This window comes from Paraburkholderia sp. A1RI-2L (assembly GCF_048957375.1).
GTDB lineage: Bacteria > Pseudomonadota > Gammaproteobacteria > Burkholderiales > Burkholderiaceae > Paraburkholderia.
The window spans coordinates 343,544-401,214 of the sequence record NZ_JARBTA010000004.1 but is presented as its reverse complement, the minus strand read 5'-3'; the positions used below and the strand labels follow the sequence as shown (position 1 = coordinate 401,214).

Here is a 57,671-nt window from a genome sequence, read left to right as displayed (position 1 = left end):
CCATCGCGCAGCGCTCGCCCGGCGTGATCGCGATCGTTGGCAAGACCCCCGCCGGCGCAGACGGCGGCGATGCGGCATTCGACATGCCGACCGTCGTGGACACGGCGTCAGACGTGTCGCAGCACTTCGCCAAGGTCAACCCCGACGGCAGCGTGGCCGACACGACACTGTCGACCTCGCTCAAGCTCGCGATGCTGCAAAGTCCGACGCCCTCGAAGGTGTATGGCGTCAAGGTCAACGGCAACGACTACGCCGGCGCGCTGGCGTCGCTCGAAGCCGCGGACGATGTCGACTTCGTCTGCCTCGCGAACGAAACCGATGTCGGCGTGCCCGCCGCCGGCGGCAATCCGCCGACCAACCTGCTCGCGCTCAAGGCGCACGTCGAGACCATGTCGTCGCAAGGCCAGAAACGGCTCGGCGTGGCGATGGTCAACCCGGCGACCGCTAAGTCGCCCACTTACGTTCACGACGTCGACGCCACGGCCACGCCGCTGAAGAGCGACGTGAGCCGCATGGTGCTGGTGGCCGCGCGCGGCGCGACGGTCGACGTCGCCTCGGCGGCCACTGGCGCGATCGCCGGCTACGCGCCGCAGGTCTCGATGGTGCTCAAGCAGGTGCGCGGCGTGAGCGTGCCGACCGCCAGCCAGTACGGGCCGAGCGAGATCAAGGCGCTCTCGGAGGCCGGCATCGTGCCGATCATCCAGCCCTCGCTGATCGTCGGCGGCGGCTTTTACTTCGGCGAGGGCCGCTGCTACACCACCGACGCGAGCCTGCTCTACATCGACATCGTGCGGGTGCTCGATGACATCGATTTCCGGCTCAAGGCGGGCCTGATCGGCCTGATCGGCGATTCGCGCATTACCAAGGCAGGCCTCACGCAGGTCAAGGTGCGCATCGATGCGATCCTCGGGCCGCTGCTCAATGCCGCCGTGATCGACGACTACTCGACCACGATCCCGGTGCTCAACATCCTGATGACGCCCGAGTCGGCCTGGAGCGCGACGGACAGCGCGCTGGTCGTGACCGCGCGCGCGAACCGGACCGTCGACGTGTTCGTGTCGATCACCTATGGCCCGGCAGTGCACCAGCTGCGCGTCACGCTGGCGCCGAGCTTCTGACCGACCGCTTCGTTTCCCGCGCTGCCTACCGAAGAGGAGCCCAACATGCCTGACTGGAACACCCGGCTGGCCGTGTCCTATACGGCAAACAACCAGACCAGAACGATCACGCCGATCGACTCGTTCACCCCCACCTTCACGCTGACTGCGGAGCCGCTGCATTCGATCGAGCACACGCACATCGGCGTGATCTACTCGCCGCAGTCGATGACGTTCACGATGACCGTGAAGGCCATCGGCACGGTCGCTGCCGAGCTGACCGCGCTGGCGATCAAGCGCACGCCGTTCGACGTCACGCTGCAAGAGTCGATGAACGGCAACGACTGGGCGTACGCGTCGGTGGTCATGAGCAACTGCGTCATCACGAGCGCGGTGCCGTCCACCGCGACCGTCTCGGGCGCGCCCACGGCAACGTTCACCGGCTTCTGTCTCAGCGCCGCCGAGACCGACAAGAGCAACACCACCGCCACGCTGCCCTAGCCCCGCCCGGAGTAACCGACCATGCCTGATGGACACAGCGGACACGACACGCAGGATCCGACCTCGGGAACCCTCGTGCACGACGGCCATTCGGTCGGCTGGTCGCTCGGTTCCGAAGCAGACGAAACGAGCGGCAGCGGCCCGCCGGAGGTCCATTACCACTTCCCGGTGGAGATCGAGGTCCGCAACACGGTGGCGGCCATCGACGAGGACCGCCTGATTCACGCCACGCTGGAACGGCTCGCCCGCGAGCTGACCGGCTGATACCCGCTTCTCTGCGCGTATGCGGATCAACGTCAACATTCCGGTGCGTTTGTCGGTGGATCTCGACGCGATCGAGCATCGCCCGGCCGACCTCGACGCCGCGCTCGCGGCGGCGATGGCGCGCGCCATGCGGCGTTCGTCGGCGGCGACGGCGCGCTCCGGCGACCCTTCGGCCATCGTCGTGCACGACCCGACCTTCTCGTGGCGTGGCGCGAACCTGCGCAGCGTCCCGGCCGAAACGCGCCAGGACACCGAGGCGCGCCTCGCGCGCGTGATCCAGCGCTCGGCGCGCACGCAGGCGAGCACCCCGACCACGGGCAGGACGGCAACGACCGGCACGAGCCTGCGCCGGCGGCCGTGGCGCGGCTGGCAAACGCTGACGAGCATCAACTTTCACGCCAAGGTCGGCGAGTACCTCGCGTTCCTCGATACCTCCATCCACGACCGCCACACCGACTACGCCACCGTTTATGCGGACTACGAGGAGCAGTTGAAATGGGTCTCGCTGTGGGTCGTGCGGGTCGACCGGCCGTACCGGCGCGACGATCTCTCGGCGGAATTGTCCGCACGCGCGCTGGAGCTGAGCCGTGCGCACCCCGGACGCGAAGACGGGTTCTGGGTGATCAACCTGTCGGAGCGGGACCGGCGGCGCGTGATCGAACTCGATCAAGACAATCTCGTTGCGGGCGCCACATCCGACCTGAGCGGCAACAGCCGCTACCTCAGGATCTACGGCGGCGAGGTCTACCTGATGCCCGGCGCGCAGGTCATCTTCACGATGATGGTCCTGCCGACCATCTCGCTGGAGACCTATGCGCGGCCCGGCACGCCGGTCGACGTCGCGGTCCGTAACCGAGAGCTGGAGTTCCTCGTCTACCAGGACGGGTTTCGCGATGCGCTGGGCGTGTCGTGGCCCGATTTCATCGCCGCGATGGGCGACGAAACGACGACGCTGCACGTGTCGCCGGTCGAGGTCACCGCGCCGGTGCTCCCGACGACGCTGCAGCAACTCGTCGAAACGCGCGACCCACTGCCGTCTGCAGGCCCGCTCGTCTACCCCAGGCGGGACCTGCGCCTGCTCAATCAGGACACGCTGGACACGCTGCCGGATGCCGTGCGCACAATCGTCGCGCCGTTGACGACCCCGGCCACGCTGGCGCTCGATGCGGACAGCCGCTGGGGCCGCTGGCGGGTCGGCTGGCGCGGCGCGCTGCTGTCCGCGACCTTCGCGCTGAGCGAGGACCAGCAGTTCGCGGCCAGTCACCGTGCGCGTGCCGAGCAGATCGCCGATGCCATCGTTACGCTGCTCGGCAGTTATCCGCGCGGCGATTCGCTGGCTGAAATCCCGTGGTGGAGCCGGCTCGACGCGCTCTGCACCAGCGACCCCGGAGCCCGCGCCAACGGGGCCGGCAGGCTCACGATGTTCGACCTCTGGATGGAGGCGCTGCAGCGGCGTGACGGCGGCCGGTGGTTCGACGCGCTGCTGGACAAGATGGCGAGCACGCGCGGCGACGCCGCCCTGCACTTCATCCAGGCGGCCACGGCGTCGGCGCGCTACAACGCCCATCCGCGCATCAGCCAGATGCGCAGCGACTACAACAACGCGACGCGCGCAGCGCTCAAGAACGCCTACTTCCCGGACAGCGGCGCGATGTGGCTGTTCCACGACGCCGACCGGCGCGTGGCGCACAACGGCGTGGTCGCCGACGCTTACGCCGACTATGCGTCGCACGCGCGCGTGAAGCATCTGCGCGAAGAACGGCGGGCCGAGTTCGACGCTGCCCTGGAGACCGCGGCCAATCAGCTGCTCGGGGACATCATGGCCGGCCGGGTCGCCAGGGACTTCAACAACCAGGAGTTCGCGAACGAAGCGATCAACCGGGCGGTGGCCGCGATCCACCTCTCGAACGACGACTTCGAAACCGTCACCCAGATCACGTCGCTGCGCGTGACCGCGATCGAGTTTGTCGTCGACCGCGGCATCGAGCGCTACAACGTGACCTTCAACATGGTCCAGAAGATCGAAGGCGAATCGAGCTGGACCGATCTTGCCGGCACGAGCCGCACGACCACGGAACTCGACTTCGAGTGGCTCCTGTTCGGCTGGGATCTGGGCCGCATGGGCGACCGGCTGGAGACGGTCGGGCTCGTGATCGGCGGCATTGCGGTGATTGCCGTCGCGTGGGAAGCCGGCATCGTCACCGCGCTGGTCGAGGCGGCCGGCGGCACGGGGGCCGTGCTGACCTCGGTATTCGTCTCGGAGATCCTCTATCTCGCGACTGCGAAGCACTACAGTCTCGAAGGCTTCGTGATGGCCGCGATCGACGGCTACCTGTTCGCGCTGACCTTCCGCTTCGCGGGCATCGGCGGGCGCGCGATCGCGCTGCGCATCGGACGCGCGACGATGTCGGACATCGTCGGCGGCTGGGTCGCGGAACGGCTCTTCGTGGGCATCGTCGGCGGCTCGCTCGGCGGCGGCGCGGTCGTGTTCTCGCATGGGCTCGCCGACACGCTGCTGCGCAACGGGCCGGGCCCGAGCCTTGGCCAGTATGTGCGCGGCATGACGATGGGCGCCGTGTTCGGGCTGTTCGGCGAGTTCGTGATCGGCCCGGCGCTGCAGGGCGCGTTCCGGGTCGGCGGGCAAACCGTGCTGAACACCGCCGACGAAGCCATCGGGGTCATCCGCCGATCGGGCGTCTCGCCCGCCCGCTATGCGGCCGAGATCTCGCAGGCGCTGTCCGCGATCCGCGAACGTCTCGCGACCTTTCTCGAAGCATCGAGCGTGCAGACGATCATCACCGGCCTGCGCGAGCGCATGGCGACGCTCGGCGAAGGGCTGAGCCTCGGCGCCATCGGGCGGCGCTTCGAGTTCTCGATGTTCCGCCGGGTCTTCGAGCTCGCCGACATCGGCATGGGCCCAGTCGAGACCGACGGGCTCGAACGGCTGTTGTCGACGACCGAGGCCGGCGCGGCACGCATGTCGCAAGAAGAACTGCTGGCGTTCCTGAACCGGGTGGCAGTCGACCGCGGCCGCGCGCAGAAACTGCTGAACGCGCTCGGGCGGCTTACCGATGAACGCGCGGGCGCGCTGATCGGCGGCGGGCAGCTCGATGGCCTGGCGTCGTCGCCCAATCTGCTGCACCACCTGACGACCGGGGACATCAACCGCATCTGGGATGTGCTGGCCGGGCCGTCGTTCCGGCTTTCGGCGGCCGATTGCGAAGCCTTCCTCGGCCGGCTCGCGCCCTTTACCGACGAACAGCAGATCTCGGCGCTGGAAATGCTTCGTCGTCCGGAGCAACTCGTGACGCCCGAGGGCGTCGCGCAGGCGCTCGAAAAAGGCGGCTTGAATGCGGGCGTCGGCGAGGGACTCGACCGCCTGTACGGCGCGCTGGAGTCGGCGGCAGCCGATACGCTGATGCGCGCGATCCCGGCTGCCGACGCGCCCGGCTACCTGCGCTGGCTCGGTGCGCAGCGGCAGGAAGTCGTGAATCGGATCGCGCAGGACGGCTTTCTCGAGCCGCTGGCGAGCGCGCCGAATGTGCTCGATTTCATCGGCCGCAACGGGTTCGACTCATTCCGCACGCTCGCGGCCGCGCACGGCCCGTTCGGCACGACGATTGCCGATGCAGTGGCCGGCCTCGACGCCTTCGCCGGAGCGCTGCGCGCGTTCTCGCAGGACCAGCAGGATCTCGCAATCGCCACACTGCTGCGCGCCGGCAACCGCGTTCCGCCCGACTCGCTGCTGTTCGTATTGCAGCAGCATCTGACGCTCGACACGGAACTCCAGCGCGCGCTCGACAACGTGTACGTCGAGCGCTCGGGCATGACCGTCCAGGAATTCCAGCGGCTCACGGGCGCGCGCTTCGACTCCGCGCTGCGCGGGCTGTATCGCGACGACTTGCCGTACTGGAACGAACTGGGACACGCCGAGGCCATCATCGGCCATGACGAAGTGATGGAGATGCTGCGCCAGCGTGCCAATCGCACGCCTTTCCGCGCCTTCGTGGGCCGCTACCCGGGCAACGAAGGCGCGGCGATCGACGCGCTCGGCCGGCTCCTCGCGCGCGTGCGCGCGCTGAGCGGCGGCAGCCTGCAGCGCTTCGAGATGACCGACCTGATCCAGTCGCTCCAGTCGGTGACGACACGCGGACCGACGCCGATCGCCGAAATCGACCAGATCGCCGCCGATATCGGCCAGTCCGGATTTCCGACCCGCACGGTCGGCACCGGTCCGAGGGCCACCACCTTCCCGTCCGCAGCGGAGGAAGCGCGCGCGTATGTCCGGCTGCTGGGCGACAACGTCTCGCCGGCCCAGGCGCAAACGATGCTGACGCTGCCAACCGATGTCAATGTCGCTACAGTCGAAGTCGCGGGTGAAGGCGTGAAAGGCCCGGACGTCATGCTCACGACAGTTACGGGGGAAACTATCGGGCGCGAGTCGGTGGCCACCGAGATTCCAGCCGTCGATCCCGCCAATCCGCTGCTCACGCTGGAAAAGAGCCTGGGCTCGTCGAGTTTGAGAAAGAAGGTCGTCCAATACAGCCCCGGCGGCGTTTATGGCGGTCGCACGGAGATACGCTGGCTGCGCCGGGAGATCGATGTCCGCATCGATCCGTCCGCGGACGGCTTCTCCTTCGACAACCTGCTCGCGCAAATGCAGGCGGACGGCTCGCTGGCGCCCTTTCTGGATCGTGTGACAGTGAAGGCCGTGGGCTCGGAGAGCATCGCCCGGGTGCGCTTCTACAATTCGCAAGGCGCGCTGATCCATAGCTGGACGCCATAGGCTGATTGGACAAGGCAAAACAAACCATGCTTGCAATCGATCTGATACTGGATTTTTCATCGACAGTCGAAGTGGCCGGCGGCCCGACCGGGACGCTGCGCCGCCTGATCGAGCGCTGGTCGCCGGAAGTCTTTCTTCCGATGGAGTGCCACGCGTTCGTCTCCGGACAAGCGTACGACTGGTTGCCGGCCGGGCCGGCGATCGACCGAGCGCCGTGGCCGGGCGAGACCGCGACCACGTCGCCGGTCACGCAACTCGACGGGCGTGCGGCCATGAAGGCGAGCGTCGTGGACGATCTTCCCGCCGGCGACGACTATCTGGTCCAGCTCATAGGCGGCTTGCGCTACGTCGCGCCGGAGTTGTCTCCAGCGCCGGCGTGGTACGGGCGGGTCGCCGCCGATGGAGCGGCACGCCCGACGCCGACGCTGCTCACCCTCGCGTACATCGATTTCCATTGGTCCAGCAACTGGCGCGAGATCCGCCTCTGCTTGCCGATGCTCGGCTATCCGCTCAGCGGCCAGCTCCCGCGCTTCGACAGCGAAGGCCGGCCATTCGGACAGCAGCCGGCGCAACTCGTGGAGCGCAACCGGCGCAGCGTGATCGAAGCGTTCGCGCACTGCGCGAGCGCCATCGGTTTGCAGCCGGGCGAAGCGTCGTGGTCGGTGGAAACCGAGGAAGGCACGCCGGCGCCCGTGCACGACGCGATCGCCGCGTTACTGCAAGAAGCAACCACCGGGAGGAAATAGATGGCCTCCAGCTACCAGAACTACGCGAACATCCCGTCGGCCATCATCTCGGACGGCATCCTGCCGATTCCGATCTGGGCCGTCACGACGATGAAGCTCACGGAGACCTACCACCTGCCGCCGATCGGTTCCACCGGCGCGCGGGCGATCGTGGGCGTGCACGACGACACCATCGACCTGACTGGCGTGCTGGTCGGCATGGAGCGTTTCGCGTGGAAGCTCGCGCTCGAAACGCTGGCCGAGTCGAGCAAGCGCGGCACGGCGCTCGGCTCGTTCACCGGCGGCAAGGTGTCGGGCCTGATCCTGATCACCGCGATGACGATCCGCACCGACATGCAGATCCAGTCGCTGTCCTTCACGGCGAGCACGACGAAGCGCGAAGCGCTCGACGTGTCGATCCAGCTGGCCTACATGCCGCTGCCCGGCGCGCTCGGCAAGCTGCTCGATCTCGCGAGCGTCGGCGTGGGCGCGCTGATGGACGCAGGAGGGAACTGACGATGCCCGCGCCGCCCATCCCCGTCGACCGCTACCTGACGCCCGCCGACCCGCCAGCCGCCCCCGACGGCTTCGCGACGCTCGCGCAGAAGATCATGACCGGCATTCCGCAGCCCATCACGCTCGACGCCGACTTCACCGCCGTGCTCGCGGTGCCCACCGGCCTCGCCGGCGAGTGGCAGCAGGCGGACCCGGCCGCGGTGGTGTCGGTTAGCACCGTGCAGACGGATCCATGCGATCCGGCGGCCAATCCTGCTGTGAGTGCGCCGGTCTGCAACGTCGAGCGCTCGACGGCGCGGCTGCTGATCCAGCGCGGCGGCACGAATGTCGCATCGATCCCGCTCACGGCCGGCGCGACGTTCAGCGTACCCGCCGACGGCGGCGACGCAGCGGGCCGTCTCGAAGTATCGGTGCTGTCATGGGATCTGCGCGCGGGCTCGATGATCGGCCCCGGCGACTACGGCTCGACACTCACGCTCGCATGGCGCCGCAACGATACGGGCGTGCAGACCTTCGGGCCGGTGCCGCTCAATCCCTTCCTGCGCCTGCGTCTGCCGCCGCACATCACGATGCGCTCGGTGGTCAGCCTGAACCTCGCGCAGGCGCTCTACGACCGGCTGCGCATCACGATCCCGAGGGTCTTGCGATGAGCCTCCCGACGCTGACTTCGAACCAGGTGATGATCGGCAACGCGGCCGGCTGGGCGCTGACCTTCCACAAGGAGGATAGCGACGGCGCGATCCAGCCTGCGCTATGGACCGTGTGCTCCGCCGACTACGAGGCGCGGCTGAGCGCAACGCTGCCCGCCGGGCTCGAAGCCGGCGCCTGCTCGATCACCGTCGAAGGCATGACCGACGCAGACTACGCCAAGATCGCCCAGACCGGCGCGGCGTCGCAGCCGACGGTCGCGCAGCTCTATCTGTACTGGATCGACGCGAACGCGAGCCCGCTCGGCTATCTCGCCAACCTCGGCGGCCTGACCGACACGCTCGGGCGCTTCGATCCCGAGTCGATGAAGTCGTCGCTGGTCTCGGTGCTGCGGATCGTCAAGGTGTCGCGTGCGGTGGGAGTGCGCCGCTACGAGGCAACCATAGAGTGCAAGGAGCGGGTCTATCAAAACCTGTCGACCGTACAGATCGCGGAGCCGGTGAAAGCGAACAAGCTCAGCGAGGCGGTCACGACGATCGGCAAGCAAACGCACGTCGACATCCAGCTGCAGGGCTTCGGCAAAGACGGCTCGATGCCGACGGCCAGCGGCAACCCAAGCGGCAATGCAAGCGGCAATTCGGCGACGAGTCCCGGCGACGAACAGATCTCGATCGATTCGGGCGGCACCTATGCCAAAGCGCTCAAGGACCTCGCGACACGGATGGAACAAGCGAGCGGCAAGTATGGGCGCGGCTTGATGGTGATCCGCGACGGAAAATTATATTTCGGCATCCGTAGCTTCCCGCTCGCCCCGAACGATAAATCGAAGCCGCTGACGCTAGGCAACGGGCTGCTCAACGCCGAGCCGCTCGCTGCCGTTCAGGCCAATCCGGACGCCTCATCCGACTCGACAAAACCCGCCGCCGCCGCGGACGCAACCCCACCCGCGCCCACCCTTACCCCAACGCGCCGCCAGTTCAGGCTCACGCTCAAGGGCCGACCCGACATCAAACCGGGCGACATGGCGACCTTCGACAGCCCCCCCGAGGAGTTGGTGACCCAGCCGGGCTTTCTGAATTCGCTGCTCGGCGGCGCATTCGCCGGCTCGCTTCTTCCCGGGATGAGCACGGACCCGGACTCCATCACCAATCCGATCAATCTTTACGTGACCTCGGTGATGCACCAGCTCGGACGGGCGTCGGGGTTCGTGACGACCGTCACGGGCGTCGAGATCAAGGACACGTCGCAGCCGTGGGATACGGCCTCCGGCGCGGGTACGCATGCGCCCGGCCGCGCGACGGGCACCACGGGCGACCGCGCGGATGGCGCCGCGTCGGCGGCCTCCGCGATTCGCCAGGTGGTGCGCGAAGGCGCCGAAACGCCGCGCAGCGTCGACATTGGCGAGGTGCGCGGCTTTCATCCTTCCGGCGGTGCCACGACCGAGCCGCCGGGCCAGACCGAGCGCGTTTTTCGCGGCCTCGTGGGGCCGGACGGGCGCGCCAATCAGGCCCGGCGCCTCGACATCCAGCGCGACACGCCCGCGCCGCTCGAAGGCGTGAGCTACGCGTCGCCGTTCGCGTGGGGCAAATGCGGGCTGGTGCTGCCGCGCTACCCCGGCATGCGCGTGGTGCTCGCCCATCGCAACGGCCGCGCCGAAGATCCCGTTGAAATCGGCGCATTGTGGACATCGGGGCACGGGCCAGCATCTCAGCCGGGCGACTACTGGCTGACCCTGCCCGCCGGCGTCGACCCGGGAAGCCGCAGCCAGGTGGACGACACGAAGACGCCCGCCGAGTACGCCGGCAAGGTCACGAACGACCTGATCGACGCAGACGGCAACCGCATCATCGAGGTCGGCGAGCTCACGGTGCGAGTGGGCAGCGACCATCTCGGGAACGCCGGCAAGCGGCCCGATCGGCCAGAGCAAAAAAACCAGGGGGCGGTGACGATCGAGCACACCAGCGGGCAATCGTCGATCGTCATGGCGCAAGACGGCAGCGTGACCATCACCGCGAAGAACATCACCATCGACGCCGGGGACGGGACCATCACGATGAAAGCGAACAGCGTCGATGTCCAGGTGAAGTCCAACATGAACGTTCATTGAGGAGCACCGCCATGCCAGGCGTGCTGACAACTTCGAGCAACGTGACCTGTGGCCACGCGGGCAACGTATCGACATCGAGCTCCACGAAGCTGCAGGTGAATGGCGCGGCCGTTTTGCTTCAAAGCGGCATTGCAGGCCAGTCGATCGCGGGATGCTCGACGCCGCCCGCTTCCGATGCGTCCGGCCCGACCGCGAAACCGTGCACGACGGTCGCCTCGGTGACGGGCGGCCCAGCGGCCAAGCTTCAGACCGGTGGCCAGCCGGTGATGCTCGACACGCTGGCCGGCACCACCGATGGCATGGTGGCCAAGACCACCCCGCAGCAGTTGCTCGCCGGCATCGCCGGGCAAACGAAGCTCACCGCCAGTTAGGGCAAACGACAGGCAAGCACACGGACGTACGTCAGGGCACCCCTCAGGGAGGACCGATGACCGACCAACAGAAAGACCCATTGCGGCGCAGGGTGCTGGGCTGGGGAGTCGCGTGCGCCCCAGCCGAAGCCAACGCCGATATCGGACGCGATATCCGCTTCGTGACGACGAACGGCCTGCTCGATCTCGCGTGCGTCGAGCTGATCGACAACCTCGGCCAGTCGCTGTCCATCGCGCTGACCACCGCGCTCGGCAGCGACCTGTTCAACATCGGCTATGGCTTCGACGGCATCAACGCGATCGCCGAAGAGACCAACCCGGTCCTGATGCGCGAGCGCATTCGCATCGCGGTCATCAAGGTGCTGCGCGCCGATCCGCGCATCCGGCGCATCGTCGACGTCAAGCTCGAAGACGGCCGTCTCGATCCCGTCACGTCCGGCAGCCGCATTCTCGACGTGCGCGTGGCGTTCGAAACGCTTTCGGGCGACACGTACTCCATCAACATCGATCAAATCGCGCTCGGCGCGGGCCAGGTGACGACGAATGGCTGACCAGAACCCCACCAGTATCGACACCGCCGACGTGCTGGCGGTGGACGCGTCCGTGATCCGGACGACCAGCGCGGCCCCGTTCGGCGTCACGCCGCAAGGGTTCTACGCGAAGCCGTTCGCGCGGCTGCTCGCCGAGAAGCTCGCGCTTGGCCGCGCGCTGTTCGGCACCGACCTCGACCTCACCTCGGGCTCGGTCGTGCGCAAGCTCTTCGAGGTCGCGGCGCTGGAGGACGCCCGCACCTGGACGGCGCTCGGCGCGATCTACGACAACATGTTCGTGGTGTCGGCAGAGGGCCAGGCATTGAGCAGCCTCGGCGCGGAGCTCGGCCTGCCGAGGCCCTGCCTCGAAGCGACCGGCAAGATCACGCTGAAGCTCACGGGCACGCTGCCGGACGGCGTCGCGCAGATCAAGGTCCCGCGCGGCGCGCGGCTGCTGACGCCGGGCGGGCATCACGTCGCGACCGACGAATCGGCGACGATCACCGCCGCGAGCCCCCAGGCCGATATCGCCGTCGTCGCGTTCTACCCGGGGCCTTCGCACAATCTCGATCCGGCTCTCACGGCGGCGGATGGCAGCCATCCGCAGCGAATCGACCGCTGGAATCCATACGACACCAAGCTCGCCGATCTGCGAGCGGCGGAAGAAGCCGCGAACAAGGCACTCATCAGCATCACGCACAGCGCGAAGCTGACCGGCGGCGAGCTGCAATGGCCCGACGCGCGCTACCGCTCGTTGCTGCTGCGCGCGCCGCGCTCGATCTGGACCATCGACGCGATCCAGATCGCCGTATCGCTCGTGCCTGGCGTGCGCCAGGCGCTGATCCGCGACGCATGGGGCGGACTCGACATCAACCAGTCGATCTTCGGCAACTTCAACTTTGTCGAGCGCGTATTCGGCAGCGAACGTGATCTCGGGAATCCTTACTATTTCACCGTGCTCGTGTCGCCCACGGATTCGGCGATCTGGGACGGGCCCGACGGCCTCGAAGCCTCGGTGCTCACGGCCATCGAGGATCTGCGTCCGATCGGCATCTTCCCGCAGGTGCAGCAGGCCGAGCAGATCGGCATCTGCGTGAACGCGGACCTGGTCGTGCGCGGGATTCCGATGCCGTTCGGCTCGAAGGCTTCCGTCAACGCATCGGCTCCGGCCCAGGCGCTGAAAGCGCGGCTCAACGAACGGCTGCGCCGCTACATCGACAGCCTGTCGTTCGGCGAGCCGGTGCGGGTCTCGGAAGTGATCTGGGCCTTGATGAGCGAGCCCGGCATCACCGATGTGCAGAACGTCATGCTGCTCCGCTATCCGCCTGCGATGGAAAACATCGACTTCACTCAGGCATCGACGAACGGCCCCGCCGGGCCCGGCTGCGGCCTGAACATCGATCTGGCGATCAACCAGGTGGCCGATTTCGTGGACACCGCAACGGTGCTGACGATCATATGAGACGCGCAACCGCCGTGATGGGCCGCGCGCGAACGCTGCGCCGCAAGGAGGCGCCATGGCTGACATTCTGAAGCCCGACCGCTGGGCGGCGTCGTCGCAAGGCAACCTGTTCGCGAATCTCACCGCGCCGTTCGCGGGCGGCGCGCAGGTGCGGGACATCGCGTGCGACGCCACCGGCCACGCGGCGATTCCCGATGTGACCCGCGACCCGCTGCTCGTCGTGGCGCCGGCCACCGCGCTTGGCGCAACCGGTCTGCAGGTCAGCGCCGCGCTGCTCGCGGACAATGCGCCGGCGAGCTTCGGCACCGCCGTGTTCGCCCCGTGGACCGAAGCGGGCGCGTTCGTGCCGCTCCATCTGCCGACAGTCGATCCGGATGTCCGGACAGCCGCCCCGTTCACGCTCGTGCTCACGCTAGCCGCCATCGCGGCCGATGGCACGACGAGCGCCATCGCCGCCAATCAGATCGCCAACCAGATCCAGCTTCAATTGATCGAAGGGATCTTCGGCCGGCTCCTCTACGCGCTCTCGGCGGAGAAGCACACGATCCGGCGTCAGGCGCGCGAGCTGGCCGCAATGCGGCAACTGGCCGGCGCGGCGGCCGACGCGCTCGACCGGGTGGGCGCGGAAGTGGCCGTGCCGCGCCTAGCCGACCGGCTCGCCGCCGATGCGGGCCACATCGTTCTCCAGCCGTGGACCGACGCGGGCGGCGCACCGGCTCCGGAACCCGACGACCACTACCGGCGCCGGCTCGCCCTGTTCCGGCCGTTCCTGCGCGCGACCCGCGCGCGGCTCGACGATGCCCTGAACGGCCCCGGCTCGGCCGGCGCGCCCAATGCGGGGCTCCTCGCCGGCCTGGGCGTGCAGGCGCGCTTCCAGATCGACGAACGGGTCAATCCGTTCGCGGTCGCGGTTCATCTGATCAGCACGGGCAGCGACGCCGTCCGCACGAACTTCCTCGCTTACGTTCGCGCGGTCCATCTGATCTGGCCGCAGGACGAAGCAACGGCGAATGGCGTTCACCTGGCGCGCGCGCTGTCTACGGAACGCCGCGCCAGTGTCGAGACCTTGCGCGCAAGCCTGCGCCAGAGCTTCGATTTTCCAGCTCAGGCTGCGCTGGCGCCGCTGCTCGCGTCCGCGCTGGATCGCGTCGGACGCTGCCGGCGCGCGCTCGGCCAGGCTGCGCACTGGAGCATCACGCGCGCGCAGGATGGCGCTGCGAACAGCCGCTATCAGCTTGGGCTGGGCGCCGACCTCAAACCGCCCGCCGCAGCGGACCTCGACGCGCTGGCGGGGGCCGTCGCCCACCCGCCGGCCATTCCCGACCCTGAACTCGCAGCGCTCGTGAGCACGATGACGCCGGTATCGTCCGCGAGCGATCCGGCCGGTGCGTGGTTCCTGAATGCGTGCGGCCTGCAGACCGTCTATGCCGTCGACGCCGCAACCGTCTACGTTTCGCACCTGCCCGCGTTCGGGCTCGTGATCGCCGGACCGGCCAACGCCGCCGTGAACGCATCGGCCACGCTGCAAGCGGCTTACCAGGCGCCCGGCGACCCTACGGCGAATGTCGTGATCCACGATGGCCTGGCCGCCACGCTCGCGCAATGGACGGCGTCCGGCGGCGCCGCGTGGACCGCGCTATCGGCCATCGACGCCACCACCGCGTGGAACGCCGCCGCGCCCCACGCGGCCGCCGACCCGCCGCTCACCGTGTTCCGGGCCGCCGGCCTCGCCGATCTCACGGCGCCCGCGCCCATCGTCGCGCAGCTCGAGGCGCTTCCGCCGGAACTGGTCACCACGATCGCCCTGCCGGCCGCGCTGGCCTCGGCGGTACTCGCCGGCACGCCATCTGCAGCCGACGACCTGAAGCGGCTGGTCGGACTGTTCGCGGCGAACGGGCTCGCCTCGGCGCTGCCGCTCACCACCACCGACCACCGCGTGATCCTGACAATCGGCGCAATCGGCCTGCCCGGCGCAGGCGTGAATCTCTCCGATCGCCGCTCGGTCGGCTTTCGCTGGTACACCGTCGCGCTCTCGGGCACCGGCGGCCAGGTCAAGCCGATCGGCAGCCGCACCGTCTTCACCTCCGCGACTGCCGGACTCACGGCGGTCGTGGTGCTCGGCTACGCGCGCCGGCCCGGCCTGAACGATCCCTACGAATTCCGGGCCAGCGTGCCGAGCGGTACCCTGCTCACGATCCCGCAGTACGAGTACCTGATGAACACGCTCGGTGAAATCCTGCCGATCGGCGTGCTGGTCAATACCTTCGCGCTGCGCCAGAGCAGCGTCGACCTGAACGGCGACGGCCACGCCGATCCGCTCCCGCCCAGCGCCGCGCGCACGTTCCGCCCATTCCGGCAAGACCGCCATCGCGGTCTCGTCGTTCCGCCACTGCCCCCCGCCGACACCGGCGCATAGGAGACCAAAATGGCTGTCGATACACTGCAACTCGATGGAATGGCGATCTCCGATGTGATGAAGTCCATTCGCGACACGGGCGTCGGCGATTCGGAAGCATCGATCATCCTCGGCAACTGGCTAATCCAGCAGGGCGCGCGGCAGCAGCGCGTCTTCAACTATCAGACCGATTTCCCGGCTGTCGAGAAGGACTGCGTCGAAACCTTCACGCCGACCTTCCACCACACGGACTGGGTGGACGGCGAGAGCGTGGTGCAGGCCCAGCAAACGGCGGGAGAAGAAGGATTCAATTCGCGCCTGCACAAGATCGAGCAGGATTTTGCCGCCGTGCGCACGGACCTCGGCCAGGTGTTCGCGTGTCTCGCGAACATGCGCGCCGAGATCCGCAGCCTGCTCGACGAGATTCGGACCCAGATCAATCTGATCAATGCGGACCTGTTCAACCTCGCGCAGGGACGCGTGAGCTACGAGCCGGCGCCTTTCATCCCGCCCTTCGACGCCACGAACGCTCACTTCATTGGGTCAACGAAGTATTTCGACAAGGACGTTGCCGTCTGGCAGACCAGCCAGGGCACGATCATGCTGCCGAACGTAACGCCGACGCCGTCGAACCCGGCCAGCGATCCGCGCGTGTCGGGCCCGGCGAGTCTCGCGAAGTTCATGGCGTCGAATCCGCAATTCCTCCAGCAGTTCGGCGGCAACACGGTCAGCAAGGCCGACCTGGTGAAGAACTACGGGACGCAGACGCTCGACAACGGCATGAGCGTCGCGGATGCCGTGAGCATTCTTCCGGATACGGCTTCGTATGCGACCCCGGACGCGCTAGCCTCCGACCTCGTTGAGCGCCAGGCTGGAGCGATTCGCTCGACGGGCGGGAGCGCCGTCGTCAATGCGGCACTCGGCGTCCAGGGGGCGACCGGTGCAGCGTCCAGCGCGCCGATCACCAACCTGCCCGGCTTGTCGTCGAGCGCCGCCGCCGCGTTGAACAAAGGCGGCATCACCACGATCGGGCAACTTGCGGCCGCCAATGCCACCGACGTCACCAAGGCTCTGTCGACCGGAGGCGTGGCGATGAATTCGGGCGATGTGGCCGCGACGTCGGCACTGGCGAAGACGTTGACGCGGGTTTAGTGGGGTGTGGCGCTCTGGACTCACCACGACCAGCCCTGCTGGCCATACTTCGAGTCGTAGCGCCGGCCCCACCACGGCAGATAGGCGTTGTTTTCGCCGCGCGCACGGAACCAGTCCGCGTCTGGATCGATTGGCACGACCTGGGGCGGCGGTGTCACGACGACCGCAACCGGATGGTCCGCGTCCGTGGTGCCGGCCACGAGCACGGTCTCGCCCAGATGATTCGCCCGGCCGATTGCCAGCACCACATCGGTGAGCGCCGTGCCGGCGCCCATTTCGCCGAGCAGCTCCGGCGTGTTGAGGGTCTGCTTCTGGAAGTCGAAGTCGGGCATCGTCTCGGTCAGGGTGCGGCCGAGCGAGCCGATGCGCGAGGAGGAGGCTTCGCTGCCCTTGCCGGCATCGTGGATCGTGTAGTGGATATCGGGCACCGATACGTTCGCGTTGTGCGCGGCGGCGGCGATCGTGGCCTTCCATGCTTCGACCGCGCGCGTCGTGCCGGGCTTTCGTTCGAAGTCCTGTGCGTTGCCCGTGGCCGCGCGGCCGATCCAGGCGAGCGGGGCGCGTTCGGTCTTCATCTGCGGGCCGGCGAGGAACAGCAGCACCATGTTTTCGTTGAGCTGGCCGTCCTTTGGCGGAAAGCTCGGGGCGTCCCAGTTCATCACCCAGACGCTTTTGTCTGGGTTCGCCTGGAGGTAGTCCAGCGCGTTGTTCAGCGAGGTGAAGCCCGCGTTCGCACCGCCGGGGGTGACGTGCACGTCGGGAGGCGTGTCGCGGCTCCAGAGGCTTTTAGCTGACGGGTTCCCGATCTCGTAATTGTCAATGATTTCGTTACGCAAATAAGTTTGTGCCTCGGTTGGATCAAGGCGGGTGGGAATCGCGAATTCAACATGAATCCCCGCTAACTCCCGCCACTCCTTTTTGCTGTCTGGCTTGACCGTGTAGAAATATTTCGCGTTCGTCACGTAGCGTGTGCCGAACAAGCCAAGCAATTTGTCCACATACTTGTGATAGAAACCCTTGAAAGTTTCCGTACCCTTATTGCCGTAGGCAAGTGCGCCGATCGACTGGAGTGTCGAGAATTTTTGCGGCTTGGTCCGCACCATGTCATCGTTCTTGTTCGGCTTGACGAGCCCCATGGTCCACAACACCTGCCACTCGGTCGGGTAGTCGCGCCTCTGCAGCGGATTGAGCCATTCGAGCCCGACAACCTGCACCATGAAGGGTTTGGCGGGATCCGTCTGAGGTGTGCCGGTGTGGGGCGAGGCGGCCCGGGCGGACGTTGGCATCATGGCGGCCGTCGTGAATGCAAAGGTTGCAATGGCCAGCAGGACGGGTATGGCAACGAGTCGTTTCATCAACGCTCCTGTAGTTAATTCAGCGGCCGGCGGGTAGCCAACCTCCACGGTCAAATAAAACATGAAGAGTGCGCCCAGCACCATTGCCAGCACGGCGAGCGCCAGCCTGCGCGGCCACGTCGAGATCAGCGCGCTCATGCCACAACTCCACAACTCCCAGATTCAGATAGAACTGGCCCTCACGTTCATTGGCGATCTTCTCGGGCCGGCGGCCCTCCGGATCATTCGCAAGCCATTTGGTAATCGCGTCGCCATTCATCGTCCCGCTATCAAAGTATTCCCAGTACTTCTTGCTTGGGTTCGTCTTATCCATGCCCTTCCCCAGCCTCCAGTCCGCCTCGATCCGCAAGGCAGCCATCTGCTCTGGCGACAGGTAGCACAACCCAATCGCCACGTCATAAGCAAGCGCCTTTCGCGCATGCATCGGGTTCGTCATGATGGTCGAGTGGTTGGTCGGGTTGTTCGTCCGGCTGCCATCCAGGATCTCCGTAACCTGCTCGTTGCGCCACTGCGCGTACCCCTCGGGCAGGGCGCTCCTGCCGTCCTCGCCGATCACGTTGCCTTCGCCGTCGATCCACTGCGAATTGCCGTCCCTGCGCACGCGCATGCGCAGGGACGCGTGGTCCTCGTAGCGCTGTAACGCCTCGCTGCCGATGGTTCCAGCCGCTTCCTGGTCGGCTTGTTTGAGCTTGTAACTGTCGTAGGGGTCGTCGGCGTTCCTGTCCTGCTTGTCCGCATTCCGGGCCGCGGCCAGCGGGTCGTTGCCCTCGTTGAAGTTGCTCGTGAATTCGCCATCGGTGACGTGAACTTCCTTGCCGTACCGCAGGGCCTGTGGCGCAAACGGCTCATCGAGCGGCGGCGCATCGGCCGTGACCGTCCAGCCCTTCGGCGGCTCGGCGTTGACCGGACACAGGCCGAAGGCTGACGTCGCCATCGTCACGAGATAAAGCACGGGCGCGGTAGCGGTCGTGGCGAGCTTCGCCACGTAGTTCTCGTTGGCGCTCCATGCATGCTTGATGCCGTATCTGGCCGGCGGCGAAGGCGGAAACCAGAACCCCGACGTCTTGCCCTCCCTGTAGCGCCAGTCGTTTTCCCAGTAGTGGTAGTCAGCCTGTCTGCCGACCTCGAAGCCGCTTGCGAAGACGCGCTGGGTCAGCACCCCATGGGCGCCGACGTCGGCCAGTTCGTCGTTTGGCATCCCGTTGGGCGCGCGCGACCCGCCTTGGGCGGGATCTTCAACGACGCGGCCCAGCCCGCGCCAGCCGATGCCCTGAACCGTGGCGGCGGAAATCACCTGGTCGTGCGGGCAGCAATACAGCGTCACCCGGCCATAGGTGTATCCGTTCAGGCCGTGAGCCGTACGGTCTTCGCCGGCGGTGTAGGGCTTGCCGCCCGTCTCCGAGGTACGCGTGTTGGCCATGTCATCATCGGCCTTGCCGGCCGGCATTTCGAATGCCGTGCGCGCGCATGATGTCGAAGAAGCTGCGCAGGGTCTGGGTGCGCGCCGCGTAGGTCTGCCGGCCGCCCCGGTTCCGGGCGTCGCGCATTTCGCGCTGGGACCAGTTCTCCAGGAAGGTGTCGGTGTTCGCCAGGCTGTAAGGCGGATTCGCGAGCACGTAGGCATCGGCGACGCAGCGTCCCGTGTTGCCCCACGGGTCCTGAACCTGCGGGAACGCGTCGCCGAAGAACGCAGCCGTGAGGCCCACCATGTTGCCCTGACTGTGGCAGACGATCGTGATCGGGACATTGGCCTGCATCCGGCGGATCGACTGCACCAGCCTGGCAAGACGTAACGCGGCCAGCACGCCATAGCCGCGCGGCGGCGTGCGATACAGGGGACGTTGCGTCGGATTCAGGGCCTGCACGGAGAGGAATCCGAAAACGCGGTCGTCGATGCCTTCGTGCCACAGGTCAGGCAAGCTGGTGCAGCCGTTGGCGAATGGGCCGCCGCCCCAGTAGTCCTGATCGTTCAGGAAGATTCCGTACTCCTTCAGTTCTTCCTTGTTGGCCTTGTAGCCCCAGCGGAAGTGGATGACCGGCGAGAACGACGGATCAGGCTTGATGTAGGTTCCGGCCCACAGCTCCGGATTGAGAAAGCCATCCGGCGTCAGGCTTTCGGTGTACGAGACGGGGGAAAGCTGCCCACCGACGACACCCCTGTGCGCCATCTGGTCGTCCAGCCTCGCGAGCCGGCGGTTGAGGCCCTGGCACAGCCCTTCCTCGGCGGCTTCGAACCATTCGCCCTCGGAGTTCACGCCGTGCACGAAAATGACGACGCCGGGCAAGGGCTGCTGCTTCACGCAGATCAGTTCGCTCGTAACATCGAAGACCATCGGACCTTGGCCCGAGCCCACGATTATGCGCGGTGGCAAATTCGGCGCCGGGGCCGTACCGGAATGGGAGGCGCCAGCGCCCGGCGATGGAGTGCCGGGTGTGTCTGGATTCAGGAATGAATCAGTCATGTTCAAACGATTTTCTTAATGATATGCATTGCAAAATAAAATAATTTTACTCAGCCAATGCAGTAGCAAGGGAATCGATGAATCCGGGAGATGCATCAAGACGACGCAAAACTTGAGACCGGATTTTCCAGATTTGAATACCGCAAAATATTGCGGCTTTTTATGAAAATTTAAATCCGGAAAATGCTACAGCATGAGTTATTAATTGTTATTGATCTGGCGCACAGATCCACTTGCATCGGGTGACGCAAATTCAATGTGCGCTCATGCCATAAGTGCGGCGATCGTCGCAAGGCAAAGGGAAGGATGTGTGGAAAGTCGATGCGCGCCCACAATCGTAACAATGGGGGCCCAAGCTTCACCGCGACTCGAAATCGGTTGCTCTAAGGCGGCACGCCCTATCGCCGCCATCCAGCATCGAACACAGCGCTAGTCTTGCTTTCCCGTGCGACGCATCCACGCGGTCACATAGTCAGGCACGACACCCCCAGGCCGCATGCCGTCCGGCTCTGGCGCGAGCGGCGTGAGCGCCAACGGCAGTACACCCGCCCAGACGGCGCGGCCGAGATCCGCTTCATCATCCTTCGGCCCACCCGTGCGGATCTTCGCGGCCGCTTCGTCGAGCGGCAGACGCAGCACTGTCGTGGCGGCCAATTCGTTGCGGTCACCGGCACGCACCTCGCGTGCGCGGCCCCGCGCAATATGGTCGAGAAAGGCATCGAGCGCGGCGGCCTTGCGATCGGCCTCGACCACTTCGAACGCGCCGTAAATCATCGCCGAACGGTAATTCATCGAGTGATGAAACGCCGAGCGCGCAAGCACGAGGCCATCGAGGTGCGTGATCGTCACGCAGACCTGCGCGCCGTCGGCCGCGAGCCGCAGCATGCGGCTGCCATTGGAGCCGTGGATGTAGAGATGATCGCCCTCGCGCCAGCATGCCGTGGGAATGCAGTGCACGCCGTGCTCGTCGGCAAACGCAACATGGCATACGTAGGCCGCGTCGACAATTGCATAAAGCGTGTCGCGATCGTAGTTCGCGCGCTCGGCAATGCGGCGCACCCGCGTACGCGGCGACGGTGCCTTGCCATTGGCGGAAACGGTATCGGTTTCGGACATCGTCGGCATCTCCTCGATCATGTTCAGATGCCGATTACGTTAGCGACACGGTGGCTCCAAGGGTAGACCCAGCACTGCGCATTCGCCTGGGGCCACGATACGAACCCGCCCCCAGTCACATCTGCGGTGCAAGAGTCACTTTCTCGCGATCGCCTTGCGCGCGGGACGCAGCGGCTTCGCCGGGGTATCCGCGGAGCGCCCCGTGCGCCGCTTTACGCGCTGGGCCGGCGCGGCACCCGTTGCCGCGCCCGTGCCACTGCCCTCACCCACCTTCTTGCGCAACGCATCGAGTTCGCGCCTCTGCGCCGCATGCTCCGCGCGCAGCGTCTCCAGGCGCCCTTCCTGCATGCCTGCCTGATGGCGCAAATCACCAAGCTGTCCCTGCAGGGATTGAATCTGCGCCCGCGCACTTTCTTCGGCCCGCGCAGTGCGCTTGCTCGACGCCTCGATGTCACGCTGCAGGCGCGCATTGGCCGCGCGCTCGCGCTCGATTTCGAGCAGCGCGCGCTTTTCTGCGGCCTGCAAGCGGGTCTCGGCCAACTCCGCTCCAGCACGAAGCTTGTCAAGCTCGACCGCGAAATCGGCGCGCGCCTGCGCGAGCGCACCATCGCGCTCGCGGCCGTCCTGCTGCAGCCGCTCTACTTCGCGCTCCAGCGCATTGCGAGTGGCGGCGGCAGCGGCCTGCGCCTGCTCCAGCTCCTGAATGCGCACCTGTGCCGCGAGCAATGCACTCGTGCGTTGCTCGAGTGCCGTCTCGGTGCGTGCGAGATCGCCCTCCATGGCGGTAACGGATGCCTGGGCCGCCAGGCGCGCCTGCTCGACTTCGACTCGCAGCGCCTCCAGCGCGTCTTGCGCGGCTGCCGTGGCACGCGTCCAGAGCGCGGCCACGAGTTCGCCCGCCGCGCCCTGCAACTCTTCGGGCAAGTCCGCATGCTCGATGCGCACGCGGCTTTTCTCACGCAATTCCGCCCAGAATTCAGAAAGCACCGCCGTGGGCGTGCCCATGCTGCCCCGCCGCACCAGCTGATAAAGCCGGTTGGCGGTAGGTGTGACGCCGAAGCGAAAGAACAGCAGCGCGCACACTTCACGATACAGCTCGCGGGTTTTGGGAAATTCGCTCTTGAGCCGCTCGATTTCGGCGGCGAGACGGACTTCATCGAGAGTGGCGTCGGACATGGCGAGCAGGGGCAGGATTGATTCGATTATCAATAATACAACGTAAAACGTTGAATTCCTACTCCTTGCTGGCGAGCGACATCAAGTCTTTGGAAGATCAGGGTCTGCATGTATCAATGTCGCCAGCTTTTGCCGCTCCAGCGCGACGTCATCCACGCCGGATGCTGGCCAATCCAGCGCCACGCCGTTGGCGAGCGAGTCGCGGACCAGCGTCTGGTACTGCCAGTCGCTGATCCGGCCATGGTCCATTGCGCCGGAGATTTCACGCCGGAGCGCAACCGGAAAGCTCGTATATGCACGCGACAACGCCGCGTACTGCCTTGCATCGACTTCCTTCGAGGATGGCACCGCAGTCCAGATAACGACTGCCACAATTGCTGTGAACGGGATAGCGGTGTAGCGAAGAATGAATTTAACGGGTGTCATGAGGCGCGAGGTGATCTCATTGCGAGCGATGATTGTATTCGCCCCGAGATCGGCACCAATTACGCCTGGCTGAGTTTGGGAATCAGCCTTTGCGATCCAGTCGCGCACTGAGCGCGTCGATTTCCGAATCCGCGAAGACTTCGATGCCGTGCTGGCGCAACAGCGCAGCCGTCACCCCGGCCCCGGCGCGGCGCTGGCCCAAGAAACTCCCGTTGTAGATGACGCTGCTGCCGCACGATGGACTGCCGTCGATCAGCAATGCGAAGCGGCAATCGTGTTCGCGCGCGAGTTGCAGCGCCGCCCGCGCACCGGCCAGAAAAAGCGCGGTGACATCGACGCCCGCGATATCGACCACGCGGGCCGCGTCCGCAAGAACCGTTTCGCCCGACTCCGCGCGGGCAATTTCGGCGGCCGGATGAGGCACGCCGAATCCCCCGCTCAACTCGGGACAGACAGACACGATGCGTCCCTCGCGCCGCCAGGCATCGAGCGCCGGATGAACAAGCGCTTTAGCCGCGCCGTCATAACGAACCGGACTGCCGAGCAGGCACGCGCTTATGAGGATTTTTGAATCATCGCGGGTCATCGCGGACGAAGCCGTCACCTCAGTCGAAGTTCTCGCGCAGCCACTTCTTGTTCATCTTGCCCACGCTGGTCTTCTCCAGCGCGTCGACGAACTTGACGACTTCCGGCACCGCATACTTCGAGATCTGTCCGGTTTCGCTGAAGCGCAGGACATGCTGCTTGATTTCGTCTTCGCTCACCGGCTTGCCGTGCCCGGGACGCAGCACGACCACGGCCGCCGGGCGCTCGCCCCACTTCTCGTTCTTGATGCCGATGACAGCCACTTCGGCCACGGCGGGATGCTGCGAGATCAGGCTCTCGATCTCCAGCGACGAAACCCACTCGCCACCCGACTTGATGACGTCCTTGATGCGGTCCGTGATCTGCAGATAGCCGTCCGTGCCGATGCGCGCCACATCTTGCGTATGCAGATAGCCACCCTCCCACAACTGCGCGGAGGCTTCGGGATTGTGCAGATAACCCTGCGTGAGCCAGGGCGCGCGCACGACCACTTCGCCGCTCGCCACGCCGTCGTGCGGGAGATCCTGCATTTCGTCGTCGACGATGCGCAGGTCCACGAGCGGCACTGGCAGACCGGTGCGGCAGCGCAGACTGACTTCCTCATCGATGTCGCGCCGCTCGGCGCTCGGCTTCAACTGCGCGAGCGTGAGCAACGGACACGTCTCGGACATGCCGTAACCCGTGAAGACGTCGATGCCGCGCTCCAGTGCGGTACGCGCGAGACCGTGCGGCAGCGCCCCGCCACCGATCACGACCGTCCATTTGCTGAAATCGGCGGTCTTGGCCTGCGGGCAACTCAGTAGCATGTGCAAAATCGTGCCCACGCAATGCGAGAAGGTCACGCCTTCTTCGCGCATCAGCTCGACGATCCGGTCCGGCACATAACGGCCCGGGTACACCTGCTTCACGCCCATCACGGTCGCGATGTACGGCATGCCCCATGCGTGCACATGGAACATCGGCGTGAGCGGCATGTACACATCGCCGCGATGGAAGCGCTGGCCCGACGCAGGGCTCGCCAGCGCCGCCATCCCCGTGATGGTGTGCAGCACCAGTTGCCGATGCGAAAAATACACACCTTTGGGCAGGCCCGTGGTGCCCGTGGTGTAGAACGTCGTGGCGCGCGTGTTCTCGTCGAAATCGGGGAAGTCGAAGTGCGTGCCGCTGGTCGCGAGCAGATGCTCGTATTCATCGGCGAATTCAATCCCGGACGAGGCCGCCGCATTGCCTTCGTCGTCGATCAGCACGATCGCGCGCACGTGTTCGAGCTTGTCGCGAATCGACGCCAGCACCGGCAGAAAATCCGCGTTGACGAGCAGCACCTGGGCGCCCGCATGGTTGATCGTGTAGGTGATCTCAGCCGGCGAGAGACGGATGTTTACCGTTTGCAGCACGGCGCCCATCATCGGCACTGCAAAATAACACTCCAGATAGCGATGGCTGTCCCAGTCCATCACCCCGACCGTGGTGCCATGCTCCACGCCAAGCCGTTGCAGGCCGTTCGCGAGTCGCGCGATGCGCTCCCGGAGCTGGGTGTAGGTCATGCGGACCTTGCCCCGGTAGACGATCTCCTGATTCGGCGCGTGTGCCATCGGCGTGCGCAGCAGATGCTTGATCAAGAGAGGGTAGGCATAAGCCGATGACATTGCTTCGCTAGCCGGGTCGTACATGGCAGTCCCTAACAGTCGGTGTATCGATTACAAGTGACAACTACAAAGGCGCGCCGCGTTCGATTCACGAGGCGCGCCGGCACTATCGATGCGTTTTCGAGCCTTGAGCAGGCTTTCTTCGAGTCCTTATCGAACCCGTATCAATCCGCATCGAACCCGCATCGAACCTCAAGCGAGGTTCTCGAAGATCGCCGCAATGCCCTGGCCGCCGCCGATGCACATCGTCACCAGCGCATAGCGGCCGCCGATGCGCTGCAACTCGTGCAGCGCCTTCACGGTGATGAGCGCACCGGTCGCGCCGATCGGATGGCCAAGCGAGATACCCGAGCCGTTCGGGTTGACCTTGGCGGGATCGAGACCGAGTTCCTGCGTAACCGCGCATGCCTGGGCCGCGAAGGCTTCGTTGGATTCGATCACGTCGAGGTCTTCGACGCGCAGGCCCGCGCGCTGCAGCGCGAGGCGCGAGGCCGGCACAGGGCCGATGCCCATGTGCAGCGGATCGACGCCGGCGTGCCCGTAGGCCACGAGTCGCGCCATCGGCTTGACGCCGCGCTGCTCGGCCGCTTCGCGCGACATCAGCAGCACGGCTGCGGCCGCGTCGTTGATGCCCGAGGCGTTGCCGGCCGTCACGGTGCCGTTCTCCTTCGCGAAGACAGGCTTGAGCTTCGAGAAGTCTTCGATCGTTGCGTCGGTGCGCAGATGCTCGTCCGTGTCGAACACGACTTCACGCCCCCTCACCTTCTGCGTGACGGGCACGATCTGGCTTTTGAACCGCCCCTCTGCAATCGCGCGCGCCGCGCGATGGTGTGATTCGAGCGCCAGCGCATCCTGACGCTCGCGCGAAATGTCGAACTTGCGCGCGACGTTTTCGGCGGTCACGCCCATGTGCACCGTATTGAACGGGTCGTGGAGCGCGCCGAGCATGATGTCGATGAAACGCGCGTCACCCATGCGTGCGCCAAAGCGCATGTCGGGTGCGATATACGGCGCGCGGCTCATGTTCTCCGCGCCCGCGCCGATCGCGACATCGGCGTCGCCCAGCAGAATGGTCTGCGCAGCCGAAACGATCGCCTGCAAGCCCGATCCGCAGAGGCGATTGACGTTGAAGGCCGGCGTCGAATCGGGAATGCCCGCGTTGATGGCCGCGACGCGCGAAAGATAAAGATCCTTCGGCTCGGTGGTAATCACATTGCCGAACACCACATGACCCACGTCTTCGGGCTTGACCTCGCTGCGCGCGAGCAGCTCGCGCAGCACGATCGCGCCGAGCTCGGTGGGCGCGAAATCCTTCAGGCTGCCACCGAATTTGCCGATTGCGGTTCGCACACCGCCTACTACCACGACTTCTTTGCTCATTTCCGCTCCTTGCTCATTGTCTCGCTCGCGATTGCGCCGCGTGCATCACATGTTCGGATAATTGGGGCCGCCGCCGCCCTCGGGCGTGACCCACACGATGTTCTGCGTCGGATCCTTGATGTCGCAGGTCTTGCAGTGCACGCAGTTCTGCGCGTTGATTTGCAGGCGGTCATCGTCCGAATCGTCCTTGACGAATTCATAGACGCCTGCTGGACAGAAACGCGATTCGGGACCCGCGTAAGTTTTAAGGTTGATGCCCACCGGAACGGTGATGTCCTTCAGCGTGAGGTGGGCCGGCTGGTTCTCTTCGTGATTCGTATTGGAAATAAACACCGAAGACAGGCGATCGAACGTGAGCTTGCCATCGGGCTTCGGATACTCGATCGGCTTGCACTGCGACGCCGGCTTGAGCATCTCGTGATCGCGGTGCTGGTGATGCAGCGTCCACGGCACGTTGCCGCCCATGAGCTTCTGCTCGACGCCCACCATCAGCGTGCCCAGGTACAGGCCCTTGCTCATCCACTGCTTGAAGTTGCGCGCCTTGTACAGTTCCGTGTAGAGCCACGACTGCTTGAACGCTTCCGGATACGCGGCAAGTTCATCGCTCTGGCGGCCGGCCTGTACCGCATCGAACGCCGCTTCCGCCGCGAGCATGCCGGTCTTGATCGCCGCATGGCTGCCCTTGATGCGCGCAGCGTTCAGGAAGCCCGCGTCGTCGCCCACCAAAGCGCCGCCCGGGAACACCAGCTTCGGCAGCGACATCAGCCCGCCCGCCGTCATTGCACGCGCGCCATACGAAACGCGCTTGCCGCCTTCCAGATACTTGCGGATCGCCGGATGCGTCTTGTAGCGCTGGAATTCCTCGAACGGCGAGAGGTACGGATTCTGGTACGCGAGGCCGACGACGAAACCCACCATCACCTGGTTATTGTCGGTGTGGTAGAGGAACGAGCCACCGTACGTGTCTTTTTCGAGCGGCCAGCCCGCCGTGTGAATCACGAGGCCTGGCTTGTGCCTGGCCGGATCGATCTCCCACAGCTCCTTGATGCCGATGCCGTAGACCTGCGGGTCTGCGTCCTTGCCGAGCTTGAAATGCTCGTTCAGTTGACGGCCCAGATGGCCGCGGCAACCCTCGCAGAACAGCGTGTATTTGGCGTGCAACTCCATGCCGAGCTGGAAATTCTCGGTAGGCTCGCCATCCTTGCCGACGCCCATGTTGCCGGTGGCCACGCCCTTGACCGAGCCATCGTCGTTGTAGAGCACTTCGGCGGCCGGGAAACCCGGAAAGATTTCCACGCCCAGCGCCTCGGCCATTGTCCCAAGCCAGCGCGTGACGTTCGCGAGGCTGATCACATAGTTGCCGTGGTTCTTGAAGTTGTCCGGCAGCGCCCAGTTGGGCACCGTTTTCGCGCTGGTTTCCGAAAGGAAAAGAAATTGATCTTCGGTAACCGGCACGTTCAGCGGCGCGCCTTGCTCTTTCCAGTCGGGAATGAGCTCGCCGATGGCGCGCGGATCCATGACCGCGCCCGAGAGGATATGCGCCCCGATTTCCGAGCCTTTTTCCAGCACGCACACGCCGATCTCAGCGCCATTTTCTGCTGCCAGCTGTTTCAGGCGGATCGCCGCGGACAGGCCTGCCGGGCCGCCGCCCACGATCACCACGTCGTATTCCATCGACTCGCGTGGGCCGTATTGTGCGATCAAATCGTTCGTATTCATGCTGCGTTTCCCGTTTCGGCCGGCGTCAGGCCGGTATCAGAACTGTTCTTCCGTGAGCGCCAGCACGCCTTGCGCGCCGCGCGCACCCAGCACTGCCGTCGCGAGGCCATTGGCCTGCGAGAGAACATGGTCGGCATAGAACTGCGCCAAGGCGATCTTCGCGCCGTAGAACGACGGATCGTCGGCGAGATTGCGCTGCGCCGCGAGCAGCGCACGCGCTTGCTGCCAGCCGCACAGCACGATGCCCGCGAGTTTCAGATAGGGAACGCTGCCCATGAACGTACCGTTCGGATCGCGCTTGACGTTCTCGATCATGAAGTCGACGACACGCGAGAGCGCCTGTGCGCCTTGTTCAAGTTGTACGCGCATCGAAGCGGCTTCCGCGCCATCGGCCTGGGCGAGCGACTCGATCGTCTTCGCGACTTCGCCGAGCAGCGCCTTCGCAACCGCGCCGCCGTCACGCACCGTCTTGCGGCCGATCAGGTCGTTTGCCTGGATCGCCGTCGTGCCTTCGTAGATCGCGAGAATGCGTGCGTCGCGATAGTGCTGCGCCGCGCCCGTTTCCTCGATGAAGCCCATGCCGCCATGCACCTGCACGCCGAGGCTCGTAACCTCGTTGGCCATCTCAGTGCTCCAGCCCTTCACGATCGGCACGAGGAATTCGTAGATCGCTTGATGACGCTCGCGCACGGCTTCGTCCGGATGACGATGCGCGATATCGCAGTGACCTGCCGCGACATAGGCGAGCGCACGCGCGCCCTCGGTCATCGAACGCATGGTGGCGAGCATGCGACGCACGTCGGGGTGCTGCACGATGGTCACCGACTGCTTCGCCGAGCCATCCACCGGGCGGCTCTGCACGCGTTCCTTGGCGAACGCCGCTGCCTGCTGGTACGCACGCTCGGCAATCGCCACGCCCTGCGTGCCCACGCCGAAGCGCGCTGCATTCATCATCACGAACATGTACTCGAGGCCGCGGTTCTCTTCGCCCACGAGATAGCCGATCGCGCCGCCGTGGTCGCCGTACTGGAGCACGGCCGTCGGGCTCGCCTTGATGCCGAGCTTGTGTTCGATCGACACGCAATGCACGTCATTGCGCGCGCCGAGGCTGCCGTCTTCGTTGACGAGAAACTTCGGCACGATGAAAAGCGAAATGCCCTTCACGCCTTCGGGTGCATTCGGCACGCGCGCCAGCACGAGGTGGACGATGTTCTTCGCCATGTCGTGCTCGCCCCACGTGATGAAAATCTTCGTGCCGAACACGCGGTACGAACCATCGGCCTGCGGCTCGGCACGCGAGCGCACGAGGGCGAGGTCGGAGCCGGCCTGCGGCTCGGTCAGGTTCATCGTGCCGGTCCATTCGCCCGAAATGAGCTTCGGCACGTAGCGGGCCTTTTGCTCTTCGGTGCCGGCGGTCAGCAGCGCCTCGATCGCACCGTCGGTCAGCAGCGGGCACAGGGCGAACGACAGGTTCGCGGCGTTGACCATTTCGTTGCAGGGCGTGCCGATGAGCTTCGGCAGCTCCTGGCCGCCGAACTCGGCGGGGTGTTGCAAACCTTGCCAGCCGCCTTCGGCGAACTGCTCGAACGCGGCCTTGAAGCCCGGCGAGGCCGTGACTTCGCCGTCATGCCAGCTGCTCGGCGTACGGTCGCCTTCCACGTTCAACGGCGCGAGCACTTCCCCGCACAGCTTCGCAGCCTCCTCCAACACCGCCTGGGCGGTGTCGAATCCGGCATCCTCGAAGCCGGGCAAGGTGGAAACTTCGTCGATGCCGGCCAATTCTTTCAGCACGAACAGCATGTCTTTGACGGGGGCGGTAAAGCTCATGGCGAACCTCTTTTCACGCGTGGATCTCGGGAGCCGCGGCGCGGGCTGGCTGCGGAGCCGGCGCACCTGGGGCGATTTCGATGGATCGTAGCCCCAAAACCCGCCCGCGAAACTGTCCAAACCGGCCCATCTAGTGACAAATCTTGCCACGGCTTGCCGGAATTCGATGAGAGGCTCGGGTGACCAGGGTTGAACCTGGTGCCTTCGGCGCACGCGCCCCCTTAGGGCGGGGGGCCGCTTCCGGCGTGAAATCTGCCTGGAAATCGTGCAGGGGAACAGAACCGGGTCAGGTGCGGATCGCGTGCAAAACTGGACACATCGGACAGTCAAGCAGCAGGAATCACACCCGGGAGCGCTCGAACCGGGACGCGCTGCTCAGGGCCGCCCGCGATAAGTGCCGGGCGTGCTGCCGGTCCAGTGGCGAAAGGCACGATGAAAGGCGCTGGGGTCGTCGAAGCCGATGTCGGCGCCGATTGCGGCGATGGTGTCCTGCGTATCGGTGAGGCGCTGGATCGCCACGTCGCGCCGCAGATCGTCCTTGAGCATCTGAAACGACGTGTCTTCGGAGGCGAGCCGCCGGCACAGCGTGCGCACCGAGCAATGCAAATGCATGGACGCCGCCTCGATGGTCGGCAGATCGGGCAGCGTGCTGGCCAGATACTGGCGCACCTGATGGCTCACGAGTTGCTCGCTGAACGACTCGAAAATCCACTCGCCGGGCGAGCGCTCGAGAAATTGCCTGAGATTGCGCTTGCTCTGCCGGATCGGCATGTCGAGGTAGGCGGCGCTGAAGCGGAACAGCGCGGTCTCGCAGCCAAAACGCACCGGGCAGGAGAAGAAGTAGCGGTGATCGAGCGCGTGAGGCTGCCGCGCACAGGCCAGTTCGACTTGCAGCAGCGGGATCTTCTGGCCGATCAACCAGGACGACACACCGTGCACCAGCTTGAGCATCAACTCCTGGCCGAGCGGACCGATCGGCCCGAACGCGGCATGCGGGCGCAACTCCACCTGAGCCACGAGTTCGCTGCGGCGCGATTCGAGCCGGAAGTCGTCGAGCACGATATGGAAGAACTGGCCGAAGCGATGCAGCGCCGTCTCGAGGTTGCGTGCATCCAGCAGGCTCAGGCAGAGGAATTTCAGTGTGCCGCTGCGAAACGGGCGGCTGAAGATGCCCGGCATTTCGTCATCGAGTTCGATGGCGAGCAGGCGGTAGAGCGTGGAGAACTGCTCCTCCGTCACGCGCGCGCCGAGTTCGTCGAGCAGTTCCGCAGGAATGCCCGCCTGTTCCAGATAGTGGCCAACGACTTCCGGCCGCGCCTGGGCGGCAGCAAGAAAACCGCGTACGAGGGAAATGGGAACTGTCGAGCCCGTGAGTTGCATGCGTGGGTAAGCGGCCAGGCGGCCGAAACAGAATTGTCTTGTTAGGAGCGCTGCTACGCAAACCAGCATGATACTTCCGAACCGCGTCTCGCCATCGAGCCCGCTGCCATGGGTGACGCTGCATCACGAATCGTTGCACGGCCACAAACTGCACCGCGCAGCAACGTGCCTGTACCATGGAGGTCTCGCGCACATCGTGGCGCGGACTCGTACCTCCAGGTCCCGATTCCATTCGGTGCGAAATTCACGCCCGAAACTCGCCTGGATATTCAGCCCTTCCGAACTCAAGCTTCAACTGCGTCCGCCGGTGATTTCCCTTTTTCGACTCCCATTGGTTCTCTGTGCCCTGCTCATTGCGAGCCTGACCGCAACCGGCGCCTTCGCCACCACGCCACAGCGGCATCACACCGAAATGCGCGCGCACGCGCCCGTTAAAAAGAAAAAAATCACGCGCAAGCGGCGCTCCGTGCAACGCACTTCGCCGGCCTTGGCGAGCGGCGAAGCGTCCGATGCGAAACGCCGCGCAAAGCGGCCAAAGGTAAAAGCCGCGCCGCATACATCGCGTCCGCCGCGCGCAGCAAAGAGCAGGCACGCGGCACGCGCGACACCCGGGGGCACGACCAGCACAACCAGCACAACCAGCACGGCCGGCCCGCGCCTGCGCACGCGCTGCGGCTTCACGCCGGCCTCGCGCAGAAAGCTCTTCTCACGCTCGGTCTATGTCGTCGATGAAAAAACGCGCACGCCGGTCTACGCGCGCAACGCCGACGCCGTCGCCCCCATCGCATCGGTCTCGAAGCTGATGACCGCCGTGGTTTGGCTCGATCAGCACGACACGCCGCTGGCACGCCACATTGCCGTGACCGACGCCGACCTCGACACACTCAAGTTCACCCATTCGCGGCTCCCGGTGGGCTCGAGCCTCTCGCGTGCCGACATGCTCCATATCGCACTGATGTCCTCGGAGAACCGCGCGGCAGCGGCGCTTTCCCGCGACTATCCGGGCGGGCGCCCCGCGTTCGTAGCAGCAATGAACGCCAAAGCGCGCAAGCTCGGCATGCCGCACACGCATTTCGTCAACGCTTCGGGCCTCTCGCCGCGCAACGTCTCCACCGCGCGCGAGCTTGCGCGGCTCGTGCGTGCCGCCAACGGCTATCCGCTGATCCGCCGCTACTCGACCGACAAACAGCAACTCGTATTCACCGACCCCGGAAAACTCCTGTACGTGAACACGAACCGCCTCGTGCGCTACGAGCGCGTCCAGGCGAGCCTGCAGAAAACAGGCTTCATCAACGAGTCGGGGCACAACATGGTCATGCGCGTGATGGTGCACGGGCGGCGCCCCGTGATTGTCGTCATGCTCGACAGCGCGAGCGCCGAAGGCTCGCGCCTCGACGGCATGCGCATCGCGCATTGGCTCAATTGCTCGCTGCGCTGAGGCCGGCGAGGCTCCCTTGAAGCGATGCCCTCAGCAACGCACCACGTCCACGCCGCTCGCGCCCTTGCCAACGAATTAGTGGCCGCTTGCGTACAGCACGCCGGTTTGCTGCTACGCTGCCGATGGCATAACCCAAGGGCGCACCCCGGAGGACCATCATGAGCACGGAATACAAGCTGCACTGCTTTGCGCAATCGGGCAGCGCGTACAAGGTGGCGCTGATGCTCGCCTGCTCAGGCGTCGACTGGGAACCGGTGTTCGTCGACTTTTTCCACGGGCAAACGCGCGGCGCGGACTGGCGCGCAAACACCAATGAAATGGGTGAAGTGCCCGTTCTCGAACATGCCGGCAACACGCTGACGCAATCGGGCGTGATTCTCGACTACCTCGCCGATCGCCTCGGAACATTCGCCGCGCGCAGCGATCACGAGCGGCGCGAAATCTTGCGGTGGATCCTGTTCGATAACCACAAGTTCACCAGCTATATCGCCACCTATCGCTACTTCCGCTCGTTCGCGACAACTCCGCAGCACCCCGAAGTCCAGAAGTTCTTGAAGGGCCGGGCCGAGGCCGCGTACTCGATTGTCGAAACCCATCTCGCGGGGAACGAGTATATGGTGGGGGAACGGCCCACCATCGCCGATCTCTCGCTCGCCGGATACGTGTTCTATCCAGCCGAAGAAACGGGCTTCGATCTTCCCGTCGCTTATCCGAACATCGCGCGCTGGGCGCAGCGAATCGCGCATCTGCCCGGCTGGAAGGCCCCCTATGAACTGATGCCAGGCGAGCGCATTGCGCCGCGCAATGTTTAGGTGCGTGTTTTGAAATTCCGGTGCTGGCCGTTCACGTTCGGCTGATCGGTTGGTGCCGTTGCGGCCCGCTCGAGCAGCACCTCGCGGTCGCGCGCATTCTGCGTGAGCGCGGCGGCGCGCTCGAACTCGGCGCGCGCCTCATCGGCGCGGCCCAGCTTCGCAAGCAGATCGCCGCGCGTGGCAGGCAGCCAGGGGTATTGGCGCAAGGCCGGCTCCTCGCATAACTCATCGACGATGTCGAGCGCCGCCTGTGGCCCCTGCGCCATGCTCACCGCCACGGCGCGATTAAGCTGCACCACGGGAGACGGAGCGATGCGCAGCAATGCATCGTAGAGCGAAACGATGCGCGCCCAGTCGGTTTCCGGCGTGCTCGGCGCGCGCGCATGACACGCGGCGAGCGCGGCTTGCAGCGCATACGACCCAAGCGCCGCGTCGGCCTCTCGCTGCGCCGATCCCGCATCTGGCTTAGCGCCGGGCCGCGCTGCGGATCGCTCCCCCGCCAACCTCGCACATTGTTCAGCGCGCGCCAGCGCGGCAAGGCCGCGGCGGATCAGCAGCGTATCCCAGCGCGCGCGGTTCTGGTCGGCGAGCAGCACCGCGCGGCCTTGCCGGTCCACACGCGCAGGCAATCGCGACGCCTGCAATTCCAGCAGCGCGGCAAGCCCATGCGCTTCAGACTCCTCGGGCGCCAGCTCGGCAAGCATGCGGGCGAGGCGCAGCGCTTCTTCACAAAGCGCCGGCCGCATCCAGTCCGTGCCCGCCGTCGCTGCATAACCCTCATTGAAAATCAAATAGATGACTTCGAACACCGAAGCAAGCCGCGCCGTGCGCGAGGCCTTGTCCGGCACTTCGAACGGCACGTTTGCCTCCGCCAGCGTGCGCTTCGCGCGCACGATGCGCTGCGCGACGGTGGCCTCGGCCACGAGAAACGCGCGCGCGATCTCGGTCGTGGTCAGCCCGCCCAGGAGCCGCAAGGTGAGCGCCACACGCCCCTCGCGTGGCAGCACCGGATGACTGGCCACGAACAATAACCGCAGCAGGTCGTCGCCGATATCGTCTTCGCGCGCGGCGTCCAGCGCATCGACGAAATCAGGCGCGAAGTGCGCTTCGAGCGCTTCGAGATCGGCGCCCAGCGCTTCGTGCGCGCGCGCATGCGAGGCGGCCCGCCGCAAGCGGTCGAGCGCGCGGTGCTTCGCTGCCGTCATGAGCCAGGCTCCCGGGTTGGCGGGGATGCCGCTCGCAGGCCAGCTTTCGAGCGCCGCGAGCAGCGCGTCCTGCGCGGCATCCTCGGCGAGCCCCACGTCGCCGAGCAGGCGCGCGGCATGGGCAATCACCCTGGCCGATTCGATGCGCCAGACCGCGGCAATCGCGCGGTGCGTCGCCGCCTGGCCGGCTGCTTCGTCATGCTCGCGGCGCGCCTCGTGCATCACGAACTGTGCGCGCCTTTCTCGACCGCTTCCGGCGACATGTACATGAGCTCCCAGATATGGCCGTCGGGGTCTTCGAAGCTGCGGCCATACATGGCATCGCCGCAATCCATGGGCGGGCGCTTCGAGCTGCCGCCCGCCGCCAGCGCCTTCTCCACGAGCGCGTTCACTTCGTCGCGCGACTCGCACGAAAGACACACGAGCACTTCGGTCTGCTCGCGCGCATCGACGAGCGCCTTGTCAGTGAAGCCGCGCATGAAGTCGGTGGTGAGCAGCATCGCGAAGATGTTCTCGCCGATCACCATGCAGGCAGCCTTGTCGTTGGTGAATTTAGGCTCGAACGTAAAGCCAACCTTGCCGAAGAAGTCCATCGAGCGCTTCAGGTCGCGCACGCCCAGATTGACGAAAATATGCTTGTGCATGATGGTTTCCTTTATCGATATCGTCTGGATTGCAGAATAAATCGCTTATTTGGCGCGGCGCTCTTTTTCGAGGAGCGCGCCAAAGCGTTCGATGCCCTCGCACGGTGCGAAATCTTCGAGTTCATAAAGCTGGCGCACTTCGATCTCGCCGTCCGTGTGCTTGCCGAACGGCGCCGGGAAACGTCGCGCCCATTCGAGCGCTTCGTCGCGCGAGCGCACCTGGATCAGCGTGTAACCGGCAATCAGCTCCTTCGTCTCGATGAACGGGCCGTCGACAATGGCCGGCTTGCCGTCGGTGTAGCGCACGCGAAAGCCGCGCGAGCTCGGCTGCAGGCCCGAGGCGTCGAGCAGCACGCCCGCCTTGGCCAGTTCCTCGTGGTAGGTGGCCATCTGGGCGAACATCTCCGGGTCGTTGGGGGTGTCGCCCGATTCGCTCAGCGCGTTGGCGCGCACCATGATCATGAATCGCATTGCTTTCTCCTGTCTCCATTCGGATGCGGGGTTAGCGCCATCGTTTCGATGCGCTCATTCACACGACGCGTCACGGCCCAGCAAATCGACATCGCTTGAATATTTTTTTTGCTTACCCAGGGAAACTACCTGGGCCGATGCCGCCAATCAGCCTTCGCTGACTAGCGAAAGCACGGGCCAAGCTCGCGCACCTCCACGCTCGCCCACTCGGCGGCGGGGCATTCGCGCGCGATGGCGAGGGCCTCTGCGCGCGTTGCGCAATTGACCATGAAAAAGCCGCCTATCATTTCCTTGACCTCCGCGAACGGGCCGTCGAGCACGCTGGCCCGCCCTTCGCGCACCTGCACGCGAGCGGCCTCCTTGTCGGAGACGAGCGATTGCGCGTCGATCAACACGCCGCGCACGGCAAGATCGTCGGCAAAGCGCAGCATGCGGGCGTAGAGCGCCTCGCCCTCGGCCTGGGTGCGCGCGTTCCGCTGGCCGCGCGGTTCTGCAATGAGCAGCATGTATGCCATGAAGTTCCTGTTCCTGTGTGCACCGTGCACGATCGCCGCGCACAGATGAAAGCCGTTGAAAGCAAAGAAAGCATAGCTCAGGAGGAAGACGTGGCGGCTACACGGCGACCGGGATTTCCCCAGGCTGACACAGGCCGCGTTCCGTCATTAAATAAATCAACTTGATTTATTTAGTCGCCAACCCTGTCACACCCTTTGCTGGCGCAACCGGAGAAAAACACGTGAGAAGTCCGCATGTCGGCCAGGGCAGCAACTCGGCCAATGTCCGCCGCTTCAACGAGCGACTGCTGCTGCAGGCGCTGCGGCGCGCCGGCGAGGCCTCGAAGGCCGATCTCGCCCGCCTCGCCAATCTCACCAGCACCGCCGTGGGCAGCATCATCACCTCGCTTGCGGAAAACGGCCTCATCGAGATGAGCGGACGGCGCCTCGACGGCGGACGCGGCCAGCCCGCCTCGCTCCTGCGGCTCGCGCCGCGCGGCGCGTTCGCCATCGGCGTGCGGCTCGACCGGACCAATATCGAAACCGTGCTGGTCGACTTCGCGGGCCAGATGATCGGCCGGCGCTCGCACGACATGCTGCTCCCCCAGCCTTCGGTGGCGCAGGACATCGTCCAGCAGGACATCCGCGAACTATCCGCCCTGCTGGATAAATCCGAGCGCAGCCGGCTCGCGGGCATTGGCGTCGCGCAGCCGTACAACCTTGGCAGCTGGCTGAGCGAGCTGGGTCTGCCCGCCGAGGCGTTCCGCGTGTGGAGCGACGTCGATTTCGCGGGCGAGCTGGGCCGCGCGCTCGGGCTGCCCGTGTTCAGCGAAAACGACGGCAACGCCGCCGCCATCGCCGAAATCTTCTACGGCTGCGGCCGTCAGCGCGACGACTTCCTTTATCTGTTCCTCGGCCCGGCCATTGGCGGCGGCATCGCCATCAACGGCGACTGCGTGCGCGGCCTCTCCGGCAACGCGGGCGACTTCGCCGTGATGCCCGTGCCGCCGGGCGCCCTGCCCTCGGCGCACAAGCCCGCCGGCAAGTGGGACATCCTGCTCTCGCGCGCCTCGCTCATCGCGCTGCGCCGCCATCTGCAATATCACGGCGAGACGGTGGACAACCGCGCCGATATCGAGGCGTGCATCGCACGCGGCCATCCGGCCGTCGGGGAATGGCTCGACGACTGCATCGATGCACTCGCGCCCGCGCTGCGCGCCGCGCTGTGCGTGCTCGACGTGCCGGCCGTGGTGCTCGACGCCGACGTGGACGCGGGCCTCATCGATACGCTCATGCAGCGCCTGCGCGTGGCCGTGGCGGCCACCGCGCCCGAGGCGCGCGGCACGCCCGCGCTGGTGCGCGGCACCTTCGGCCCCGACGCCGGCGCGCTGGGCGCCGCCACGCTGCCCATGTTCTTCAACTTTTCGCCGCGTGCGGGCATCCTGATGGGCGCCGGCGCACAAGCCAACGTACAAGCGCAGGAGGAGAGCCATGTCGCGCTCTGAACAGACGCCCCCGCTGCTGGAAATGCGGGGTATCAGCAAGACGTTTCCCGGCGTGCGCGCGCTCGACAACGTGCGCCTCTCGGTGTGGCCCGGCGAGGTGCATTCGCTGATGGGCGAGAACGGCGCGGGCAAATCCACGCTCATGAAGATTCTCTCGGGCGCGTATCAGGCCGACGCCGGCGGCGAGATCGTGCTCGACGGCAAGACGGTCGTGATCGACGGGCCGCTCGCCGCGCGCGAGCTGGGCGTGGCCGTGATCTACCAGGAGCTGAGCCTCGCGCCGAACCTTTCGGTTGCCGAAAACATTCACGCGGGCCGCGAGCTGCGCCGCGGCGGCCGCCGCTTCGGCATGGTCGATCGGGCCGCCATGGAGCGCGGCTGCGAAGACGTGCTCAAGCGTCTCGGCGCCAGCTTCGGCCCCGCGGCGCTGGTGGGCTCGCTCTCCATCGCCGAACGCCAGCTGGTGGAAATCGCGCGCGCCGTGCATGGCGACGCGCGCATCATCGTGATGGACGAGCCCACCACGCCGCTCTCCTCGCGCGAAACCGAGCGTCTGTTCAAGCTGATCCGCCAGTTGCGCGAGGAAGGGCTCGCGATCATCTACATCAGCCACCGCATGGCCGAGATCTACGAGCTCTCCGACCGCGTGTCGGTGCTGCGCGACGGCAGCTACGTGGGCACGCTGATGCGCGACGCGCTCAACGCGGAAAGCCTCGTGGGCATGATGGTGGGCCGCGATATTTCGGGGTTCTACAAAAAGGAGCACGCGCCCTACGATCCCGGCAAGGCAGTGCTCACGGTGCGCGACGTGGCCGACCACAACCGCGTGCGCGGCTGCAGTCTCGACCTGCATGCGGGCGAAGTGCTCGGCATTGCCGGCCTCGTGGGCGCGGGCCGCACCGAGCTCGCACGCCTGATCTTCGGCGCGGAGCCGCGCGTGCGTGGCGAGATCGCCATCGACGGGCGCACGCTCCACGTGCATGGCCCGCGCGATGCGATTGAGGCGGGCCTCGTCTATCTGACCGAGGACCGCAAGCATCAGGGCCTCTTTCTCGACATGAGCGTGCGCGACAACATCAACGTGGCCGTGGCCGGGCGCGATGCGCGCTTCGGCGTGCTCGACCTCGCGCGCGGCGCGTCGCGCGCGAAGGACTCGATCCGCTCGCTCTCGATTCGCGTGCCCAGCCCGCGCGTGAACGTGGGCGCGCTCTCGGGCGGCAACCAGCAGAAGGTGCTGCTCTCGCGCCTGCTGGAAACCAGACCGCGCGTGCTGATCCTCGACGAGCCGACGCGCGGCGTGGACATCGGCGCGAAGTCGGAGATCTACCGCATCATCAACGACCTCGCCAAAACCGGCGTGGGCATCATCGTGATTTCGAGCGAACTGCCCGAGATCATCGGCGTGGCCGACCGCGTGCTCGTCATGCGCGAAGGCGAATTCGCCGGAGAGCTGGGCGGCTACACCGGCAAGCCCATCACCCAGGAAGCCATCATCGAACTCGCCACCGGCTCGCAGGACGCGCTGGACGAGGCCGCCTGATACAGACGAACCCGTCCGACGCACCCGTCCGACGCACCAGTCGAAGAGATATTGAGGAGCACGACATCATGAAGAACATCCTTCCCCGCCACGGCGTTGCAGCGTCGCCCGCCCAACCGGCCCAGGCCGCGCGCGGGGGCGCTGCGCCCAACGGCCATCGCGCCCGCATGAAATCCCTCATGCGCACGGCAGGCATGCTGCCCGTGCTCGTGCTGCTATGCATCGGCTTCGGCTTCCTGACCGATGGCTTCGTCACGTTCCAGAATCTCTCGATCGTCGCGCAGCAGGCGTCGATCAACATCGTGCTCGCCGCCGGCATGACCTTCGTGATTCTCACGGGCGGCATCGACCTCTCGGTGGGCTCGATACTGGCCGCCTCGGCGGTCACGGCCATGCTGTGCTCGACCGTGCCGGGCTGGGGCTGGCTGGGCATTCCCGCCGCGCTCGGCGTGGGGCTCGGCTTTGGCATCGTCAACGGCGCGCTGATCTCGCTGCTGCGCCTGCCGCCGTTCATCGTCACGCTCGGCTCGCTCACGGCCGTGCGCGGCATCGCCCGCCTCATCGGCCACGACACCACCGTCTTCAATCCGCAACTCTCATTCGCCTTCATCGGCAACGGCACGGTGTTCGGCGTGCCCTGGCTCGTGATCATCGCGCTGGTGGTGGTGGCCGTGTCGTGGTTCGTGCTGCGCCGCACGGTGCTTGGCCTGCACATCTACTCGGTGGGCGGCAACCCCGAAGCGGCGCGCCTCTCGGGCATCAAGGTGTGGGGCATCGAGATGTTCGTCTATGCGGTCTCGGGCCTGCTCGCGGGCCTGGGCGCGGTGATGTCGGCCGCGCGCCTCTATGCCGCGAACGGCCTGCAGCTCGGCCAGTCGTACGAACTCGACGCCATCGCGGCGGTGATCCTGGGCGGCACGAGCTTCGTGGGCGGCGTGGGCTCGATCGTCGGCACGCTGATCGGCGCGCTCATCATCGCGGTGCTCTCGAACGGCCTCGTGCTGCTGGGCGTCTCGGACATCTGGCAATACATCATCAAGGGCCTCGTGATCGTCGGCGCCGTGGCGCTCGACCGTTACCGCCAGCGCGGCTCGGCGCGCACCTGAAACGCTTGACCGGCCTTGAACCGGCTTTGAACCGGCTTTGAAAGCGGGGGCAGGCGGTCCTCCTGCCCCCGCCCTGCATGACACACACCAACCGGACCCCTCTGGAGACATCGTTATGTTCAAGAAAAAGGCTGCTTTCGCTGTTCGCGCCGCTGCCGCACTCGCGCTCGGTTTCGCGCTGCAGGGCGCGCATGCCGCCGACAAGCAACTGAAGTCGATCGGCATCACCGTGGGCTCGCTTGGCAATCCTTACTTCGTCACGATCGTGCAGGGTGCCGAAGCCAAGGCCAGGCAGCTCAATCCGAATGCGAAAGTCACCGCCGTGTCCGCCGACTATGACCTGAACAAGCAGTTCACGCAGATCGACAACTTCATCTCGGCGCACGTCGACATGATCCTGCTGAACGCCTCCGATCCGAAGGCGATCGAGCCGGCCGTGAAGAAGGCGCGCGCCGCGGGCATCGTGGTGGTGGCCGTGGACGTGGCTGCCGCGGGCGCCGACGCCACCGTGCAGACCGACAACGTGAAGGCCGGCCAGATCTCGTGTGAATATCTGGCGAAGAAGATCAACGGCAAGGGCAACGTGATCATCGAGAACGGCCCGCAGGTCTCGGCCGTGATCGACCGCGTGAACGGCTGCAAGCAGGTGCTCGCGAAGTCGCCGGGCATCAAGATCCTCTCCGACGACCAGGACGGCAAGGGCTCGCGCGAAGGCGGCATGAACACCATGCAGGGCTATCTCACGCGCTTCCCGCAAGTGGCCGGCGTGTTCACCATCAACGATCCGCAGGCCGTGGGCAGCGATCTGGCCGCCAAGCAGCTCAATCGCAGCAACATCGTGATCACCTCGGTGGACGGCGCGCCCGATATCGAAACGGCGCTCAAGACCAGCACGCTGGTGCAGGCCTCGGCAAGCCAGGATCCGTGGAAGATGGCGCAGACGGCCGTGCAGGTGGGCTACGACATCATGAACGGCAAGAAGCCCGCCAATCCGCTGATCCAGATGACGCCGCAGCTCATCACGCGCGATAACATCGGCAGCTACAAGGGCTGGTCGTCGCCGCATTGAGTGGCTTTATTCGGCGTTGCCCCTGTCATGATTCAGGCGTGCGCCTCCGGACTGGCGCACGCCTCGCTGCCCACGCGGCTATACCAGCGGCTGAAGACATCAGCCGGCATCGGCTTCGCATAGAGAAAGCACTGCATGTAATTCACGCCGCGCGCGCGCAGATACTCGAACTGCGCCTGCGAGTCCAGGCCCTCCGCCACGATGCGCGCGCCCAGGCTGTGAGCGAGGCCAACGATGGTGTCTAGCACGACTGCGCTGCGCCCCTCGGCATCGATCGTAAGCACGAAGCCTCGATCGATCTTCAGGATATCGAAGGGAAATTTCTCCAGATAGGACAGCGCGCAATACCCCGTGCCGAAATCGTCGATCGCGACCTGCACGCCTTCGCCGCGCAATGTGTCCAGATTGTGCCGCGCCTGCCCGGTATTGCGCATGATCGAGCGCTCGGTGATTTCCAGCACGGTCTGGATCTGACGCCCTTCGATCTGGGCGATGAAGCGCCGCACGTCAGGTAGCAGGTCCTCGCCCGAAAGATGCTCCGGCGAGAAGTTGATGCCCAGGTGAAAGCCTGCCGCGTGCCCCAGCGCATGACGTCGCGCGCGATCAACTTCAGCAGATGCTGCGTGAGCGGCACGATCACGCCGTCTTCCTCGGCGGCCTGAATGAACTCGTCGGGGCGCACCGCGCCGATGCCCGGACGCACCCAGCGCAGCAGCGCCTCGGCCCCCTCGCAACGGCCCGACTCGACGCCATACAGCGGCTGATATTCGACGTGGAATTCGCCCGCGCGTATCGCGCGCAGCAACTGCTCGCGGCGCGACTGGCGGCTGCGCTGCATGCGGTGCACGAGCCACGCGAGCAGCGCGGAGAACGCCGCCACCCATGGCATGTAACGCAGCAGCAGGCCGCCCCAGATGTCGTTCAGGTGCGCGGGCTCGCCGTAAAGCTGCAGGTCGATCACGCTGCCCGCAAACAGCTTGCGCGTATCGGCCACGAGCGGACTCGAGGCCAGCGGGGTATCGTCACGGGCTTCGCGCAGCGAGGTGCCGGTGCCCACGCGCAAATCGGCCTGGCGATACACGGAAAGCGGAGCGGCCGCGCGCAGCAAGTCGAGCAGATATTGCGAATCGACCACCGCAACCACGGTGCGTGCGCCTGGCGCGCGCACGCCCACCAGCAGCGTCGGGCGATCGACCACCATCGGCGTGTGCGGCACGATCGCGAGCCAGTCGCCGCGCGGCAGGCGCCCATTGACGGCCATCGCGGCGTGCGGGGCGAGCGCCTGCTGGCCGAGCGCCGAAGTGCAGACAAGTCGATCGCCGTCGACGATATTGAGCGTGCGGATATACGGCTCCATGGCCGCGCCGAGCGTCGGCCGCAGGCCGATCACACCATGCGGCTCAGGCGCACTCGATGCGATTGCGTCCGCCTTTCTTCGCGCGATATAGCGCGCCGTCACTGCGCGAAAGCGCGGCTTCGACGCTCGGGTCGCCGGCGCGCAACTGCGTGACGCCGATGCTGACCGTGAGCGGCACTCCGACGGCCCCGCCCGCGAGCGGCGCGCGGGCAATGCAATCCTGGATGCGGCGCGCGACCGTGCACGCGCCGTCGAGATCGGCGCCGCCGAGCAGGAGCGCGAATTCCTCGCCGCCGATGCGCCCGGCCACATCGCCTGCGCGCAGATGCGTGCGCAGGATTCCGGCGAAATGGCGCAACGCCTCGTCGCCCACGGCATGGCCGAAGCGGTCATTGATTGACTTGAAATGATCGAGGTCGCACATCAGCACGGCGGCGCTCGCGTGGCCGACATGGCCGGGGTTGCCCACGCTGTCCGCATGGCGTAACAGCGCAAGCTGCGCCTCGAGCCGCATCATGAAGTGGCGACGGTTCGCGAGGCCCGTGAGGCCGTCGGTCGTGGCGAACTCCTGCAGCTCGGCCTCGATGCGCTTGCGCTCGGTGACGTCGGTAATGAAGCCGTGCCAGACGATCACGCCATCGGCGAGGCGCTGCGGCTTCGCATCGCCCTGCCGCCAGCGCAGCCCCTGGCGCGGCAGGCACACGCGATATTCCAGGTGCCACGGGGCAAGCGTGGCCGCCGAAGCCGCGAACGACGCGCGGTACGCGTCGAGATCGTCGGGATGAATGAGCGCCTCGATCGCGCGTGCGTGCGCCGCGACCTGCGCCGGCGCGAGCTCGTAAATCTCCGCGATGCCCGCGCTCGCGTAAGGCAGACTCATGTGGCCGCTGGGCGTGCGGCGGCACTGGAACACGAGACCCGGCACTTCATTCGTGAGATTGGTGACGAGGCTGGCCGACTCACGCAGGCGCTCCGCCATCTGGTGCATCGACGTCACATCGGTCGTGGTGCCGATCATGCGCAGCGCGCGGCCCTCGCTGTCGCGCGCGGTGACCTTGCCGCGGCTGCAAATCCACTTGTAACTGCCGTCCTTGCAGCGGATGCGGTGCTCCACTTCGTATTGCTCGGTGCGGCCCTCGAAGTGGGCCTGCATGGTGGCCTTCACGTAGTCGATATCGTCGGGGTGCAGGCGCTGGTAGCTGTCTTCGATGCGGTTGGTCACCTCGTCGTCGGCGTAGCCGAGCATCGCTTTCCAGCCGCTGGAATAGCGGATTTCCCCGGTGGCCACATCGCGATCCCAGATGCCCGTGCCGCTGCCGGCGATGGCTAGCGCGAGGAGCCGCTCGCGAGCGCGCAGCGATTCGAGTTCCTCGAGCAGCATGGCTTCGGCGGGGGACGGCGCGCCCCGGGTTTCGATGGTCGATTCCTGCGCCGCCAGCGCCGCGATCACGCGCGCGAAGTCGTCGAGGCTCGCACGGTCGGCCGGCGAAAGCTTGCGCGGCCCATGATCGAGCAAGCACAGGCTGCCCAGCGGGTCCCCGCCGGCCCCGCGCAGCGGCCAGGCCGCCACGAAGCGAAACGGTAGCGCGCTCGCGCGCGACAAGCACGCCTGCCATGCGGGGGCGGCCCCGAGATCGCTGACGATGAACGGCTCGCCCGCGCCTGCGATGTCATGCGGCTCAGCCGTGCCAGCCGGACCGCTCATGGCGAGCGCGCTCTGTGCAGAGCGGATTTCGGCCAGCGCCTCGCGCAACGGTAACGCAACGCCCGATGCAGCGGCGCCCGCGGCTTCCACACCCGCGCCCGCCCATGCCGGCGCGCCGTCCGCCGCATCGCCGGGCAACACGCACGCGGCCGCCACGCCGAAATGGCGGGCCACGAGCCGCATCAGCGCATCGAGCAGGGAATCGAGCCCGTTCGCGGCATGCGAGCCCGCGCTATGCACGCCGGGCACGCGGACGCTCCCATGCGCATCGCGAGCCGGCGCCGTGGGCGGGACGAACGTAGATTCGGCTGACGATTGGGAAACGGGCATGGCGCGCGCGGGGACGAAAAAAACGAGCGCCCAGTATATCAGCGCCGATTTTTCAACCGGACGGCGTAGCCGCACGCGCTGTGCCCGCTTTCGTTGCGGGCGCATCGGCGCCCGGCGCCAAGCCCTCTGCGTACGCAACCGGACAAACCCTCCTCCCCACTCGCTGCGCCGCGTGACTAAACTATTTCTGTCGGCGCCCGCTGCATCACCATTGCATCCCGGTCCACGTCCGCCAGCACGATTGCCCTGGGAGGTGTGCTGTGCTCCGCCTCATTTTCGCCCGCACCTCGCGCCCCGCGGCGGCGCTCACGCTGGCGCTCGCCAGTGCTTTCTGCCTCCGGACGAACGCGGCAACGCCCGTGCCGGCGCCCAGCGTATCCAGCGCCAACAAATCCGCGCCAGGCAAGCCCGCTGCCGTCACTCGCGCTGGGACCATCGCCGGAGCTTCATCAGTCACGCCCTCCGCGATGGCCACGCCGGACTTCTTCGCGCTCGCCGAGCGCTACGGCCCTGCCGTCGTGCACGTGATCGCGCGCGGCCCCGACGACCAGTCCGAAGCGCCCGGGCAGGAAGCCATCGACGCCGACGACCCGTTCTTCGCGTTCTTCAGGCGTGCGCCGCGGCCACCGTCCGAGGGCCAGCCCGGCGCGCCGCGCGCGATGACGGGCGCGGGCTCCGGCTTCATCGTGACCTCGCATGGCCTCGTGTTCACCACGGCGCACGTTGTGGACAAAGCCGACGAAGTGATCGTGCGGCTGACCGACAAGCGCGAATTCAAGGCCCAGGTGGTGGCCGTCGACCCGCAGAGCGACGTCGCGGTGCTGCAGATCGACGGCGCGCGCAATCTGCCGTTCGTGAAGCTCGGCGCCTCGTCGAAGCTGCGCGCGGGCGAACCGGTGCTTTCGATCGGCTCGCCCGACAGCTTCCAGAACACCGTGACGACGGGCATCGTCAGCGCAACCTCGCGCACGCTGCCCGATGGCAAGGCGTTCCCGTTTCTGCAGACCGATGTGGCAGTCAATCCCGACAACTCCGGCGGACCGCTGTTCAATCGCGCGGGTGAGGTGATCGGCATCGACGTGCAGCTATACGCCGATAGCGGCCACTACGAAGGCCTGACCTTCGCGATTCCGATCGAAGCCGCGAACCAGTTCCGCGCACAGTTGCAGGCCGCGCACGCGGCAGCGCCCGCCGCCACTGCCGACGCCAACGCCGATGCGAGCCCAGGCGCGGGCGGCGCCGGCAGCACGCACGCGACCCGCACCTTCGGCATGCGCGTCGAAGATGTGAGCGCCGGGATCGCCGCGGCGCTCGGCTTGCCGCACGCGAGCGGCGCGCTCGTCGACGCCGTCGAACCGGGCTCGCCCGCCGCGGCGGCGGGCGTGAACCCGGGCGACGTCATCGTGGGGGTGGGTGACAAACCGGTCGACCGTGCCGCTGCGCTCGCCGAGCAACTCGCCGCCGTGCCGCCCGCGACGAAAATCCCACTGTCGGTGATCCGCAACCGGCAGCCGGCGCAGGCGCACTTCACGAACGCGGCCGCCGCCGGGACGCAGGCGGCCATTGCACCCAATGCACCCAATGCACCCAATGCGGCAACTGATGTGCATGCGGTTCCTGCACCCGCACCTGCGCTAGCGGCGGCCCCTGCCCCTGCACTAGCGGCAGCGCCCGCGCCAGCAGCAGCGGTTGCGGCGCCTGCCGTGGCCGCCGCAGCCGCCACCCCGGCCGTCGCCAATACGGCACAGGTGAACGACGTCAAGGCCGTGAAGACGGCCATGACGCAAGCGGCCGTCCAACCGCCCGCCAAACCACCGGTTACGCCAGACGCCCAGGCGCCCCGCCATACCGCGGATCGCCTTGGCCTCATCACGCACTCGCTGACCGATGACGAAAAGCGCTCGACCGGGCTGCCGCTCGGGCTGATGGTGGAGGACTCGACCGGCCCCGCCGCGAAAGCCGGCGTGCGGCGCGGCGACGTCGTGCTGACGCTCAACGAAATGCTGGTCGAAACCGAGGACCAGGCCGCCGAGCTCGAGGCCAAGGCGACGAGGAGCATGGACGTGCTGATCCAGAGAAACCATGCGCGCAGCTTCGTTGCGGTGAAGCTCCAGTGAGGGCACGCGCGCGCAATGAGTGGTTGAAGCCCAAACGTCCACAGCGTGCAACGCCGATACCCCGCTCATGAAAGGCTGGGCTCGGCGTTGGCAAGCGGATATCGCGAACGCGTCTAGTGCGGCGCCGGCGTTGGCGTCAACTGCGCATAGACGTCGTGCGCGAGCTGCAGCAGCACCCTGCGATCGATGCCGCCGGACAACGCATAGCCAAAATCGCCGTCGATCCAGTAGAACACATTCACCGGGCCGTCCTGGTAGAGCTTGAACGCAGTCGTATTGCTGCTTGCCCTGCGGTGCGAGATGCACAGCGTCACGCGCTCGCCTTGCGCGTTGTGATACATGAACTGCGCAACGTCGCCATTCGCGCCGGGCAGCAAACGCCCGCCCTGGAGCTCGAAGCCGCTCTTTGCCAGCATCGGCGCATGCACGTTGGTGCCGAGCCGGTTCGCGAGCCACTGCGCGAAATCCTGCTCCCGGCGCGCGCCCATCGTGTCGGGGCGATCCACCTCGGGCATATAGACCACGTGCGCGAGCGCGGCCTCGTGCACGAAGTTCATGGTCGAGTCCGCGCTCGCCGTGGATAGATTCGCATGCTGATCGCCGCGGCCCGCCGCGCCGTCCAGCATGTCCGCGCCATAATGCGTGCCCCAGCCAATGCCCACGCCCAGCACCAGTGCCGCCGCAAGACCCGCGAACTTCGGCCAGTTCGCAGCTTCGCGCGCGCCCCGCCGTGCCGGCTCGCCGGAATTGCCGAGGGTGTCCGAAGCACCGGAGCGGCTGGCCGGTTCGATGCGCAGTCGCGCGGGCACAGGCTCGCTCAGCACACGATCGTAACGCTCGTGCAGCAGGTTGTTCAGCGCGAAGAAATCGCTCGTGCGCGCAGCAAGATCGGGATTGCGTTCGAGCTCGCGCTCGACGTCGGCGCGGCGCGCCTGCGCCAGCGTGCCGTCCACGTAAGCGTGGATTTCGTCTTCGGTCACGGGATTACGTTGCTCGCTCATCGCACCACCTTCAGATTCGCACGCGGGACGGCACCGGCCATGAGCGCGCGCAGTCGCTCACGTCCCCGCGAAAGCCGCGACATCACCGTGCCGATGGGGATGTCCAGCGCCAGCGCCACGTCGGCGTAACTCATTTCCTCCAGCCCGACCAGCAGCACCACCTCGCGCTGCTCGAGCGGCAGGCGCTGCAGCGCGAAGTCGAGATCGCGCACTTCCAGGGTGCCGGACTGGGTGGCCGGCACCGCGTAATCGGTCTCGGGCACGCTCTCGTCGTCGACGCTCACATGGGTGCCGCGCGCCGCCGATTTGCGCACCTGATTCACGAACAGGTTGTGCATGATCGTGAAGAGCCAGGCGCGCAAATCCGTACCCGCCTGAAACAGCGCCATGCGCGCGAGTGCGCGCTCGAGCGTGTCCTGCACGAGGTCATCCGCGAGCTCCCGGTTGTTGATCAGCGCGCGGGCATAGCGCCTCAGGCGCGGCACGTGTTCTATCAGCTCGTCACGGAAATCCATGTTCCATCCTCGCGGTCCTCGCCATTCTCGTCTGCCCGTTCATCGTGGGTGCTCATCGCTGCTGCTCCGCATTGCCTGCCTCGTCCACGCGTGCCGCCGGCTCCCGGGTGGCGAGGTCCGCCGCGCGCATCAACCCGCGCGTGCGCGCATCGCCCGCGAGCACCCAGCGCTCGCCATGCCCGCTCCATCCGAGCAGGCGCAGATTGCCGGCGCGGCGCGCGCTCCATTGCCGCCCGGCGCGCGCGAACCACGCGCGCGACACGAGCAGCACGACCGGTTTCCCCTCGCTGTTTTCATAGACCCAGCGCCGCACCCGCACAAACGGCCCGAGCTCGACCGTGCCGGAAGCCACGAGCCGCAAGCCCACTGGCGAGAAATCGAACGGCGCGGAGATGCTGGCCGGCGTCGGCGGCACGCGTTCATCGGGTAGCGGCGCAGCCAGCAACGGCGTGAACTGCACGGACGACGCGGGCGATGCCGCCGAAGCGCCGTTGCCGGCCTCCATGAACGCCATGACCGCCGCGTCGTCGAGAACCTGGACACTGGGCCCGGAAACGGCGAACCACGCCAGCGCCGCGCCGGCCAGCATACCCGCGAGCGCAAGCACGGCGCTGCGGTAGCGCCCGCCGCCATAGGGCCCGGTCCGATCACGGCGCAGCGACGCGGGCCGACGGATGGCGGCCTCGGCTTCGGCCCCGGACTCCGGGAACGCATGACGAAGCTCGACATTGAGCCGACGATAAAACAGGATCCGATGCCATTCGCCCGGGCGCACCGCCAGATAGCGGCGCACGCGCGCGACCCGCTCGCTGGCTAGCGCGCCATCGGTATAGGCGTGGATATCGCCTTCGGACACCGGCCGCTCATCGCGCGGCCCCTGCAACGCCATGATTGGCCACCGCGTGAGTTGGGGACGATGGACTAACACGCGTGCTTTGCCGCTTATTCCATGCGGGGACGCAATTTCTTGATACGCGGAGCGACGGCCGCGTTCAATGCGCCGACTTCGGCGCTTCGATGACTTCGATCACGTCGCGGGCGCGGCAGTGTTACGGGTGAGCTCCCCCCCGCCCCGTCACCGCCGTCGAATACGCCACACGATTACGCCCTTCGCGCTTGGCCCGATAAAGCGCCGCGTCGGCCTCTTCGATCAGCGCGGTTTCGGCGAGCGTTTCAGTGGGCGTGAGCGTGGCTACGCCCACGCTGATCGTGAGATGCTCGCTCACCGCGGAACCGCTATGCGGCAGCGCCAGCTCCGCCACGTCGCGGCGCATTTTCTCGGCCAGCAGGCGCGCAAGCGCGCTGCCCGCGCCCGGCAGCACGACGGCGAACTCCTCGCCGCCGAAGCGCGCCACGAGATCGCGCGGCTGGTTCACCTCGCGGCGGATCGTGGTGGCCACGGAGCGCAGCACGTTGTCGCCCGCCACGTGGCCATAGGTGTCGTTATAGGGCTTGAAGTAATCCACATCGATCATCAGCAGCGAGACTTCGCTGGTCTCGCGCTGCGCGCGCCGCCATTCCGCGCCAAGGAATTCGTCGAAATAGCGCCGGTTCGAGAGCCCCGTGAGGCCGTCCGACTGCGTGAGGCGGCGCAGTTCCAGATTCGCCTTGAGCAGTTCCTGCTGCGAGCGGCGCAGCGCGCGATAGGCCTCGTCGCGCTGGAGCATATTTACATAGGATCGCGAATGATATTTGACTCGCGCGATAAGCTCGACGCTGTCCGGCAGCTTGACGAGATAGTCGTTCGCGCCCGAGGCGAAAGCCGCGCTCTTGATCGCCGGCTCCTCCTTGGTGGAGAGCACGATGATGGGCACGTCGCGCGTGGCGTCGTTGGCGCGATAGGCGCGCACCAGCGTGAGGCCGTCGGTGCCCGGCATCACGAGATCCTGCAGGATCACGGTCGGGCGCACCTGCTCGGCCATGCGCACAGCCTGGTCGGGATACGCGCAGTAATGGAAGTCGATCTCGCGCTCGCTCGACAGCGCCCGCCGCACGGCCTCCGCGACGATCGCCTGATCGTCCACCAGCAGCACCATCATCGGCGCCTCCAAGCCGGGCAGCGGCTGCGCGAGCGCCGTGCGCACGGCAGCGAGCGCGCTTTCGAGCGATGCCTCGTCGGGCCCGCCTTCGGCCAGCTCGGAGTCGGCTGCGGTCGATGGATTCGGCTTCTCGGTCATGGTTCTGTCACTTTTACGGTCGGTGTTTCTAACGCTTGATGTCTGCTCGATGCCGGCTGTACGTCCATCGGCAGCAGTTATGGTTTCTTCGCCGGCAGTCTTTAAGGCGTCGGCGGGCTCGTCATCGCTACCATGCTCAGGCGGCTCGCCAGTTCGCCGGCAATCGCCGCAAGCGGCAGGATCGCGCGCGCGGCGCCCAGCGCGGCGGCGGCCCTCGGCATGCCGTAGACGGCGCTCGTCGCCTCGTCCTGGGCGATCGTGTAATAGCCCTTGGCGCGCATCGCCTTCAGGCCGATCGCGCCATCGCGCCCCATACCCGTGAGCAGCACGCCGATCGCCTCGCCCGGCCAATGCTCGACCACGCTATGAAAAAAGGTGTCCACGGATGGGCGATACGGCGTCTCGGCCGGTTCGCGCGTGTAGGCGAGGCGCCCGGAAGCCATCATGCACAGATGGTCGTTGGTTGCCGCAAGCAGCGCTTCGCCCGCCACCACGCGGTCGCCCTCATTCGCCACGCGCACCGTGAGCGCGGTTTGCCCGTCGAGCCACTCCGCCATGCCGCGCGCGAACGACTGGTCCACATGCTGCACGATCACGATGCCCGCGTTCAGGGTCGCCGGCAGTGCGCCCAACACCTCCGCGAGCGCCGTGGGCCCGCCCGCCGATGCGCCGATCGCCACCAGCGGCGTGCGCGCATCGGCGCCGGCCGCGAACACCTCGGGCGCGCGCGCCGTTTCCAGCGTGCCGTTCACGCGGCCGATCCGGTCGATCTTCGCGAGCAGGAGGTCCATCGTGCTGCGCGCGGCGGGACCCGCCAGCGTAGGCGTGTCGACCGCGTCGAGCGCGCCCGCGCCCATCGCCTCGTACACGCGCCAGGCGTTCGCGCCCACGCTGCTCGTGACGATCAGGATCGGGCACGGCGAGCGCGCCATGATGCGCCGCGTGGCCTCTACGCCGTCCAGCCTCGGCATCACGAGATCCATCAGGATCACGTCGGGCGGCTGCGCGGCGCAGAAGTCCACGGCCTGCTCGCCGTCGGCGGCCACCCACAGCACGCGATGCCCGGGCCGCCCCGCAATGGCGTGGCGCAGCGCCTCCACGGCGAGCGGCATGTCGTTCGCGATACCGATGTTCATCAGGTCGCCTCTCCGATCAGGTCGTTCACGGCATCGAGCAGCGCTTCGTCGTGGAAGCTGCCCTTGGTCAGATAGTAGTCGGCGCCGGCGTCGAGGCCGCGGCGCCGGTCGTCCTCGCGGTCCTTGTACGAGACGATCATGACCGGCACGCCGCGCTGCTGCGGATCGTTGCGGATCATCGTCACGAGTTCGATGCCGTCCATGCGCGGCATGTCCACATCGGTGATCACGAGATCGTACTGGCCGTTGCGCAGCGTGTTCCAGCCGTCCATGCCGTCCACCGCCACGCTCACCGCGTAGCCGCGTTTTTCGAGGAGCTTGCGCTCCAGCTCCCGCACGGTCAAGGAATCCTCGACCACGAGAATGCGCTTGCGTTCGCGCGCCTGGGTGTCGCCGCCGCGCGCCACGCCTGCGAGCTGCCCTTCGCGCACGAGGCGCGCGACCGAGGCCACGAGATCCTCCACGTCGACGATCAGCGCCACCGCGCCGTCTTCGAGCAGCGCGGCGGCAGCCACGTTGCGCACTTTGCCGAGGCGGGCGTCGAGCGGCTGCACCGCCAGCGTGTGCTCGCCCGCGAAGCGGTCCACCGCGATGCCGTAAAGCGCCGCTTCGTGGTCGGCGCCGTGGCCCGCGCTGATGAGCACGACGCACACATCGTCCGCGCTCGCCGGCTCGCCGCTCGCGCCGAGCAGCTGGCGCGCCGTGACAAGCCCCACGGGCCGCCCTTCGTGAACGATGTGCTGCTGGCCCTCCAGCATCTCGATGGCTTCGCGCGGCACGCGCAACGCGCGACGCACATGCGCGAGCGGGAACGCGTAGGCCTCGCCCGCGACCTCGACGATCAGGCTGCGCACCACCGAAAGCGTGAGCGGCAATTGCAGCACGAAGCGCGTGCCGCGCCCCGCCGCGCTTTCGATACGCACCGTGCCGCGCACGGCCTTGGCGAAATTCTGCACCGCGTCGAGCCCCACGCCGCGCCCGGACACGTCGGTCACGCGCTCGCGCATCGTGAAGCCGGGCAGCAGCAGGAAGTCGAGCAGCTCGGGCTCGGACATGGCCGCCACGGCCTCGGGCTGCGCGAGGCCGCGCGCGACGATCGCGTGCCGCAGCGCTGGGAGGTCGACGCCCGCGCCGTCGTCGGCCACGGCAATCAGCAGCTTGCCCGCGCTGTGGCGCGCTTCGAGCGTGAGTTGCGCCTCGTCGGGCTTGCCGGCGCTGCGCCGCGTCTCGGGATCCTCGACGCCATGATCGAGCGCGTTGCGCAGCAGGTGGCCGAGCGGCGCGTCGAGCATTTCGAGGATGTCGCGGTCCACCTGGGTCGCTTCGCCTTCGATGACGAGGCGCACGCGCTTGCCCAGCGAGCGCGCGAGGTCGCGCACGATGCGCGGGTACGCATGCGCCGTGTCGCCAAACGGGCGCATGCGGCATTGCAGAGCTTCGTCGTAGAGCCGTTGCGCAAGCTGCGTGCCGCGCCGGTCGATGCGATCGAGGTCGTCGAAACGTTCGGCGAGCTGGCGCTCCAGCGCCGCCAGCTGATCGCGAATGCCCGCGAGCGACGCGTGCGCCTCGGCGCCGAGCGCCTGCGCATGGCGCTCGTGAAAATGGCCGAGCGCGGCAAGCACCTCGCCCTGGGCGCGGCGCGCGCGCAGCAGATGGTTCGCAAACGGGCGCATGCGCCGCGACTCCACCAGCGACTGGCCCGCGAAACCCAGCAGGCGGTCGAGCGTGCCGGCGCGCACGCGCAGCATGCGGTCGAGGTCCTGGGCGGCGTGGTTGGGGTGAGCGGCGGGGGTGTCGGCGCGGGTGTCGGCGCGGGTGTCATCGGATTGCGCAGGCTCGACCGTGGCGGCGTCCGACCCCGGCGTGCCTGCGAGACTCGCGGCTAGCAACGCCTCGGCGGCGGCGTCCGCTTGCGCTGCGTCCTTCACGCGCGCCTCGTCGGCCAGTCCGGCGGGCGCTGCGCCGGAACCCGCCGCGCTCCCCGCCCCCGCCAGCCGCGCCACGAAATCGTCGACGACTTCGCGCGCGAGCGGCGGCGCCGACGCGTCGCCTGCCGCCAGCAGCAGATCGATGCCCACCAGCAGTGCGTCGATGCGCGCCGCATCGATCGTCACCTCGCCGTGCTGCGCGGCGACGAAGCAGTCCTCCATCGCGCTCGCCACGTCCACGGCCTCGGGCAAGCCGACGATGCGCGCCGCGCCCTTGAGCGAGTGCGTCGCGCGCATGCACGCTTCGAGCGTGGGCGCGTCGGCGGGCGCGGACTCCAGCGCGAGCAGGCCCGCCGAGAGCGTGCGCGTCTGCGTCTGCGCTTCCTCGCGAAACAGGTCGAGCAGCGAGCGGCGGCTCAGTTCGTCGTCGCTCATCGCAGGCTCCGGGTTAGCGCGCCGAACAGCGCGTCGGGTTCGAGCACGCCCACCGAACGCCCGCGCCAGGCGAACACGCCGCGCACGTGCCGGCCCGCTGCGTGCGCGAGCGTGGCGGGCGCGGGCAGCAAATCGCCCGAGCCGAAGTAAGCCACGCCGTCGACCTCGTCGACGGGAAACGCCGTCGTCTCGCCCTCCCACTCGGCCACGAGCAGACGCGGCGTGGCCGCTGCCGTTGCGTGATTGGCCGTTGCGTGCGCTGCCGCGCCTATCCGCAGCAACTCGGCGAGCGACGCCGTCAGCGTGAGCACGCCGCGCACGTTCACGACGCCGAGCACCGCCGGACTGCGCCGGTGCGGCAGCGAGTGAATCGGCCGCGCCTCGCCCACGTAGCGCAGCGCCTGCGCGCTGAGCGCGAGCCACTCCGCGCCCACGCGGAACACCAGCGAGCCTTCCCGCCGCGCCGCGCCGGTTTGAGCCGGCGATTGCAAGGTGTGGACGTCCCCGGCTTCGGTCTCGAGCGACGCACGCTGTGCCGGGCGATCGAGCATGCGCGCGGCAGCCTCTTCGAAGACGGGGCAGTTCAGGCAGCGCACATGGTGCGCGAGACGCTCGCACGAGCCATCGCCGAGCGTGCCGATGCGGTTCCAGCAATCGTCGAGCGGCACGGCGCGCGCAGTCGAATCGTGCATGGCGTCATGCCCTGGCGGGTTCGCTTGCATGTCGTTCAGGTATGGGGAGGTCCAGTCACGCATCCGCGTCTCCGTGGCGACGCGACACGGCTGGCGCGGCGCGTTCGGCGCGACGCATCAGGCGGCGCGCACCCTGCGCGTCGCCCTGCACTTCGAGCAGCGCGGCCAGGTGCGTGAGCGCCTCGTAATGGCCGGGCTCCAGATACAGCGCCTTGCGATAGTGCTCCAGCGCCAGCGCGGGCCGGCCCTGAGCGTCGGCGATCAAGCCGAGCAGATACCACGCCTCTGCATCTTGCGGGGATGCTTGCGCGACTTGCGCGGCGGCGCGGGCGGCTTGGTCGAGCGCGCCCGAATCGGCGAGGCGGCGCGCGGACGCCAGCGTAGCGACGCTCGACGTAGCGACGCTCGACGTAGCGACGCCCGACGTAGCGACGCCCGGCGCGGCGAATGCACCATTCACCTGTACCGCCGGCTGTGCGCGTGCGCCCCCCAAGCTTGCAGGCGGCGCGCCGGCGGCGCGCGCAACGGAAAACGCTTTCCCCGCCGCTACAGCCGCTACAGCCGCGGCACCCGCGACGCCGCTCGTGCGCGCGGACAGCGCAACGGACGGCGCATGCCGCGCCAGCGGCGGAGCCTGCACGGCGGAATGCAGCGCCACAGTGGGCAACGCATTTGGCAACGTCTTCGGCAACGCAGCAGCTGCCCCCGCCCCGGCAACCCTTAAGGCATCCGAATCATGCGCCCGGCGCACGGCGCGCTCATCCGGCGCGATAAAGCCAAACGCCAGCGGAATCTGCGCCGAGATCCAGTCATGACGCATCATGAGCCCCGTTTCGGCCGGCCCGACGAAAATCATGCCGCCCTCGGCAAGGCGCGCGCGCAGCAGGCCGATCGCGCGGTCCTGCGCCTCGCGATCGAAATAGATCAGCACGTTGCGGCAGAAGATGAAGTCATAGCGCACCGGATGCGCCGCGAGCCAGTCGAACAGGTTCGCGCGCTCGAACGACACGGCGCGCCGCACGGCGTCGGCGAGCTGCCAGCCGTCCGGCGCCGCATGAAAGTAGCGCTCGCGAAACCCGCCAAGCGCCGGCGCCTCCCCGCGAAACGCATTGCGCCCATACACGCCGCGCGTGGCGGCCTCGATCGAGGTGGCGCTGATATCGATGGCGTCGATGCCGAACTGCGTCTGCGCGAGGCCCGCATCCATGAGCGCCATCGCCGCCGAATAGGGTTCCTCGCCCGTCGAGCACGGCACGCTGAGCACCCGCACGAGTTCGCCGGGTGCCGCCGCATGGCGCTGCACGCCGCCGCGCGCGAGCGCTGCGAATGCTTCGCGCTCGCGGAAGAACCAGGTTTCGGGCACGACAAGCGCGTCGATGAGCGCCTGGCGCTCGGCGACATCGGTCGTCAGACGCGCCCAATAAGCGTCGCACACCGCTTCGGGCAGCGCCGCGCCGCCCTCCCATTGCGCCGGCAGCGCACCTGCGCGCGCAGCGCTCGCCTCGTGAGGCGCGGTCTTGCCACCGTGGTCGTGCCCGGTCACGGTCAGGGCCGCGCGCGCGGCCACCGCGCGCGCCAGCGCGTGAGCGCCCAGCGATTCGGCGTCGATGCCGGTCTGCTGCGCGAGCCAGGCCACGAAGCGCGGGTCCACCTGCTGCGGGGCGGACATCATGGCGCGCGCCCGGTCGGCGAAACGCTGCCGGAAGCCGCATCGCGCCAGGTGGGCGGATCCGGAAACAGCAGCGCGCGCACCCGCTCGTCGAGCAACTGCTCGACCTTCACCCATTGCACGAAACCGTGCGGGTCGCTTGCCACCGGGCCGAGCCAGCGCGCCTCGGGCGTCGCGATGCCGGCTTCGGCGAACGCTTCAGGCGAAAGTGTCTGGGTGCGCGTCGCGCATTCGAGCAGCAGCGCGATGCGGCGCGGCGGCACGCCATCGCCGGGGGTAAGCGCAGGCGTGGCCGAAAGCGTATTGGAAGCCGCCGGCGCGTTGTCGTCCACCAGCACGAGCCGCGTCGACATCAGCATGCGCGCGGGCCGGCCGAGCGCCAGCATCGCCATGTCGATCACCGGCACCGGCGCGCCCTCGTGATCGATCACGCCCGCGATATACGGCGGCGTGCCCGCGAACGCGCGCACCGGCTGCAGCGGCAACACGCGCACGATCTCGCGCGCATCGAGCGCGTAACGTTCGCTGTCCAGCTCGAACACGAGAAACAGCATCGCGGCTCCGTTCAATGAAACGGCAAGCCAGGCTCGCCGCTGCCCAAGCCCACACCCGCACTTATGCCCGCAAGCATCGGCATCAATCCGCTCACGCCTCGATCCTGAAGCGCGACACGCCGGTGCGCAGCTCGTTGGCCACCAG

44 protein-coding genes and 3 pseudogenes (2 of these 47 running past the window's edge) are annotated in these 57,671 nt (G+C 66.9%); 20 read left to right on the top strand and 27 right to left on the bottom strand.

Going from position 1 to position 57,671, the window contains the following annotated elements:
- The 13 genes in view from PWP93_RS30235 to PWP93_RS30175 are tightly spaced (at most 56 nt apart) and all read left to right on the top strand, a layout consistent with a single transcriptional unit that may run on beyond the window.
- A protein-coding gene (locus PWP93_RS30235; RefSeq protein ID WP_421047297.1) for a hypothetical protein crosses the window boundary here: on the top strand, window positions 1-1,118 show its 3' portion. It extends 67 nt beyond the left edge of the window; only the last 1,118 of its 1,185 coding nucleotides appear in the window; the start codon falls outside the window, past its left edge; the stop codon is at window positions 1,116-1,118.
- A gap of 45 nt (window positions 1,119-1,163) precedes the next feature.
- The gene (locus PWP93_RS30230; RefSeq protein WP_421028565.1) at window positions 1,164-1,598 is read left to right on the top strand and encodes a hypothetical protein; all 435 of its coding nucleotides are present in this window, start codon (window positions 1,164-1,166) and stop codon (window positions 1,596-1,598) included.
- A gap of 21 nt (window positions 1,599-1,619) precedes the next feature.
- Window positions 1,620-1,862, top strand: coding sequence for a hypothetical protein (locus tag PWP93_RS30225; protein WP_421028564.1), 243 nt, complete (start codon window positions 1,620-1,622; stop codon window positions 1,860-1,862).
- Window positions 1,863-1,881: 19 nt separating this feature from the next.
- Window positions 1,882-6,648, top strand: coding sequence for a hypothetical protein (locus PWP93_RS30220; RefSeq protein WP_421047296.1), 4,767 nt, complete (start codon window positions 1,882-1,884; stop codon window positions 6,646-6,648).
- A 26-nt stretch (window positions 6,649-6,674) separates the two neighbouring features.
- A complete protein-coding gene (locus tag PWP93_RS30215; protein WP_421047295.1) occupies window positions 6,675-7,394 on the top strand; it encodes a hypothetical protein in 720 nt (239 codons plus the stop codon).
- Window positions 7,395-7,889: a hypothetical protein gene (locus tag PWP93_RS30210; protein WP_421028561.1), complete on the top strand. Its 495-nt coding sequence runs from the start codon at window positions 7,395-7,397 to the stop codon at window positions 7,887-7,889.
- 2 nt (window positions 7,890-7,891) lie between these two features.
- Window positions 7,892-8,539: a hypothetical protein gene (locus PWP93_RS30205; RefSeq protein ID WP_421047294.1), complete on the top strand. Its 648-nt coding sequence runs from the start codon at window positions 7,892-7,894 to the stop codon at window positions 8,537-8,539.
- Entirely contained in the window at window positions 8,536-10,644 is a 2,109-nt protein-coding gene (locus PWP93_RS30200) for a hypothetical protein (protein WP_421047293.1), read from the top strand. Before PWP93_RS30205 ends, PWP93_RS30200 begins: the two co-directional genes overlap by 4 nt.
- An 11-nt stretch (window positions 10,645-10,655) precedes the next feature.
- On the top strand, window positions 10,656-11,015 hold the full coding sequence (locus tag PWP93_RS30195; RefSeq protein ID WP_421047292.1) for a hypothetical protein: 360 nt from the start codon (window positions 10,656-10,658) through the stop codon (window positions 11,013-11,015).
- A gap of 56 nt (window positions 11,016-11,071) precedes the next feature.
- The gene (locus tag PWP93_RS30190) at window positions 11,072-11,566 is read left to right on the top strand and encodes a hypothetical protein (protein ID WP_421028557.1); all 495 of its coding nucleotides are present in this window, start codon (window positions 11,072-11,074) and stop codon (window positions 11,564-11,566) included.
- Complete coding sequence (locus tag PWP93_RS30185; RefSeq protein WP_421047291.1) at window positions 11,559-13,007, top strand: hypothetical protein; 1,449 nt, start codon at window positions 11,559-11,561, stop codon at window positions 13,005-13,007. Before PWP93_RS30190 ends, PWP93_RS30185 begins: the two co-directional genes overlap by 8 nt.
- A gap of 55 nt (window positions 13,008-13,062) precedes the next feature.
- The gene (locus tag PWP93_RS30180) at window positions 13,063-15,423 is read left to right on the top strand and encodes a hypothetical protein (protein ID WP_421047290.1); all 2,361 of its coding nucleotides are present in this window, start codon (window positions 13,063-13,065) and stop codon (window positions 15,421-15,423) included.
- Between the two features lie 9 nt (window positions 15,424-15,432).
- Window positions 15,433-16,554 carry a hypothetical protein gene (locus tag PWP93_RS30175; RefSeq protein ID WP_421047289.1) on the top strand — a complete coding sequence of 374 codons (1,122 nt, stop codon included), beginning with the start codon at window positions 15,433-15,435 and terminating at the stop codon, window positions 16,552-16,554.
- Between the two features lie 20 nt (window positions 16,555-16,574).
- Here PWP93_RS30175 and PWP93_RS30170 read toward each other — a convergent pair whose 3' ends face one another.
- From PWP93_RS30170 to PWP93_RS30120, 11 genes and pseudogenes are all read right to left on the bottom strand, one after another.
- Entirely contained in the window at window positions 16,575-18,047 is a 1,473-nt protein-coding gene (locus PWP93_RS30170; protein WP_421046350.1) for a virulence factor, read from the bottom strand.
- Between the two features lie 10 nt (window positions 18,048-18,057).
- Window positions 18,058-20,242, bottom strand: a pseudogene (locus PWP93_RS30165) (T6SS effector phospholipase Tle3 domain-containing protein); the annotation flags it as partial.
- Window positions 20,243-20,800: 558 nt separating this feature from the next.
- Complete coding sequence (locus tag PWP93_RS30160) at window positions 20,801-21,487, bottom strand: pyridoxamine 5'-phosphate oxidase family protein (RefSeq protein WP_421047288.1); 687 nt, start codon at window positions 21,485-21,487, stop codon at window positions 20,801-20,803.
- A 135-nt stretch (window positions 21,488-21,622) separates the two neighbouring features.
- On the bottom strand, window positions 21,623-22,663 hold the full coding sequence (locus PWP93_RS30155; protein ID WP_421047287.1) for a DNA-binding protein: 1,041 nt from the start codon (window positions 22,661-22,663) through the stop codon (window positions 21,623-21,625).
- An 81-nt stretch (window positions 22,664-22,744) separates the two neighbouring features.
- Complete coding sequence (locus PWP93_RS30150) at window positions 22,745-23,089, bottom strand: hypothetical protein (protein ID WP_421047710.1); 345 nt, start codon at window positions 23,087-23,089, stop codon at window positions 22,745-22,747.
- Window positions 23,090-23,171: 82 nt separating this feature from the next.
- A complete protein-coding gene (locus PWP93_RS30145) occupies window positions 23,172-23,675 on the bottom strand; it encodes a DUF523 domain-containing protein (protein ID WP_421047286.1) in 504 nt (167 codons plus the stop codon).
- 19 nt (window positions 23,676-23,694) lie between these two features.
- The gene (locus tag PWP93_RS30140; protein WP_421047285.1) at window positions 23,695-25,344 is read right to left on the bottom strand and encodes a fatty acid--CoA ligase; all 1,650 of its coding nucleotides are present in this window, start codon (window positions 25,342-25,344) and stop codon (window positions 23,695-23,697) included.
- Window positions 25,345-25,512: 168 nt separating this feature from the next.
- Window positions 25,513-26,700: a beta-ketothiolase BktB gene (gene bktB, locus PWP93_RS30135; protein ID WP_421047284.1), complete on the bottom strand. Its 1,188-nt coding sequence runs from the start codon at window positions 26,698-26,700 to the stop codon at window positions 25,513-25,515.
- A gap of 45 nt (window positions 26,701-26,745) precedes the next feature.
- Window positions 26,746-28,419, bottom strand: a complete 1,674-nt coding sequence (locus PWP93_RS30130) for an electron transfer flavoprotein-ubiquinone oxidoreductase (RefSeq protein ID WP_421047283.1) — start codon at window positions 28,417-28,419, stop codon at window positions 26,746-26,748.
- A 36-nt stretch (window positions 28,420-28,455) separates the two neighbouring features.
- Window positions 28,456-30,246, bottom strand: a complete 1,791-nt coding sequence (locus tag PWP93_RS30125) for an acyl-CoA dehydrogenase (protein WP_421047282.1) — start codon at window positions 30,244-30,246, stop codon at window positions 28,456-28,458.
- Between the two features lie 375 nt (window positions 30,247-30,621).
- Window positions 30,622-31,626, bottom strand: coding sequence for an AraC family transcriptional regulator (locus PWP93_RS30120; protein WP_421028543.1), 1,005 nt, complete (start codon window positions 31,624-31,626; stop codon window positions 30,622-30,624).
- A 466-nt stretch (window positions 31,627-32,092) separates the two neighbouring features.
- On the opposite strand from PWP93_RS30120, the gene PWP93_RS30115 reads away from it, so the two are divergent.
- Both PWP93_RS30115 and PWP93_RS30110 read left to right on the top strand, forming a co-directional pair.
- On the top strand, window positions 32,093-33,064 hold the full coding sequence (locus PWP93_RS30115) for a serine hydrolase (RefSeq protein ID WP_421047281.1): 972 nt from the start codon (window positions 32,093-32,095) through the stop codon (window positions 33,062-33,064).
- 158 nt (window positions 33,065-33,222) lie between these two features.
- Window positions 33,223-33,876, top strand: a complete 654-nt coding sequence (locus PWP93_RS30110; RefSeq protein ID WP_421047280.1) for a glutathione S-transferase family protein — start codon at window positions 33,223-33,225, stop codon at window positions 33,874-33,876.
- Here PWP93_RS30110 and PWP93_RS30105 read toward each other — a convergent pair.
- The 4 genes from PWP93_RS30105 to PWP93_RS30090 all read right to left on the bottom strand — a co-directional run bounded on the left by PWP93_RS30105 (window position 33,873) and on the right by PWP93_RS30090 (window position 36,711).
- Window positions 33,873-35,303, bottom strand: a complete 1,431-nt coding sequence (locus PWP93_RS30105; RefSeq protein ID WP_421047709.1) for an RNA polymerase sigma factor — start codon at window positions 35,301-35,303, stop codon at window positions 33,873-33,875. The genes PWP93_RS30110 and PWP93_RS30105 overlap by 4 nt on opposite strands.
- On the bottom strand, window positions 35,303-35,725 hold the full coding sequence (locus tag PWP93_RS30100; RefSeq protein WP_421047279.1) for a VOC family protein: 423 nt from the start codon (window positions 35,723-35,725) through the stop codon (window positions 35,303-35,305). The genes PWP93_RS30105 and PWP93_RS30100 overlap by 1 nt, the downstream gene beginning before the upstream one ends.
- Window positions 35,726-35,770: 45 nt before the next feature.
- Entirely contained in the window at window positions 35,771-36,196 is a 426-nt protein-coding gene (locus tag PWP93_RS30095; RefSeq protein WP_421047278.1) for a YciI family protein, read from the bottom strand.
- 161 nt (window positions 36,197-36,357) lie between these two features.
- On the bottom strand, window positions 36,358-36,711 hold the full coding sequence (locus tag PWP93_RS30090; RefSeq protein ID WP_421028539.1) for a YciI family protein: 354 nt from the start codon (window positions 36,709-36,711) through the stop codon (window positions 36,358-36,360).
- A 221-nt stretch (window positions 36,712-36,932) separates the two neighbouring features.
- Between PWP93_RS30090 and PWP93_RS30085 the strand changes: the two genes are divergently transcribed.
- From PWP93_RS30085 to PWP93_RS30070, 4 genes and pseudogenes are all read left to right on the top strand, one after another.
- On the top strand, window positions 36,933-38,195 hold the full coding sequence (locus PWP93_RS30085) for an ROK family transcriptional regulator (protein WP_421026895.1): 1,263 nt from the start codon (window positions 36,933-36,935) through the stop codon (window positions 38,193-38,195).
- Window positions 38,182-39,735: a sugar ABC transporter ATP-binding protein gene (locus PWP93_RS30080; protein WP_421045872.1), complete on the top strand. Its 1,554-nt coding sequence runs from the start codon at window positions 38,182-38,184 to the stop codon at window positions 39,733-39,735. The genes PWP93_RS30085 and PWP93_RS30080 overlap by 14 nt, the downstream gene beginning before the upstream one ends.
- Before the next feature lie 149 nt (window positions 39,736-39,884).
- Window positions 39,885-40,841: pseudogene (locus PWP93_RS30075) on the top strand (ABC transporter permease subunit); the annotation flags it as partial.
- 115 nt (window positions 40,842-40,956) lie between these two features.
- Window positions 40,957-41,910, top strand: a complete 954-nt coding sequence (locus PWP93_RS30070; RefSeq protein ID WP_421026893.1) for an ABC transporter substrate-binding protein — start codon at window positions 40,957-40,959, stop codon at window positions 41,908-41,910.
- Window positions 41,911-41,942: 32 nt separating this feature from the next.
- Here the strand turns inward: PWP93_RS30070 and PWP93_RS30065 are convergent.
- Together PWP93_RS30065 and PWP93_RS30060 are read right to left on the bottom strand one after the other, a co-directional pair.
- Window positions 41,943-43,267, bottom strand: a pseudogene (locus tag PWP93_RS30065) (EAL domain-containing protein).
- Window positions 43,268-43,310: 43 nt separating this feature from the next.
- Window positions 43,311-45,221 carry a diguanylate cyclase gene (locus PWP93_RS30060; RefSeq protein WP_421047277.1) on the bottom strand — a complete coding sequence of 637 codons (1,911 nt, stop codon included), beginning with the start codon at window positions 45,219-45,221 and terminating at the stop codon, window positions 43,311-43,313.
- Window positions 45,222-45,562: 341 nt separating this feature from the next.
- Here PWP93_RS30060 and PWP93_RS30055 point away from each other — a divergent pair, with 341 nt between their 5' ends.
- Window positions 45,563-47,419 (top strand): trypsin-like peptidase domain-containing protein, encoded by a 1,857-nt coding sequence (locus PWP93_RS30055; protein WP_421047276.1) that lies wholly within the window; start codon window positions 45,563-45,565, stop codon window positions 47,417-47,419.
- Window positions 47,420-47,532: 113 nt separating this feature from the next.
- Here PWP93_RS30055 and PWP93_RS30050 read toward each other — a convergent pair whose 3' ends face one another.
- The 10 genes from PWP93_RS30050 to PWP93_RS30005 all read right to left on the bottom strand — a co-directional run.
- Window positions 47,533-48,420: an anti-sigma factor family protein gene (locus tag PWP93_RS30050; protein WP_421047275.1), complete on the bottom strand. Its 888-nt coding sequence runs from the start codon at window positions 48,418-48,420 to the stop codon at window positions 47,533-47,535.
- Complete coding sequence (locus PWP93_RS30045) at window positions 48,417-48,935, bottom strand: sigma-70 family RNA polymerase sigma factor (RefSeq protein ID WP_421047274.1); 519 nt, start codon at window positions 48,933-48,935, stop codon at window positions 48,417-48,419. The genes PWP93_RS30050 and PWP93_RS30045 overlap by 4 nt, the downstream gene beginning before the upstream one ends.
- A 52-nt stretch (window positions 48,936-48,987) precedes the next feature.
- Window positions 48,988-49,824, bottom strand: coding sequence for a transcriptional regulator (locus PWP93_RS30040; RefSeq protein WP_421047273.1), 837 nt, complete (start codon window positions 49,822-49,824; stop codon window positions 48,988-48,990).
- A gap of 160 nt (window positions 49,825-49,984) precedes the next feature.
- Window positions 49,985-51,112 carry a diguanylate cyclase gene (locus PWP93_RS30035; RefSeq protein ID WP_421047272.1) on the bottom strand — a complete coding sequence of 376 codons (1,128 nt, stop codon included), beginning with the start codon at window positions 51,110-51,112 and terminating at the stop codon, window positions 49,985-49,987.
- Window positions 51,113-51,213: 101 nt separating this feature from the next.
- Entirely contained in the window at window positions 51,214-52,248 is a 1,035-nt protein-coding gene (locus tag PWP93_RS30030) for a chemotaxis response regulator protein-glutamate methylesterase (protein ID WP_421047271.1), read from the bottom strand.
- Window positions 52,248-54,611, bottom strand: coding sequence for a hybrid sensor histidine kinase/response regulator (locus tag PWP93_RS30025; protein ID WP_421047270.1), 2,364 nt, complete (start codon window positions 54,609-54,611; stop codon window positions 52,248-52,250). The genes PWP93_RS30030 and PWP93_RS30025 overlap by 1 nt, the downstream gene beginning before the upstream one ends.
- The gene (locus PWP93_RS30020) at window positions 54,608-55,303 is read right to left on the bottom strand and encodes a chemotaxis protein CheW (RefSeq protein ID WP_421047708.1); all 696 of its coding nucleotides are present in this window, start codon (window positions 55,301-55,303) and stop codon (window positions 54,608-54,610) included. The genes PWP93_RS30025 and PWP93_RS30020 overlap by 4 nt, the downstream gene beginning before the upstream one ends.
- Before the next feature lie 55 nt (window positions 55,304-55,358).
- The gene (locus PWP93_RS30015) at window positions 55,359-56,975 is read right to left on the bottom strand and encodes a CheR family methyltransferase (RefSeq protein WP_421047269.1); all 1,617 of its coding nucleotides are present in this window, start codon (window positions 56,973-56,975) and stop codon (window positions 55,359-55,361) included.
- Complete coding sequence (locus PWP93_RS30010; protein WP_421047268.1) at window positions 56,972-57,526, bottom strand: chemotaxis protein CheW; 555 nt, start codon at window positions 57,524-57,526, stop codon at window positions 56,972-56,974. The genes PWP93_RS30015 and PWP93_RS30010 overlap by 4 nt, the downstream gene beginning before the upstream one ends.
- A 91-nt stretch (window positions 57,527-57,617) precedes the next feature.
- A protein-coding gene (locus PWP93_RS30005; RefSeq protein ID WP_421047267.1) for a methyl-accepting chemotaxis protein crosses the window boundary here: on the bottom strand, window positions 57,618-57,671 show its final stretch. The gene runs 1,620 nt beyond the window's last position; only the last 54 of its 1,674 coding nucleotides appear in the window; the start codon falls outside the window, past its right edge; the stop codon is at window positions 57,618-57,620.

Coding starts and splice junctions, on each gene's coding strand:
- PWP93_RS30230 (WP_421028565.1), top strand. CDS start 1,164: ATGCCTGACTGGAACACCCGGCTGGCCGTGTCCTATACGGCAAACAAC.
- PWP93_RS30225 (WP_421028564.1), top strand. CDS start 1,620: ATGCCTGATGGACACAGCGGACACGACACGCAGGATCCGACCTCGGGA.
- PWP93_RS30220 (WP_421047296.1), top strand. CDS start 1,882: ATGCGGATCAACGTCAACATTCCGGTGCGTTTGTCGGTGGATCTCGAC.
- PWP93_RS30215 (WP_421047295.1), top strand. CDS start 6,675: ATGCTTGCAATCGATCTGATACTGGATTTTTCATCGACAGTCGAAGTG.
- PWP93_RS30210 (WP_421028561.1), top strand. CDS start 7,395: ATGGCCTCCAGCTACCAGAACTACGCGAACATCCCGTCGGCCATCATC.
- PWP93_RS30205 (WP_421047294.1), top strand. CDS start 7,892: ATGCCCGCGCCGCCCATCCCCGTCGACCGCTACCTGACGCCCGCCGAC.
- PWP93_RS30200 (WP_421047293.1), top strand. CDS start 8,536: ATGAGCCTCCCGACGCTGACTTCGAACCAGGTGATGATCGGCAACGCG.
- PWP93_RS30195 (WP_421047292.1), top strand. CDS start 10,656: ATGCCAGGCGTGCTGACAACTTCGAGCAACGTGACCTGTGGCCACGCG.
- PWP93_RS30190 (WP_421028557.1), top strand. CDS start 11,072: ATGACCGACCAACAGAAAGACCCATTGCGGCGCAGGGTGCTGGGCTGG.
- PWP93_RS30185 (WP_421047291.1), top strand. CDS start 11,559: ATGGCTGACCAGAACCCCACCAGTATCGACACCGCCGACGTGCTGGCG.
- PWP93_RS30180 (WP_421047290.1), top strand. CDS start 13,063: ATGGCTGACATTCTGAAGCCCGACCGCTGGGCGGCGTCGTCGCAAGGC.
- PWP93_RS30175 (WP_421047289.1), top strand. CDS start 15,433: ATGGCTGTCGATACACTGCAACTCGATGGAATGGCGATCTCCGATGTG.
- PWP93_RS30170 (WP_421046350.1), bottom strand. CDS start 18,047: ATGAGCGCGCTGATCTCGACGTGGCCGCGCAGGCTGGCGCTCGCCGTG.
- PWP93_RS30160 (WP_421047288.1), bottom strand. CDS start 21,487: ATGTCCGAAACCGATACCGTTTCCGCCAATGGCAAGGCACCGTCGCCG.
- PWP93_RS30155 (WP_421047287.1), bottom strand. CDS start 22,663: ATGTCCGACGCCACTCTCGATGAAGTCCGTCTCGCCGCCGAAATCGAG.
- PWP93_RS30150 (WP_421047710.1), bottom strand. CDS start 23,089: ATGACACCCGTTAAATTCATTCTTCGCTACACCGCTATCCCGTTCACA.
- PWP93_RS30145 (WP_421047286.1), bottom strand. CDS start 23,675: ATGACCCGCGATGATTCAAAAATCCTCATAAGCGCGTGCCTGCTCGGC.
- PWP93_RS30140 (WP_421047285.1), bottom strand. CDS start 25,344: ATGTACGACCCGGCTAGCGAAGCAATGTCATCGGCTTATGCCTACCCT.
- bktB (WP_421047284.1), bottom strand. CDS start 26,700: ATGAGCAAAGAAGTCGTGGTAGTAGGCGGTGTGCGAACCGCAATCGGC.
- PWP93_RS30130 (WP_421047283.1), bottom strand. CDS start 28,419: ATGAATACGAACGATTTGATCGCACAATACGGCCCACGCGAGTCGATG.
- PWP93_RS30125 (WP_421047282.1), bottom strand. CDS start 30,246: ATGAGCTTTACCGCCCCCGTCAAAGACATGCTGTTCGTGCTGAAAGAA.
- PWP93_RS30120 (WP_421028543.1), bottom strand. CDS start 31,626: ATGCAACTCACGGGCTCGACAGTTCCCATTTCCCTCGTACGCGGTTTT.
- PWP93_RS30110 (WP_421047280.1), top strand. CDS start 33,223: ATGAGCACGGAATACAAGCTGCACTGCTTTGCGCAATCGGGCAGCGCG.
- PWP93_RS30105 (WP_421047709.1), bottom strand. CDS start 35,303: ATGCACGAGGCGCGCCGCGAGCATGACGAAGCAGCCGGCCAGGCGGCG.
- PWP93_RS30100 (WP_421047279.1), bottom strand. CDS start 35,725: ATGCACAAGCATATTTTCGTCAATCTGGGCGTGCGCGACCTGAAGCGC.
- PWP93_RS30095 (WP_421047278.1), bottom strand. CDS start 36,196: ATGCGATTCATGATCATGGTGCGCGCCAACGCGCTGAGCGAATCGGGC.
- PWP93_RS30090 (WP_421028539.1), bottom strand. CDS start 36,711: ATGGCATACATGCTGCTCATTGCAGAACCGCGCGGCCAGCGGAACGCG.
- PWP93_RS30080 (WP_421045872.1), top strand. CDS start 38,182: ATGTCGCGCTCTGAACAGACGCCCCCGCTGCTGGAAATGCGGGGTATC.
- PWP93_RS30070 (WP_421026893.1), top strand. CDS start 40,957: ATGTTCAAGAAAAAGGCTGCTTTCGCTGTTCGCGCCGCTGCCGCACTC.
- PWP93_RS30050 (WP_421047275.1), bottom strand. CDS start 48,420: ATGAGCGAGCAACGTAATCCCGTGACCGAAGACGAAATCCACGCTTAC.
- PWP93_RS30045 (WP_421047274.1), bottom strand. CDS start 48,935: ATGGATTTCCGTGACGAGCTGATAGAACACGTGCCGCGCCTGAGGCGC.
- PWP93_RS30040 (WP_421047273.1), bottom strand. CDS start 49,824: ATGGCGTTGCAGGGGCCGCGCGATGAGCGGCCGGTGTCCGAAGGCGAT.
- PWP93_RS30035 (WP_421047272.1), bottom strand. CDS start 51,112: ATGACCGAGAAGCCGAATCCATCGACCGCAGCCGACTCCGAGCTGGCC.
- PWP93_RS30030 (WP_421047271.1), bottom strand. CDS start 52,248: ATGAACATCGGTATCGCGAACGACATGCCGCTCGCCGTGGAGGCGCTG.
- PWP93_RS30025 (WP_421047270.1), bottom strand. CDS start 54,611: ATGAGCGACGACGAACTGAGCCGCCGCTCGCTGCTCGACCTGTTTCGC.
- PWP93_RS30020 (WP_421047708.1), bottom strand. CDS start 55,303: ATGCACGATTCGACTGCGCGCGCCGTGCCGCTCGACGATTGCTGGAAC.
- PWP93_RS30015 (WP_421047269.1), bottom strand. CDS start 56,975: ATGATGTCCGCCCCGCAGCAGGTGGACCCGCGCTTCGTGGCCTGGCTC.
- PWP93_RS30010 (WP_421047268.1), bottom strand. CDS start 57,526: ATGCTGTTTCTCGTGTTCGAGCTGGACAGCGAACGTTACGCGCTCGAT.